This is a genomic window from Staphylococcus kloosii (genome assembly GCF_032139365.1).
GTDB classification, from domain to species: Bacteria; Bacillota; Bacilli; order Staphylococcales; family Staphylococcaceae; genus Staphylococcus; species Staphylococcus kloosii_A.
Window position 1 is genome coordinate 1 of the sequence record NZ_JAVTDB010000041.1, and the last position, 57,671, is coordinate 57,671.

The 57,671-nt window shown below is 32.7% G+C and carries 60 protein-coding genes and 1 pseudogene (1 of these 61 running past the window's edge); 15 read left to right on the forward strand and 46 right to left on the reverse strand.

What is annotated here, in order from left to right:
* Positions 1-72: 72 nt before the first annotated feature.
* Both RPL90_RS04295 and RPL90_RS04300 read right to left on the reverse strand, forming a co-directional pair.
* Positions 73-1,302 (reverse strand): NupC/NupG family nucleoside CNT transporter, encoded by a 1,230-nt coding sequence (locus RPL90_RS04295; RefSeq protein WP_313545877.1) that lies wholly within the window; start codon positions 1,300-1,302, stop codon positions 73-75.
* A 272-nt stretch (positions 1,303-1,574) separates the two neighbouring features.
* The gene (locus RPL90_RS04300) at positions 1,575-3,293 is read right to left on the reverse strand and encodes an ABC transporter ATP-binding protein (RefSeq protein ID WP_313545878.1); all 1,719 of its coding nucleotides are present in this window, start codon (positions 3,291-3,293) and stop codon (positions 1,575-1,577) included.
* 232 nt (positions 3,294-3,525) lie between these two features.
* Here RPL90_RS04300 and pbp4 point away from each other — a divergent pair, with 232 nt between their 5' ends.
* The gene (pbp4, locus tag RPL90_RS04305) at positions 3,526-4,815 is read left to right on the forward strand and encodes a penicillin-binding protein PBP4 (RefSeq protein ID WP_313545880.1); all 1,290 of its coding nucleotides are present in this window, start codon (positions 3,526-3,528) and stop codon (positions 4,813-4,815) included.
* 184 nt (positions 4,816-4,999) lie between these two features.
* On the opposite strand, the gene tagD is transcribed toward pbp4, so the two are convergent.
* From tagD to RPL90_RS04325, 4 genes are all read right to left on the reverse strand, one after another.
* Positions 5,000-5,398, reverse strand: coding sequence for a glycerol-3-phosphate cytidylyltransferase (tagD, locus tag RPL90_RS04310; protein ID WP_313545882.1), 399 nt, complete (start codon positions 5,396-5,398; stop codon positions 5,000-5,002).
* A gap of 98 nt (positions 5,399-5,496) precedes the next feature.
* On the reverse strand, positions 5,497-6,555 hold the full coding sequence (locus RPL90_RS04315; protein ID WP_313545884.1) for a glycosyltransferase family 2 protein: 1,059 nt from the start codon (positions 6,553-6,555) through the stop codon (positions 5,497-5,499).
* Positions 6,552-7,643 (reverse strand): teichoic acid glycerol-phosphate primase TarB, encoded by a 1,092-nt coding sequence (gene tarB / locus RPL90_RS04320; protein ID WP_313545886.1) that lies wholly within the window; start codon positions 7,641-7,643, stop codon positions 6,552-6,554. The genes RPL90_RS04315 and tarB overlap by 4 nt, the downstream gene beginning before the upstream one ends.
* A 130-nt stretch (positions 7,644-7,773) precedes the next feature.
* Positions 7,774-8,574, reverse strand: coding sequence for an ABC transporter permease (locus RPL90_RS04325; RefSeq protein WP_313545888.1), 801 nt, complete (start codon positions 8,572-8,574; stop codon positions 7,774-7,776).
* 391 nt (positions 8,575-8,965) lie between these two features.
* On the opposite strand from RPL90_RS04325, the gene tagH reads away from it, so the two are divergent.
* Positions 8,966-9,760 carry a teichoic acids export ABC transporter ATP-binding subunit TagH gene (gene tagH, locus RPL90_RS04330; protein ID WP_313545890.1) on the forward strand — a complete coding sequence of 265 codons (795 nt, stop codon included), beginning with the start codon at positions 8,966-8,968 and terminating at the stop codon, positions 9,758-9,760.
* Positions 9,761-10,191: 431 nt separating this feature from the next.
* On the opposite strand, the gene RPL90_RS04335 is transcribed toward tagH, so the two are convergent.
* Both RPL90_RS04335 and tarA read right to left on the reverse strand, forming a co-directional pair.
* Positions 10,192-10,992: an ABC transporter permease gene (locus RPL90_RS04335; protein ID WP_313545892.1), complete on the reverse strand. Its 801-nt coding sequence runs from the start codon at positions 10,990-10,992 to the stop codon at positions 10,192-10,194.
* 35 nt (positions 10,993-11,027) lie between these two features.
* Positions 11,028-11,774, reverse strand: coding sequence for an N-acetylglucosaminyldiphosphoundecaprenol N-acetyl-beta-D-mannosaminyltransferase TarA (tarA, locus tag RPL90_RS04340; protein ID WP_313545894.1), 747 nt, complete (start codon positions 11,772-11,774; stop codon positions 11,028-11,030).
* A gap of 188 nt (positions 11,775-11,962) precedes the next feature.
* Here tarA and RPL90_RS04345 point away from each other — a divergent pair, with 188 nt between their 5' ends.
* Positions 11,963-12,706, forward strand: coding sequence for a M50 family metallopeptidase (locus tag RPL90_RS04345; RefSeq protein ID WP_313545896.1), 744 nt, complete (start codon positions 11,963-11,965; stop codon positions 12,704-12,706).
* Between the two features lie 138 nt (positions 12,707-12,844).
* On the opposite strand, the gene RPL90_RS04350 is transcribed toward RPL90_RS04345, so the two are convergent.
* The gene (locus tag RPL90_RS04350; protein ID WP_313545898.1) at positions 12,845-13,489 is read right to left on the reverse strand and encodes a metal-dependent transcriptional regulator; all 645 of its coding nucleotides are present in this window, start codon (positions 13,487-13,489) and stop codon (positions 12,845-12,847) included.
* Between the two features lie 122 nt (positions 13,490-13,611).
* Between RPL90_RS04350 and RPL90_RS04355 the strand changes: the two genes are divergently transcribed.
* Genes RPL90_RS04355 through mntC form a run of 3 tightly spaced genes read left to right on the forward strand, consistent with a single transcriptional unit; the run spans position 13,612 to position 16,111 of the window.
* A complete protein-coding gene (locus tag RPL90_RS04355) occupies positions 13,612-14,358 on the forward strand; it encodes a metal ABC transporter ATP-binding protein (RefSeq protein WP_313545900.1) in 747 nt (248 codons plus the stop codon).
* Positions 14,355-15,185: a metal ABC transporter permease gene (locus tag RPL90_RS04360; protein WP_313545902.1), complete on the forward strand. Its 831-nt coding sequence runs from the start codon at positions 14,355-14,357 to the stop codon at positions 15,183-15,185. Before RPL90_RS04355 ends, RPL90_RS04360 begins: the two co-directional genes overlap by 4 nt.
* On the forward strand, positions 15,182-16,111 hold the full coding sequence (gene mntC, locus RPL90_RS04365; RefSeq protein WP_313545904.1) for a manganese ABC transporter substrate-binding lipoprotein MntC: 930 nt from the start codon (positions 15,182-15,184) through the stop codon (positions 16,109-16,111). The genes RPL90_RS04360 and mntC overlap by 4 nt, the downstream gene beginning before the upstream one ends.
* A gap of 234 nt (positions 16,112-16,345) precedes the next feature.
* Here mntC and RPL90_RS04370 read toward each other — a convergent pair whose 3' ends face one another.
* The 9 genes from RPL90_RS04370 to RPL90_RS04410 form a co-directional block, all read right to left on the reverse strand.
* Positions 16,346-18,394, reverse strand: coding sequence for a cation:proton antiporter (locus tag RPL90_RS04370; RefSeq protein ID WP_313545906.1), 2,049 nt, complete (start codon positions 18,392-18,394; stop codon positions 16,346-16,348).
* Positions 18,395-18,644: 250 nt separating this feature from the next.
* The gene (locus RPL90_RS04375) at positions 18,645-19,091 is read right to left on the reverse strand and encodes a Na+/H+ antiporter subunit G (protein ID WP_313545908.1); all 447 of its coding nucleotides are present in this window, start codon (positions 19,089-19,091) and stop codon (positions 18,645-18,647) included.
* On the reverse strand, positions 19,066-19,368 hold the full coding sequence (mnhF2, locus tag RPL90_RS04380) for a Na+/H+ antiporter Mnh2 subunit F (protein WP_313545910.1): 303 nt from the start codon (positions 19,366-19,368) through the stop codon (positions 19,066-19,068). Before mnhF2 ends, RPL90_RS04375 begins: the two co-directional genes overlap by 26 nt.
* Positions 19,365-19,847 (reverse strand): Na+/H+ antiporter Mnh2 subunit E, encoded by a 483-nt coding sequence (gene mnhE2, locus RPL90_RS04385; RefSeq protein WP_313545912.1) that lies wholly within the window; start codon positions 19,845-19,847, stop codon positions 19,365-19,367. The genes mnhF2 and mnhE2 overlap by 4 nt, the downstream gene beginning before the upstream one ends.
* A complete protein-coding gene (gene mnhD2 / locus RPL90_RS04390) occupies positions 19,847-21,346 on the reverse strand; it encodes a Na+/H+ antiporter Mnh2 subunit D (protein ID WP_313545914.1) in 1,500 nt (499 codons plus the stop codon). The genes mnhE2 and mnhD2 overlap by 1 nt, the downstream gene beginning before the upstream one ends.
* Complete coding sequence (mnhC2, locus tag RPL90_RS04395; protein ID WP_313545916.1) at positions 21,339-21,686, reverse strand: Na+/H+ antiporter Mnh2 subunit C; 348 nt, start codon at positions 21,684-21,686, stop codon at positions 21,339-21,341. Before mnhC2 ends, mnhD2 begins: the two co-directional genes overlap by 8 nt.
* A complete protein-coding gene (gene mnhB2 / locus RPL90_RS04400) occupies positions 21,683-22,108 on the reverse strand; it encodes a Na+/H+ antiporter Mnh2 subunit B (protein WP_061855351.1) in 426 nt (141 codons plus the stop codon). The genes mnhC2 and mnhB2 overlap by 4 nt, the downstream gene beginning before the upstream one ends.
* Positions 22,095-24,491 (reverse strand): DUF4040 family protein, encoded by a 2,397-nt coding sequence (locus RPL90_RS04405; protein WP_313545919.1) that lies wholly within the window; start codon positions 24,489-24,491, stop codon positions 22,095-22,097. The genes mnhB2 and RPL90_RS04405 overlap by 14 nt, the downstream gene beginning before the upstream one ends.
* 18 nt (positions 24,492-24,509) lie before the next feature.
* The gene (locus tag RPL90_RS04410; protein WP_313545921.1) at positions 24,510-25,061 is read right to left on the reverse strand and encodes a tyrosine-type recombinase/integrase; all 552 of its coding nucleotides are present in this window, start codon (positions 25,059-25,061) and stop codon (positions 24,510-24,512) included.
* 146 nt (positions 25,062-25,207) lie between these two features.
* Here RPL90_RS04410 and sroA point away from each other — a divergent pair, with 146 nt between their 5' ends.
* The 5 genes from sroA to sarA all read left to right on the forward strand — a co-directional run bounded on the left by sroA (position 25,208) and on the right by sarA (position 28,595).
* The gene (gene sroA / locus RPL90_RS04415) at positions 25,208-25,414 is read left to right on the forward strand and encodes a sigS mRNA-stabilizing protein SroA (RefSeq protein WP_313545923.1); all 207 of its coding nucleotides are present in this window, start codon (positions 25,208-25,210) and stop codon (positions 25,412-25,414) included.
* A gap of 12 nt (positions 25,415-25,426) precedes the next feature.
* Complete coding sequence (locus tag RPL90_RS04420) at positions 25,427-25,660, forward strand: DUF2922 family protein (protein WP_313545925.1); 234 nt, start codon at positions 25,427-25,429, stop codon at positions 25,658-25,660.
* 243 nt (positions 25,661-25,903) lie between these two features.
* Positions 25,904-26,833, forward strand: a complete 930-nt coding sequence (locus RPL90_RS04425) for a DMT family transporter (protein WP_313545927.1) — start codon at positions 25,904-25,906, stop codon at positions 26,831-26,833.
* A gap of 119 nt (positions 26,834-26,952) precedes the next feature.
* Positions 26,953-27,888, forward strand: coding sequence for an efflux RND transporter periplasmic adaptor subunit (locus tag RPL90_RS04430; protein WP_313545929.1), 936 nt, complete (start codon positions 26,953-26,955; stop codon positions 27,886-27,888).
* A 332-nt stretch (positions 27,889-28,220) separates the two neighbouring features.
* Positions 28,221-28,595 carry a global transcriptional regulator SarA gene (gene sarA / locus RPL90_RS04435; RefSeq protein WP_313545931.1) on the forward strand — a complete coding sequence of 125 codons (375 nt, stop codon included), beginning with the start codon at positions 28,221-28,223 and terminating at the stop codon, positions 28,593-28,595.
* A 95-nt stretch (positions 28,596-28,690) separates the two neighbouring features.
* On the opposite strand, the gene RPL90_RS04440 is transcribed toward sarA, so the two are convergent.
* The 22 genes and pseudogenes from RPL90_RS04440 to RPL90_RS04545 all read right to left on the reverse strand — a co-directional run bounded on the left by RPL90_RS04440 (position 28,691) and on the right by RPL90_RS04545 (position 47,439).
* Positions 28,691-28,936, reverse strand: a complete 246-nt coding sequence (locus RPL90_RS04440) for an alpha/beta fold hydrolase (protein ID WP_313545933.1) — start codon at positions 28,934-28,936, stop codon at positions 28,691-28,693.
* A 28-nt stretch (positions 28,937-28,964) separates the two neighbouring features.
* Entirely contained in the window at positions 28,965-29,504 is a 540-nt protein-coding gene (locus tag RPL90_RS04445; protein ID WP_313545935.1) for an alpha/beta fold hydrolase, read from the reverse strand.
* Positions 29,505-29,677: 173 nt separating this feature from the next.
* Positions 29,678-30,388 carry a hypothetical protein gene (locus RPL90_RS04450; RefSeq protein WP_313545937.1) on the reverse strand — a complete coding sequence of 237 codons (711 nt, stop codon included), beginning with the start codon at positions 30,386-30,388 and terminating at the stop codon, positions 29,678-29,680.
* 161 nt (positions 30,389-30,549) lie between these two features.
* On the reverse strand, positions 30,550-31,053 hold the full coding sequence (locus RPL90_RS04455) for an SA0570 family protein (RefSeq protein WP_313545939.1): 504 nt from the start codon (positions 31,051-31,053) through the stop codon (positions 30,550-30,552).
* 142 nt (positions 31,054-31,195) lie between these two features.
* Positions 31,196-31,981 carry an alpha/beta fold hydrolase gene (locus tag RPL90_RS04460; RefSeq protein ID WP_313545941.1) on the reverse strand — a complete coding sequence of 262 codons (786 nt, stop codon included), beginning with the start codon at positions 31,979-31,981 and terminating at the stop codon, positions 31,196-31,198.
* A pseudogene (locus RPL90_RS04465) lies at positions 31,959-32,680 on the reverse strand (HAD family hydrolase). Before RPL90_RS04465 ends, RPL90_RS04460 begins: the two are co-directional and overlap by 23 nt.
* A gap of 37 nt (positions 32,681-32,717) precedes the next feature.
* Positions 32,718-33,668, reverse strand: a complete 951-nt coding sequence (locus tag RPL90_RS04470) for a FecCD family ABC transporter permease (protein ID WP_313546058.1) — start codon at positions 33,666-33,668, stop codon at positions 32,718-32,720.
* Between the two features lie 184 nt (positions 33,669-33,852).
* Positions 33,853-34,728 (reverse strand): ABC transporter substrate-binding protein, encoded by an 876-nt coding sequence (locus tag RPL90_RS04475; RefSeq protein ID WP_313545945.1) that lies wholly within the window; start codon positions 34,726-34,728, stop codon positions 33,853-33,855.
* A gap of 102 nt (positions 34,729-34,830) precedes the next feature.
* Entirely contained in the window at positions 34,831-35,592 is a 762-nt protein-coding gene (locus RPL90_RS04480; RefSeq protein ID WP_313545947.1) for a MerR family transcriptional regulator, read from the reverse strand.
* 59 nt (positions 35,593-35,651) lie between these two features.
* Positions 35,652-36,287 carry an endonuclease III domain-containing protein gene (locus RPL90_RS04485; protein WP_313545949.1) on the reverse strand — a complete coding sequence of 212 codons (636 nt, stop codon included), beginning with the start codon at positions 36,285-36,287 and terminating at the stop codon, positions 35,652-35,654.
* Between the two features lie 86 nt (positions 36,288-36,373).
* Positions 36,374-38,041: an arginine--tRNA ligase gene (argS, locus tag RPL90_RS04490; RefSeq protein WP_313545951.1), complete on the reverse strand. Its 1,668-nt coding sequence runs from the start codon at positions 38,039-38,041 to the stop codon at positions 36,374-36,376.
* Complete coding sequence (locus RPL90_RS04495; protein ID WP_313545953.1) at positions 38,028-38,456, reverse strand: YwiB family protein; 429 nt, start codon at positions 38,454-38,456, stop codon at positions 38,028-38,030. Before RPL90_RS04495 ends, argS begins: the two co-directional genes overlap by 14 nt.
* A gap of 230 nt (positions 38,457-38,686) precedes the next feature.
* A complete protein-coding gene (locus RPL90_RS04500; RefSeq protein WP_313545955.1) occupies positions 38,687-39,199 on the reverse strand; it encodes a YwhD family protein in 513 nt (170 codons plus the stop codon).
* A 74-nt stretch (positions 39,200-39,273) separates the two neighbouring features.
* Positions 39,274-40,572, reverse strand: coding sequence for an HD domain-containing protein (locus RPL90_RS04505; RefSeq protein ID WP_313545957.1), 1,299 nt, complete (start codon positions 40,570-40,572; stop codon positions 39,274-39,276).
* Positions 40,573-40,598: 26 nt separating this feature from the next.
* Entirely contained in the window at positions 40,599-41,078 is a 480-nt protein-coding gene (locus RPL90_RS04510) for a GNAT family N-acetyltransferase (protein ID WP_313545959.1), read from the reverse strand.
* A 295-nt stretch (positions 41,079-41,373) separates the two neighbouring features.
* On the reverse strand, positions 41,374-41,910 hold the full coding sequence (locus RPL90_RS04515) for a flavodoxin family protein (RefSeq protein ID WP_313545961.1): 537 nt from the start codon (positions 41,908-41,910) through the stop codon (positions 41,374-41,376).
* 21 nt (positions 41,911-41,931) lie between these two features.
* The gene (locus RPL90_RS04520) at positions 41,932-42,867 is read right to left on the reverse strand and encodes an aldo/keto reductase (protein WP_313545962.1); all 936 of its coding nucleotides are present in this window, start codon (positions 42,865-42,867) and stop codon (positions 41,932-41,934) included.
* 193 nt (positions 42,868-43,060) lie between these two features.
* Positions 43,061-43,405 carry a DUF1450 domain-containing protein gene (locus RPL90_RS04525; RefSeq protein ID WP_313545963.1) on the reverse strand — a complete coding sequence of 115 codons (345 nt, stop codon included), beginning with the start codon at positions 43,403-43,405 and terminating at the stop codon, positions 43,061-43,063.
* Between the two features lie 172 nt (positions 43,406-43,577).
* Complete coding sequence (locus tag RPL90_RS04530; protein ID WP_313545965.1) at positions 43,578-44,546, reverse strand: sugar phosphate isomerase/epimerase family protein; 969 nt, start codon at positions 44,544-44,546, stop codon at positions 43,578-43,580.
* A 20-nt stretch (positions 44,547-44,566) separates the two neighbouring features.
* A complete protein-coding gene (locus RPL90_RS04535; protein ID WP_313545966.1) occupies positions 44,567-45,610 on the reverse strand; it encodes a Gfo/Idh/MocA family protein in 1,044 nt (347 codons plus the stop codon).
* Entirely contained in the window at positions 45,610-46,341 is a 732-nt protein-coding gene (locus RPL90_RS04540; RefSeq protein WP_313545967.1) for a ThuA domain-containing protein, read from the reverse strand. The genes RPL90_RS04535 and RPL90_RS04540 overlap by 1 nt, the downstream gene beginning before the upstream one ends.
* A gap of 21 nt (positions 46,342-46,362) precedes the next feature.
* Entirely contained in the window at positions 46,363-47,439 is a 1,077-nt protein-coding gene (locus tag RPL90_RS04545; RefSeq protein ID WP_313545968.1) for a Gfo/Idh/MocA family protein, read from the reverse strand.
* Positions 47,440-47,660: 221 nt separating this feature from the next.
* On the opposite strand from RPL90_RS04545, the gene RPL90_RS04550 reads away from it, so the two are divergent.
* Positions 47,661-48,422, forward strand: coding sequence for a MurR/RpiR family transcriptional regulator (locus RPL90_RS04550; RefSeq protein ID WP_313545970.1), 762 nt, complete (start codon positions 47,661-47,663; stop codon positions 48,420-48,422).
* A gap of 74 nt (positions 48,423-48,496) precedes the next feature.
* On the opposite strand, the gene RPL90_RS04555 is transcribed toward RPL90_RS04550, so the two are convergent.
* From RPL90_RS04555 to pta, 5 genes are all read right to left on the reverse strand, one after another.
* Positions 48,497-49,573 carry a phosphomevalonate kinase gene (locus tag RPL90_RS04555; protein ID WP_313545971.1) on the reverse strand — a complete coding sequence of 359 codons (1,077 nt, stop codon included), beginning with the start codon at positions 49,571-49,573 and terminating at the stop codon, positions 48,497-48,499.
* A gap of 12 nt (positions 49,574-49,585) precedes the next feature.
* Positions 49,586-50,569 (reverse strand): diphosphomevalonate decarboxylase, encoded by a 984-nt coding sequence (gene mvaD, locus RPL90_RS04560; RefSeq protein WP_313545972.1) that lies wholly within the window; start codon positions 50,567-50,569, stop codon positions 49,586-49,588.
* A 5-nt stretch (positions 50,570-50,574) separates the two neighbouring features.
* Positions 50,575-51,498: a mevalonate kinase gene (gene mvk / locus RPL90_RS04565; RefSeq protein ID WP_313545973.1), complete on the reverse strand. Its 924-nt coding sequence runs from the start codon at positions 51,496-51,498 to the stop codon at positions 50,575-50,577.
* Positions 51,499-51,938: 440 nt separating this feature from the next.
* Positions 51,939-52,778, reverse strand: a complete 840-nt coding sequence (locus RPL90_RS04570) for a lipoate--protein ligase family protein (protein WP_313545974.1) — start codon at positions 52,776-52,778, stop codon at positions 51,939-51,941.
* On the reverse strand, positions 52,778-53,767 hold the full coding sequence (pta, locus tag RPL90_RS04575; RefSeq protein WP_313546061.1) for a phosphate acetyltransferase: 990 nt from the start codon (positions 53,765-53,767) through the stop codon (positions 52,778-52,780). The genes RPL90_RS04570 and pta overlap by 1 nt, the downstream gene beginning before the upstream one ends.
* Before the next feature lie 167 nt (positions 53,768-53,934).
* Here pta and hemQ point away from each other — a divergent pair, with 167 nt between their 5' ends.
* From hemQ to RPL90_RS04590, 3 genes are all read left to right on the forward strand, one after another.
* Positions 53,935-54,684 (forward strand): hydrogen peroxide-dependent heme synthase, encoded by a 750-nt coding sequence (hemQ, locus tag RPL90_RS04580; protein ID WP_103295064.1) that lies wholly within the window; start codon positions 53,935-53,937, stop codon positions 54,682-54,684.
* Between the two features lie 317 nt (positions 54,685-55,001).
* The gene (locus RPL90_RS04585) at positions 55,002-55,775 is read left to right on the forward strand and encodes a threonine/serine exporter family protein (RefSeq protein WP_313545975.1); all 774 of its coding nucleotides are present in this window, start codon (positions 55,002-55,004) and stop codon (positions 55,773-55,775) included.
* A gap of 11 nt (positions 55,776-55,786) precedes the next feature.
* Positions 55,787-56,239: a threonine/serine exporter family protein gene (locus tag RPL90_RS04590; RefSeq protein WP_313545976.1), complete on the forward strand. Its 453-nt coding sequence runs from the start codon at positions 55,787-55,789 to the stop codon at positions 56,237-56,239.
* 62 nt (positions 56,240-56,301) lie between these two features.
* Here RPL90_RS04590 and RPL90_RS04595 read toward each other — a convergent pair whose 3' ends face one another.
* Positions 56,302-57,671 carry the 3' portion of an MDR family MFS transporter gene (locus RPL90_RS04595; RefSeq protein WP_313545977.1) on the reverse strand. It continues 34 nt past the right edge of the window, so 1,370 of the gene's 1,404 nt are visible here — the last part of the coding sequence; its start codon lies off the right edge, out of view — the gene reads right to left on this strand; it ends in the stop codon at positions 56,302-56,304.

Here is a 57,671-nt window from a genome sequence, read left to right on the forward strand (position 1 = left end):
CATCATTAAAAAGCCTGCTTTCTTAATATGATTAAGAAAGCAGGCTTTTTAATGATGAATTTATCTTTTAGCTTACCAAGCGAATAAGCCTACAAATCCGGCAGTCATTAGTGATACTAAAATACCAGCTAGTAATAACATTGGTACATATTCAGAAACGAAATCTGATGTCTTTTTATCAACAATGCCTTTTAACGTACCTACAATCATACCGATTGTAGAGAAGTTAGCAAATGAAATTAAGAAAGTCGTAAGTACTGCACGTCTATGAGGTGAATATGTACTTATAACATCTTTAATTTGGCCCATAACGACGAATTCATTGGTTACAATTTTTTTAGCCATCTGTTGTGCCACGATCCAAGCTTCATCCCAAGGTAATCCTAATAATAGCGCAAATGGATACATGAAGACACCTAAGATTTGGTCTAATCCGAAGCTACCTTTTAACCCTATCCAAGTGCCAATCACACCTGTTAACGCATTGATTAAGCGATCAATCAAGTCTGATAATGCTACAAAACTAATTACGAACGCCACAATGATTAAAATTAACTTACCAGCATTTAAAACAGAATCACCTAAGAAAGAGAAGAATGGTTGTTTTTCAATTTCATTATTTTTAATGCTGTAAATGACATCATTTTGTTCTTCAACACGTACTGGATTTAAGATTGCCGATACTATAATCGCATTAATAATATTTAGCGGTATAGCCGTTAATACTAAATCCCCTGGCACCATAGCGACATATGCACCTACAATTGCACCAGATACAGAACTCATCGACATCATTGCTACAGTAAGTACACGCGCTTCATTCATTCTTTTTAATTGTTCACTTGAAACTGCTAAAGCTTCAGTATTACCTAAGAACATCATTTCGATACCGAAGAATGATTCAAATTTAGGTTGTCTCGTGATTTTCGCTAATACCCAACCAATACCACCAATTACGCGTGGCAGTATATTGAGATACATTAAAATATCAAACAATGGCACGATTAATAAAATAGGGAATAACGCACTGACTGCCATATCCATATTTTTTTGACCAACCCAACTTGCAAACGCAAAGCCTGTACCAGCATGTGCCGATTGTATTATCCATGCAATACCGTCAGCGAGTGCATGGACCGCCGCTTTCCCCCATGGGAAATAAATAAAGAACCATGCCAAGATAACATTCACAATCACTAAAATAATAATTGATTTCCATTGAATGTCTTTGCGATTTCTAGAAAAAAGAACTGCAATTGCTAAAAATACGAGCAATCCAATGATATTAATAATTAAAAACATTTAACCCCCACCATTCCATCTATCTTTTAGTTATTAAACTCCTAAAAATTTACTAACTTACTGTTATAATAAAAACATGCAACCATGCGTACAAATCACTTACACTCTGTATTCAGTCGACGCTTTATGTATTCGCTTACAAAGGCTCCATTAAAAGCTTTTCTTTATTAAATAGTTGTCTTTGATAGCAAATTAATTATAGCATGGTAATACTCGTGATAAAATAAATTTTTTATGATTACTAATATCTTTAAAAATAGATTACTTTAATTTTAATTATTATTTAAATTTTGTGTTGTTACAAATTGCTGATATTTTTCATGCGCTTGAATTAATGATTCATGACTTCCTATACCAGTGACACGACCTTGATCTATAAAGACTATTTGGTCTGCTTTTCTAATTGTTGAAAGTCGATGCGCAATAACTACTGTTGTTCTATTGGTCATTAGTACTTCTAATGCTTCTTGAATTTTGCGTTCACTTTCGCTATCCAAGTTTGCAGTTGCTTCGTCTAATAATAAAATATCTGGATTTTTAACAAAGCTACGTGCAATATCTATTCTTTGTCGTTGTCCACCTGATAGTTTTACGCCTCGTTCCCCTACCAATGTGTCATAGCCTTGTTCTAAATTCATAATAAAGTCATCACAATTAGCTAGTTTGGCATATTGTACTAATTCTTCATCAGAAACTTCGCGATTAATGCCATACAGCATATTATCTTTAATCGTACCATTCATCATTGCATTAGATTGCATAACATAGCCAATTTTATTACGCCATTCGGCAAGTGGCATATCATAAATAGAAGCATTTCCATATGTAACGATACCTGCATCTATATCGTACATCCGTTCAATAATATTAAAAATTGTACTCTTGCCTGAACCTGAAGGTCCTACGAAAGCAGTAACCTTTCCGGCAGGAATTTCAAAATTGACATCATTTAAAATCGGTTTAACATCATATTTAAAATCAACATGATTAAAATGTAATGTGCTGCCTTGAATAATAGTTGCATGTGCATTATCCATAACTTCTAACGGCTCATGCATAATTTCATGTATCCTTGCACTTGCACCCACAGCCTTTTTATAATCTGTAACTAACGTAGACAAATTGACTAACGGTGACGATAGTTGCACGACATAAAATATCATTGCAATTAATGTACCAGCAGATATTGCTCCGGAAGCAATGCGTAAAGCACCAAAACCTAAAATAATAGCAATCGTTAATAACATAATTAAGCCTGATAAAGGTTGAATGATGGCAGTGATTTTCGCTTGTTTCAACCCTAAACCATAAATTCGGTTCAAATTACGATGCGCGTTCTCTAGTTCATCATTTTCTGTATTTGAAACTTTCACTAACCTCATTTCTGTTAGGACACGTCCTAATAAGCCACTGAAATTAGCAATTTCTGCCTGTGTTTTTTTCGAGACATTTTGCATTACTTTACCTAACGGAATCATAATAATGACAAATACCGGTATCGTTATAAACGTCAGTAATGTCATCTTCCAATCCATGATGAATAACATAACAAAAGAGCCAATAATAGTAATCGCAGACGGCAATAGATTAGGTAATTTTTGTGAAATGAATTCATTAATAACTTTAGTATCATCTGTTAAACGGCTCATTAACTGACCACTCTCATTTTGGTCAAAAAATGGCATTTTCAGGTGTATAATATGTTGCCATAATAACGAACGTATGGCATAAATAATTTTTTCACCAATTTTACTTAATAAATACAGACCTATCCCACTTAAAATTGCATTAAGTAAGAATACGCCTATAAAAAGTATGATAAAATTCCAATTCATGCTTTCAAAAGAAAAATTATCAACTAATTTCCCAGTAAATGCAGGAACAATCAAACCTGTAATACTTCCTAATGATGAAATAATAACAGCTATGATAATTAATAGGGTCGGCCAATTAATCTTCTTAAATAAATAGAACAATGGATTAGCTTGCATAGCGTGGTATACCTCTTTTTCTATTAGTAATTTTATGCTAAGACTTAAACAATTAAATCCGCTCAATACTATGATAACATTTTTGATTTGGAAAATATTAAATATTGTTATCAATATTTATGTATTAAACTTTGTTGCTTTCTATTACTAATATTCATTTATTAATTTTACCCAGTATGCTAAAATACTTCTATTATCAAAAAAGAGAATATGTTAAGAGGGTTTATAATTTATGAGAAAGTTAATTCTAATAATGGTAATGCTATTTTTTATATCTACAATAACATCACCATTTGCTAACGCTGAAAGTGAAACTCCGTCAAGTATTGCTAATGACTACGGTTACAATGTTTCTGATGCCTATCAACCTAAAGGGGCTGCAAACATTTCGCAAACAGGTCAAATATTATATCAATATAATATTGACCAAAAATGGTACACAGCTTCTATGGCTAAACAAATGACAATGTATTTAACATTGTTAGAAATTAAAAAAGGCAAGTTGTCGTTAAATGATAAAGTTAAGATTACTAAAGATCATTATAGAATGTCGACTTTACCTGAATTGAGTAACACGAAGTTATACCCAGGTGAAACTTATACAATCAAAGAGCTGTTACAAATTACCGTTTCTGCTTCTAGTAATGCAGCCGCATTAATATTAGCCGACAAAGTTTCTGGCAACACTTCAGATTTTACAGATTTAATGAACAAAAAAGCTAAAGAAATCGGTATGACTAACACGCATTTCGTAAATCCAACGGGTGCGGAAAATAAACAGCTTAAAGATTTTGTCCCAAAACGTTACAAAGATGAAGATAGTACAATGTCTACAACAAGAGACTTTGAGATATTATCTCAACGTGTAGTCCAAGACACACCTTCTATACTTGATTTCACTAAAAAAATTGATCCGACACAACATGGTGTTACATATTACACATACAACCATTCATTAGAAGGTGCCGATATGAGCTTAAAAGGTACTGATGGTTTAAAAACAGGTTCAAGTGATTTAGCCAATTACAACCATACAATAACGACAAAAAGGAATGGCTTCAGAATAACGCAAACCATCATGGGTGCTGGTAACTATAATAAATTTGGTGGCGAAAAACAACGTAACATGATGGGTAACGCAATGATAAATAAATCATTCGACCAATATAAATACAAAAAAATCTTAAGCAAAGGCGAACACAAAATCAACGGCAAAAAATACTTTGTAGAAAAAGATTTGTATGATGTATTACCTAAAAATGCAACTTCAAAAGATTATAAATTCGTCATTAAAGATAACAAGGTTCATATAGACTATGACCGTGAATTTATCTCAGATAAGTACGGACCACCATCTGTTAAAGTAAAAAAACCTTTAGTGCACCAAGCTACAACTATCGTTAAAACAACATGGGATGATCATCCTGTATTAACACTTTTAGGTTTAGTGCTAATTATTGTTGCATGTGCAATTTTAATTTATTTATTAATCGACTTTATTAGACGAAGAACAAATAAATAATAAGCTGCAGTATCTTAAAAGCAATTTCTATTGAAATAATATAGAAATTGCTTTTTTATAAAGAATATAATTACACTTTCAAACGCGCCAAAAACTCATTATTTAAACATTTCCATACAAAAAAGGCATTCATTGATTATTCAATAAATGCCTTTTGGTTTATCGTTAACGTTCAAGTCTTGCTTTATTTAGCGTTGTCGCCGTATAATTCTTTTTTAATTTGAGTAGTTGAAATACCTTCTGTTCGTTTAAGATAAACGACTTCGCATTTATCTTTTAGGAAGTCGAATTCGCCTTCCCAATCGTGACCCATTACGAAAGTATCTACTTCAAAACGTTCAACGTCTTTTTCTTTTTGTCCCCAGCCTTCTTCAGCTATTACGAGATCAACATAGCGTATCGCTTCAAGCATTGCTTTTCTTTGTTCAAAATTATAGTATGATTTCTTATTTTTGATACGATTGAATTCATCTGAAGACAATGCAACAATTAGATAATCGCCCATTTCACGAGCTCTTCTTAATAATTCTATATGCCCATAATGTAATAAATCATAAGTACCATAAGTAATTACTCTCTTCATTATAAATTCTCCCTAAAGTTATTATATGTCTATCCATATTAAAATAAATTATAGCATATACTTTTTATTAATACTAATAGATTAAAAGTATATAAATTTTATCTTTTTAATATTTTCTTTAGTTTCAATTTCCCTCTAAACTTAGCTTTATGTGGTAATATTTCGAGTTTAAAGCGATAGTAATTTGGACGACCTATACCTACATAATGTAACGTTCTTCGCCATTCTTCATATAATGCTTTAGTCCAACCACTACACCCTTGTTCGACAACTTTTACAATTCTAAATAAAGATTCACCTTCATAATCAGTACTTTGCATTGCTTTAATATAAGTAGTTACACTATTAATGAAAGCTTCAGTAACTTGATTATTTGCGGTCACGTAAGCTTGTATCAAGTAGCTAACTATAAGTTCATCCATACGATAACTATAATAACGTCTTACGTGCTCTAATAATAATTCATCCATTACACGTTCTCGTATCTTTAAAGCGTCTGCCATATATGCTAAAAAACGTTCTGCACGTTGTTCAGTAACGGATCCTTCTACTTCATTATAGGCATAGACAATATTAGGCAATAATTGAATATCACTCGCTTTTTTATAAGCTTTAGCAATAAAAGTATGTTCCTCACAAAAAACTACATCTTCGTCAAAGCGTAAATCAGCAAATTTGCCGTTGAACATTTTAGCTCCAGGCCCGATAGATTGTAATACTTCTGGACACTGAGCTAAGTTTACTTTTTCAAATTTATTAAGTCCCTTATGTGTTGGAATATGTTGCCATTCTCCATCTTTCCCTCTTCCAATTTGTCCTATCACAATATCGACCGCTTCATCTTTAATATAATAATCAGCCATATAATCGATGCGACTAGGTAAAAATTGATCATCGGCATCTAGGAACATAAATACATCACTCGTCATCTGCGCTAATCCATTGTTACGACTCACAGCTGCACCTTTATTCTCTTGATTTATAATTTTAATATTTTTGTATTCTTTTGCTAATTGTTCTAGCACCTCTTGTGTTTTATCAGTAGAGCCGTCATTAATACAAATAATTTCATAATCGTGTTTTGTATCAATAGATGATACCGCCCTACGTATCGTTTGTTCTGCATTAAAAACTGGAATAATGAAAGCTATTTTCATTTGTTAGTCTCCTCTTCAATAAAATGAATGACCTCTTCCGTACTCTGTTGTGTATTAAATTGATGCCATGCTTTAAATAAGGGGTGCAATTGTGTGTCACCATTTTGGATAAGTTCAATTAATTCGTCCTCGGTATATGCTTTATACGTATTAGGTATCTCTTTATAAAAACGATTTAGCCCTCTATCTATATCATAATCATTTTCATCATAGACATAAAAGATAGCTGGTTTATTTAATAAACTTGCTTCAATTGCTAAAGAACTATAATCAGTAATAATTATATCCGCCATTATCATAAGAGATTGAATATCTAATGTTGTCTGTGAATCACTTGCTACTGCTGGATGTAATTTATTTAAAAGCGTATAGTCATCAAGTTGTCGTTCAAATTTTTGCTTATTGATGTGTCGATTAGCCTTTTGCTGCTCTCTATAAGTTGGTAAATAAACTGCTACTTTACCTTCTATATGATGCTCGCTTTTAAGTTGTTGTTGTTGGCTCTTTATATCCATTTCATTATACGCGCTAAGTCTAGGTAAACCAGTGGGTATAATTTGGTCATCATGTGCCTCAAATGATTCTTTGAAGCATTGTGCCATTGGTTCTCCACCTACTAAATAGTAATCCGTCGCTTGATATACACGACGATATTGCTCAACTTGCGTAGTATTTGATAAATCTACTTGATGATCTGTTAATCCAAAATTTTTCAATGCGCCTGCCGCATGCCACGTTTGGATAATCGTTTGTTGACGTTTCTTTTTATAACCACCTAACATTAAATAATACGTGTCTATGACAATTACTTTAGCACTACTTAACGCACGTATATGTTTAAAAATTTGTTTGTTCCCCGCAGGTATGAATTGTAAATGTTTAAATGCTTTAACTGTTGCGCTGAGCTCTGGTTTAGCAATCACTGTTATATTATAATTTTCGTTCACTAAAGCTTTTATAATCGGTAGCACATCTTCAGAAAACGTCATCATAATTACTATGTTATTTTTTGTGATTTTATTTTTAGCAAAGATAATATTTAATATACCGACGATTAACATATATACCTTTTTTATTACTTGTCTCATTTGCTCCACCACCACTTATATATATATCTTGCTCTTATTATATCTATCTTAGCTATTAATTTATAGAAAAAATCCTTTAGCCCAACATAATTCAGACTAAAGGATTACAATAGTTGTATTTATCTGTGCGTTACATAAAGTCAGCAAAATGATCTCTATATTTCACATGTAAAATTGAACCTACTATAAATAAGACGATGACGATAGCAATATTATACACGGCTAATTCCCAGTGAGTGATAAAATACCAGTCTTTATATAAAATTGCCGCTCTATAACTTTCTGCTAAAAAGTAAACAGGATTAAGTTGCATCACGTCTGTTACGATACCTTTAGGCGGTACGATTAAGATTGATGACACAAAGAACACAATTCTCATAAATGCTTGCATCGCCATTTGAGTATCACGAATGAGTACACCTAAAGTTGATGTTACTAATGATATTGCTGCCGTTAAAATAAATGCGTATGGCACGTATAATAACAACTGCACTGTATAAATTGAAGGATGATAGCCTGCAAAATAACAAATAACCATGACGATTGCTAATAATCCAATATGACCATAAAATCTACTAAATACTATATATGTAGGAATGATCGACAATGGAAAATTCATTTTTGCCACATGATTGTACTTACTGGCAATAGCCTTTGTACCTTCTAGCACACCTTGGTTCACAAAGAACCACATACTAATACCTACGATTAACCAGTAGATAAATGGAACGCCATCATGGGGTGCATTACTTCTCATGCCTAGTCCAAAAACAAACCAATAAACTGCTATTTGCAATCCGGGATTTAAAAGTTCCCATGCCATGCCTAAATAGTTACTATGGTTTGATAATCTTAATTGGAATTCTGCTAATCTTTTTATTAAATAGAAATTTTTAAAATGCTCTTTAAAAACTAACCATACTGCATTCATCTATATAAACCACGCTTTCAAACGATTTACTCTTTTTATCATTAAAATTAGTTAATATTATAAGTTATTAGTTACATTGTTTGCACAATAATCGATTATACATTATTTTAGAAAAGAATGTAAACTTACTATATAATAAAACAAAGTTTAACTTAATTCATAACTTAATGTTATAATGATTTTCGAATATTCAAACCATATATTTAATTGTATTTTACAATATTCATTATCTTTAAAGTTGATTTAACTATACAAATTCAGTAAAATTTAACAATTGAAACTGATATTTGTATTGACCGTTCTAACCTACTTTACAATAGGTTTATAAATTTAACAACTCATTTAATATATAATATAATTCAAGGTAATTGGAAATAAGGAAGGTAAAATTATGACTGTATCGGTAAACATTGAACACGTATCGAAAGAATACCGTATTTATCGCAATAACAAAGAACGTATTAAAGATGTTTTAGTACCATTCCATAAAAATAAAACTTTTTACGCGTTAAACGATTTATCATTAACCGCACATGAAGGTGATGTTATAGGCTTAGTAGGCATCAACGGCTCAGGTAAGTCTACACTTAGTAACATGATTGGCGGTTCACTTGCACCAAGCGCAGGTAATATTTCTCGTAATGGAGAAGTTAGCGTTATTGCAATCAATGCAGGTTTAAATGGTCAACTCACTGGCATGGAGAATATCGAGTTCAAAATGCTCTGCATGGGCTTCAACAAAAAACAAATAAAGGAATTCACACCACAAATTGTAGAATTTAGCGAACTTGGTGAATTTATTTATCAACCGGTTAAAAAATATTCAAGTGGTATGCGCGCTAAGTTAGGATTTTCAATTAACATTACGACAAACCCTGATATTTTAGTTATTGACGAAGCTTTATCCGTCGGCGACCAAACTTTTGCCCAAAAATGTTTAGATAAAATATATGAATATAAAGAGCAGAAAAAAACGATTTTCTTTGTAAGTCATAATATGAAACAGGTTAAAGACTTTTGTACTAAGATAGCATGGATTGAGGGCGGAAAATTAAAAGACTTTGGTGAATTAGAAGATGTCTTACCTCAATATGAAAAGTTTTTAAACGACTTTAAGAAACGTTCTGCTCAAGACCAAAAACAATTTAGAAGCGAGTTAGACAATTCACGCTTTGTAGTTAAATAATTAAAAAAGATTCTGGGACATTAAAGTGCTTGGATAAATGCAAAAAAGCAATTGCTATATTATTTCAATAGCAATTGTTTTTTGCATTATTGTTTTGATTATAGTTAGCAAGGCGTGCCACTACTTTTATTATATTAAGTGCCGTCAATACAAAGCTAAGTACTCTTTTGCCTTTATTTACGCCTTGAACTAAAAAAATCAAAACATTCCTTATTTGTTAAAGTATTTTCGTGAAAAATGATATATACATGCGCAGTATTTTGACGAGACGCTTGTGGGAACAGGATAGACTAAAGCTATCCGTTAAAAAAACGAGCCAACAATAATACGCCATATTGCATAAAATAAGAAGCACTCTAATGATTGAATTCAATCATCAGAGTGCTTTTTTTCTTGGTTTTATGTCCCAAGATCGTTGTTATACATATTACTTACATATAATCGTCGAACGTATCTCTATAACGCATATGTAATATAGCACCCACGATAAATATTATAAACACGAGCGCAATATTATAAACTGTTAAATGCCAATGTGTAATAAAATACCATTCACGATGTAATATAGCTGCCCTATATGACTCTGCTAAAAAGTATATAGGATTCAATTTCATCACGGTTAATACAATGGCTGAGTTAGCCGGATATAAAATTGAAGAAACGAAAAAGATGATTCGCATGAATGCCTGCATGGCCATTTGTAAATCTCTAATTAATAAACTCAATGTTGACGTCAATAACGCAATTGACATCGTCAAAATTAATGCATAAGGAATATATATTAATAACTGTAGCGTATAAATAGTTGGATGATAGCCGCCTGTTAAGCTAATAACCATCACAACAACTAATAATAAAATATGCGCATAAAATTTACTAAAGACAGTATAGCTAGGTAAAATTGACAGCGGAAAATTCATTTTTGAAACTTGTCGATATTTAGTAGTGATAGACTTTGTACCATCTAAGACACCTTGATTCACAAAAAACCACATGCTTATACCAACGAGTAACCAAAATATAAAAGGTACACCTTCCACAGAACTATTTTGTCTAACACCTAATCCAAAAACAAACCAATAAATTAAAATTTGAAATGCTGGGTTAATTAATTCCCATCCTAACCCTAAATAATTGCTATGGTTTGATATTCTTAATTGGAAATCAGCCAATCTTTTTATTAAATATATATTTTTAATATGTTCTTTTAACACGATATATACCGATTTCACGCTAAAATACCTACTTTCTTTATGCTATAGTTGTATTATTTAGTTCTCATTTGTTTCCATACTTTAAATAAAAATATTGGAATACTTTTAGTTCTGCCAAGTCGTTTCCAATCAATGACGACACGATAAACCCATTCTAAATTTAACTTTCGTATGAGTTTAGGCGCTCTTTTTTTGACGCCACCAAACACCTCAAGAGAACCGCCTACCCCCATTAGGACCGTCTGTTTAAATTGCTCTTTATACGTTTTAATCCATTGCTCTTGCTTAGGATATCCCATTGCAACAAAAACATAATCTGGATTGAAATCTTTTATTGTCTCTAAAACATTATCATCATTTAAATCAATGTAACCATGATGGTGCGCGAATGTCACATTAGGATAGTTAGTAGCTAGATTGTTGCGTGCTTGCGATACGACTTCTTCTTTTGAACCTAATAGAAACACTCTTTGTTTATTTGTATGTGCCAGTTTCAAACATTCTTCCATCAATTCTATGCCTGGCACGCGCTCACTTAATGGTGTTTTTAGCAGTCTTGCGGCTTTAACTACGCCTGTACCGTCTGCAATAACATAATCTGCACTATTAATTAGATCACGATACCCTTTATGATTTGATGCATAATCAACAATTTCAGGATTCGCAGTTACGATAAATAAACTTTGATACTGTTGCTGTTCAAAATATTTTTTTACATTTAGTCTCATATCTACTAGCGTGACATTGTCAAAATAAACAGATAAGACATTAACTTTTTGATTATGTTTGTTTTCCACCATTTTAGTTGTCTCCAATCTAATATCTAATTAAATAATTTATAATAATTTTAACACATTATAATTTAACATAATAATACGAGTTATATGTACATTTTTCATAGGTCAAAAGTCTAAATGTAATTGCTCATTATTTACTATATAATTATCATTAACAATCAAATTTCAAACACTTATAATGAGGTTGCACTATGGAGAAAATAAATACAATTTTAAGCTCGACAATACAATTACACATACTATGGGTCATATTTATTGGTTGCCTGTATGTTATTATTCACCAATATAGACATAAGCCGATGAATAGAATACTAGATATATATTTCAATTATATTCCTGTGTTAACTCATGAATTTGGCCATATTATATTCAACAAATTAAGTGGCGGTAAAGCGCGGGACTTTGTCATCGTTGCTTCTCCTAAAGAACGTATGCATACATCACAGCAAGGTTATGCGATAACTCAATCAAAAGGTCGTTTAGGCCAAATTATTACGACTTTCGGTGGCTACGTCATGCCACCTGCTATGTTGTATTTAGGCTTTTTAGCAATTCAATGGCAATACCCTAGCCTATTTATAATGTTGTATCTATTTATATTTTGTTATTTTGTCGTACTCACATCACGTAAACTATTGCCTATTATAATTGTTCTCGTTTTAGGCACAATATTATATTTTTTAATTACTAGCGACAATCAACTTATAATGATGAATCTCATTGCACTCTGCTACCATTTTATCTTAGGTGTTCTACTCGGCGAAGTCTTACAATCTTCTTGGACAATTTTCAAACTAACATTTAGTAAACAAGTAACTGAATGGGATGGCTCGGCATTAAAAGAGCTTACAAATATTCCAACACTATTTTTTAGTCTATTATGGATCATTATAAACTTATTCACTTTATATAACTTAGCAAATATTTTTATTTAATAACGGTAACGAAATTTTCTATTGCAAAAAGCATTCAAACAGTAGTTAATCACTGTTTGAATGCTTTTTTATAAGAAGTTATATTTTTATTTATGTGCTAACAGCTATGTTGTTAAATATTTTCAGTAATGAACAACATTATTTTTCAGCATAAATATGTTCTGCATTATCATAACTTAGAATGGTAATATTGCCATCTTTTTTAACCATAACCACTTTATTGGTTTCATCTTTATTAATAATTTCAACCTCATCACCAATTGAAATTTCTTTGCTTGAAAGATAAATCAGCAATTCTGTTTTATCTCTTACTCTTTTAATATTTGCGACGTCCCCCGCTTCAAAAGATAACAAATTATCAGTATAGATTTCCTTATACTGATTATCTCTCGGTATAACGCCACCATGAGGACAAGTCGTTGGGTAGTTCAACAATTTATCCAATCGTTCAACAAATAAATGTGAGACACGGTGTTCTAACACCTCAGCTTCTTGATGCACTTCTTCCCAATTATATTCTAATATTTGTATTAAAAATAATTCTATTAAACGATGTCGTTTAATAATATCTAACGTATATGACAAACCTTCTTCAGATAACATAACACCTTTATAAGGCTTGGTTTCAACATAGTTTGATTTCTCTAATCTATTTATCATTTCACTAACTGAAGGTGGTTTTATATTAAGATATTGAGATAATTTTTTATTTGAAACGAATGTTACGTCGCCTTCATGTGTCAATATCGCCTTCAAATAGTCCTCTTTTTCTTCTGTCAGCATATTTTCACTCCTCATAACCAGTGTCTATATTGTATCACGAAATTTCTTGACACGCTAAAAGTTCGTAGTATATTATAAATTTAATTAGGTTAACCTAAATTTTTTATTTAAGAAGGTGAAATATGTTAGAAATAAATAACTTAAACCTACATATTGGCAATAAACATGTTCTAGAGGACATCAATTTGTCTATCCCTGTTACCGGAGAAATAATAGGTATTATGGGGCCTAATGGTGCAGGTAAGAGTTCGTTACTAAAATCTCTTATTGGCGAATTTAAAGCTACTGGAGATAAATTATTATTACATAAACCACTTACCTCATCTTTCAAATCTTTAACTTACATCCCACAAAAAACTAATATAGACTTAGATTTTCCTATCAGCGTAGCAGATGTCGTCATATCGGGCGCTTATAAAAATATAGGCTGGTTTAAAACGATAGATAAAAAGAACAAGGATCGATTAAATCAACTATTAGACATGTTAGAGTTGCAAGACTTAAGATTGCGTCAAATTTCGCAGTTAAGTGGTGGTCAATTACAACGTGTTTTGGTCGCTCGTGCTTTAATGAATGATAGCGAACTTTATTTATTAGATGAACCTTTCGTGGGTATAGATTTTCATAGTGAACAACTTATCATAAAACTTATCAACCAATTAAAGGCTAACAATAAGCTTATTTTGATTGTTCATCATGATTTATCAAAAGCCAGTGAATATTTCGATCGCATTATTTTACTTAACCGTAATATTCGCTATTTTGGCCCTAGTCACATTGCAATGCAACCGGATAATTTAAATAATGCATTTTTAAATCATCAACATACAGTTACTTCAAAGCATATGAAGACTGAGGTGGTTACATGACAGAATTTTTCCAACATTTATTTAGTTATCAATTTTTAAATCGTGCATTGATTATTGCAATCGTAGTAGGCATTGTTTGCGGCACTGTAGGTAGTTTAATTGTATTAAGAGGTTTAGCACTAATGAGTGATGCAATGAGTCATGCCGTTTTACCAGGTGTGGCATTGTCTTTTGTTTTTGGCATCCCTTTGTATATTGGCGCTTTGGTCACTGGTATGATCGCAAGTGTCCTTATCGGTTTTATTACTACGGGTAGTAAAACTAAACCAGATGCAGCGATTGGCATAAGTTTCACTGCATTTCTATCAACAGGGATTATCATTATTAGTCTTATACATAGTACTACCGATTTATACCATATTCTATTTGGTAATATTTTAGCTATTACATTATCGTCGTTTTGGACGACCATTGTAGTTAGTGTTGTAGTTGTGACACTCATCATCATTTTCTTTAGACCTCTTATGATCTCAACATTTGATGATACGTTCAGTAAGATGAGTGGTCTTAACACGACTTTAATACATTATTTTGTAATGCTTATGCTATCCATGGTAACTATAGCAAGCATACAAACTGTAGGTATTATTTTAGTTGTAGCGTTATTAATTACACCCGCGAGTGCTGCATATTTAATCGCAAAGAGCTTACCTTCAATGATGGTCATTGCTAGCACTATCGGCGTCGTTAGTTCTATAACAGGCATGTATTTCAGTTATATATATAATATTCCAAGCGGCGCTACAATCGTACTGTGTGCCTTTATTCTCTATATATTTATATTTAGTTTTGTAAAAATACGTAACAAGAAAGGACTTACAACATGAAAAAATTATTTCCTATTTTACTGGTGTGCATCTTATTTTTAGCCGCTTGTGGCAACGACAAAAAATCATCAACAACAAAGAGCGATGACAAATTAAAAGTAGTAGCAACAAACTCTATTATTTATGATATGGCCAAAAATGTAGCGGGAGATAATATCGAATTACATAGTATCGTGCCTATTGGTCAAGACCCGCATGAATATGAAGTTAAACCTAAAGACATCAAGGCACTCACAGATGCTGATGTCGTTTTATATAACGGTTTAAATTTAGAATCCGGTAATGGTTGGTTTGAAAAAGCTTTGAAGCAAGCTAATAAATCTTTAAAAGATGACGATGTAGTGCCTGTATCCAAAAAAGTAGACCCTATTTATCTTGAAGGTGCTAAAGGGGACAAAGATAAATTAGATCCACATGCTTGGTTGAGTTTAGACAATGGCATTAAATACACAGAAACTATAAAAGAAACATTGTTAAACAAATCGAAAAACCACAAAGATGCTATTGAAAAGATGGGTGACGAATACTTAACACAACTTAAAAAATTAAATGATGAAAGTAATAATAAATTTAAAGACATTCCTAAAAAAGAACGTACAATCGTTACGAGTGAAGGTGCATTTAAATACTTTGCTAGACAATATGATATTAAACCTGGCTATATTTGGGAAATCAACACCGAAAAACAAGGTACACCCGAGCAAATGAAAGCAGCAATTAAATTTGTAAAAGATAATAATGTTAAACATTTACTAGTTGAAACTAGTGTTGACCGGAAAATCATGGAAGGATTAAGCGAAGAGACTAAAAAAGATATTTATGGTGAAATATTCACGGATTCAATTGGTAAACCTGGTAGTAAAGGTGATTCTTACTACAAAATGATGAAATATAATATCGAAACAATTCACGGTAGTATGAAATAAATAACAATTTAAGGCTATTCTACCTTACAAGGTGAATAGTCCCATACCGTACTTAACACCTAATACTGCAATCCTTAGTACGGTATGGTGGTATTCAAAGCCTTAAATAAACTCCTTAAGCCATCAACAGGTTGCAATCCTCCCCCTGTTGATGGCTTTTTTATTAAAAAAATTAGCGATTAACCTCAGTTTAAAGCTTTAAATGAGGTTATCGCTAACTTCTAATTATATCTATTAAGTTAAACTATCAACGAGTACCATTTCGTCATAATTAATTGATTCTCTGATTTTTAGTGCCGTAGCTTCACTAATATCTTCGTCATCTACTAATTGATTTAATAATCTTCTTTGTTCTTTAAGTGCTGTTAATTTCACTTTCGTAATAGACGTTTCATTCTTTTGATCAAAGAAGTTTTTTGGTGCTAAGTTCTCAATTCTTAGTAAATAACCATCACAAATCATACCTACTTCCAATTTGTTCTCTTCTGTAGTTTCCTTACTCAACCTACTTACAACACGATAATGCACAGTCCTCATTACATTTGAAATCTCGACAAGGTTATCGACAATAGATAATGAAGAAGCTGCATTCGTTCTCATGCGTGTTTTAATTCGTCGTTTTAAAATAAAAGCACGAAATTCTACTTTTAAACGTTGAATCAGTGAAGCTTGTTTATAAATTTGTGTACGTTCAGCATAACGCATGTAGTTATCTAACACACTCGTTGTTATATCACCATTTTCAACTAAGCTATTAAGCGTATTATTCTCAGCGTCAAAGGCGATTTTTTGTAGTCTTTGCAATTCTTTCGCATCTTCATCTTCATTTTCTACAGATTTTAAAAATGCAAGCTTGTCGTGATAATCTTTTATTACACTGCCGTATCTGAAACTCGATTCAATCGTCGACATTTGATTCAAACTATCTATAACTTTTTCTAAAATATAAATACGCGCTTGCTTATAATTCATGCCTTTTTGTTTTGGTTTAGCAGCTGCTGGTGTAACGAGCGGTACAATGAATTGTGCAACTATTAAACTGATAATAACCATGCCTGAGGCAATAAATAATAAATCATCTCTAAATGAAAATGAATGGTGGTTGGCTAACATGTATGGCAATGTCAATGCGATGGCTAATGAGATGGTTCCATGCACACCACAAATTGACATAATAAATGCATAAGTGCCTCTCTTAGGAGGTACTTCTGAGGTCATCGCATCCTCTTCATTATGTGTAATCATTTTTTGGAAGGGACTGATTGGTAAGTAAAAATAAGGATATAGTACAAGAACCCATAAAAATCTAAAGAAGTAAATTGCTAGCGCAACTAAAAATGTCACTACAATTAAAAAAGCTAGATTATGTGGTTCGTTTTTAATAATACGACCGACAACTTCTGGGATTAAATAACCTAAAATAGAGAAAACAAAACCATTTAACACATAGCCTAATATGTTCCATGTGTGATTATAACTCATTTGCAGTCTTGTACGTGCTTGCGCTATACGATCACGTTCAAATCCATGTACTAATCCTGCTACTACGGCAGCTATAATACCAGAAGCGTGGAACATTTCTGCAACTAAATAAGTTATAAATGGCGTAATCAACTGAATAAAAGTAAACATGTTTACATTTTCTATACCTCTTCGTGTTAACGTAACTCTCATTCTGACGAAAGCTACCCCAATAATCAGTCCAACAATGAATCCGCCGATAGATGAAATTAAAAATTGTTCGACTGCACTCACAACAGAAAATGTACCAGTAATTAAAGCCGCTACAGCTATTTTAAAAGATATGATACCCGCTGCATCATTAAGTAGTGATTCACCTTCTAATATAGTCATAGACCCTTTGGGTAAAATCTTACCTTTTGTTATTGCTTGTACCGCTACGGCATCAGTTGGACATAAAATTGCAGCTAGAGCAAAAGCTGCTGCCATAGGTAATTCAGGCCAAATCCAGTGGACAAACAATCCAACAACGATAACCGTCGTGACAACTAAACCTAGTGCCATCATTAAGACGGGTTTGATATAACGTCTTAGATGCACTCGAGATACTTGTACTCCTTCAACAAATAGCAATGGCGCAATCAATGCTACCATAAATAGTTCACTATCAAATTGAAACTGTACAGGAACAGGCGTTACATAAAGTAGCATACCTAAAATAATTTGAATAAAAGCTAATGGCACTTTAGGCAATAACGTATGTACAAATGAACTTAATATAACTACTGCTATAAAAATTAATAGTGTTTCAAATATCTCCATAGTTTCACCTCTCTTCGATTCAATATGCGCATCATAATTGCTGAGGTTGAAACAAACATTTCGTGAATACAAAACATCAAAACAACTATTTATTCACGTCATGATTTCATATTTCAAAGTTTTCTCCCAAATACTTTAAAGAAAAATTTTCTAATTTCACACAATTACAAATATACACTATTTTACCACTTTTTTTGTCACTTATTAAATTTAAAGCATTACTACACTACTGTTTACAAAACATTTATAGCTAATAATCATTTTCTTCTTTATAACGTTGTTGTCGCAATTGTTCGCGTTTTTGAGCACGTTCCTTTAATTGTTCGAAACTACTTTTTTCATTAGCGCTTAATAAGATATTAGTATTACCGACATTGTCATTTTTGCGATACATGTAAGCACCTGTACGATATGCTGCTCTTGAAATTAAGTGTCCGCCTACTGGTGATGTTAGATTAATAAATACTAGCGCTAGAATTAAACGTACACTTATATAACTTTGAGCAGAAACAAAGTACACGATTACGCCAACTAATGTTAACAACACAGATAAAGTAGAACTTTTTGTTGCAGCATGACTTCGTAAAAAGACATCTTGGAACTTAATTAAACCGATTGCACTGATGAGTGCAATGATACTCCCTAAAAACATCATGATTGCAGCGATGAGGTTAACGATTTCGCTTATTGTTGGCATTGAAAACGTGCCCCCCTTCAATGAAACGTGAAATAGATACCGAACTAACAAAGGAGATGATGGCAATTAATAGAATAGAATCCAAAAATGAAAAAGTGCCATATACAACGCTCATCACGCCAACGATAGACATTAAAATTGCACTCGAGGCATCGAATGCCACTACTCTATCTGCTGTTGTTGGACCTTTGATCAGTCTAAACAAACTAAACAATAAAGCTATACCAAATACTATAATCGAACTCGTAATAAAAAAGTTTGTTAGCCATTCTATCATTCTGCCACCTCCAATATAAGTCCTTCATATTGTCTAATACTCTTTAATAACTTAAGTCGTTCTTTTTCCGAAATATCTATGGCATGGATAAAGAATTTCTTTTTTTCTTTTGAGATACGAATCACGGTTGAACCTGGCGTAATAATGATTAATATCGTCAAGAATGAAACGCTCCAATCACTCGTTAGTTTCGTTTCATAAGTTACCAAACCTGGATTCATATCTTGCGTTTTAAATAAAATATAATTGATTGTAGTCATACTTGAAGTAATTAATTGATATAAATAAACTGCTAAAAACTTTATTGCTACCCAAACTTTTTTTAGATAAAATGCTTGTCCAAAAAAGCGATGTAAGATATATATGACAATCAATCCAATTAAATATCCGGAGAAGAAAGTTGTCACTTTAAACGCTTCTTCGTCTTGAAAAAGCACCCATAAAAAGGCAATGATGACGTTCAAAACTACTTGTCTCATTATTTCTCCTCCTTCATTAAATGTGGATTTATGAGTTGCTCATATTTACCTTCATCCATATTTAGATGCGTGGCATTATTTGTCACTTTCAATATCATTGGTGCAGCTAAGCCGATAATGATAACGATAACAACTAAAACGCCGATTAAAGTAGCACGATAACGTGGTATTTTGTTGTAGTTTAATTGTTTTCCCGTAGTAGCACTACCTAAATACATAGTGAAATAAATTCTAAACAAGCTAAACATCGCTATGACACTAGTGATAACCATTAATGTTAAACCAATGTAATTGCCATTTTCGATAGCGCCTTGGAATATTAATAATTTCCCAGGAAATCCACTAAATGGAGGCACACCTCCGATAGCAAGTGTAGTTACGACTAATGCGATACCTAGTATAGGTTCACGTTTAGCTAAACCTTGTAAATAATTATATTGTCGTCGTCCTGTTATATATACAAGACTACCAATAACAAAGAATAGTAACGTTTTCACCACAATATCGTTAACTAAATAAAATATTGCGCCATTCACGCCAGCAAATGTATGAGAACCTAATCCTAAAATGATAAATCCTATCGATAAAATTACTTGGTATGCCGCTATCTTCTTAATGTCTTTATACGCTATCACACCAAATGCGCCAATAAGCATTGTGATACAAGCTAAAAATACGAGTAGTGAATGTGTAATGTGATCATGGCCATTAAACATTAATGTGAAGAAACGTATTAATGCATAGGCGCCTACTTTAGTCATCAACGCGGCAAATAATGCAGCAAGTTCTGTATTTAATACAGCATAAGCTTTAGGTAGCCACATGAATAATACCAATGCAGCTTTAGAGCCGAATGCGATTAAAAATACCATAGATACAATAACGATAGCATTATGATTGTCTAATTCTTTCAATCTTTGAGCTACGTGTGCAAAATTCAACGTTCCAGTCAACTTATATAAAAGACCTATACCAAGTAATAACAACCACGAACCGATAATGTTCAATACGACAAATATAATTGCGGCACGTAATTGTTCAACCGATTGACCTAAAGTGATTAACACGAATGAGGCAAGTAACATAACTTCAAACATAACGTATAAATTAAATAAATCTGCAGTTAAAAATGAGCCGATCACACCGACTGTTAAGAAAAGTATAAAACTTGGTAGATAGAAACGAATAGCTCTTTTTTCTGCACGTCCAAAACCATATGAAATGATTAAAGTTACAACAAAACTAGATGTTGTCACCATTAATAAACTTAAAGAATCGCCTACAAATTGAATACCATATGGTGCTTGCCAACCACCAAAATCAAGTGTGATTGGCTTATGATTTAATACATAAATTAACAAGATTAACGAGATGATGGTAGAGACTGCTATCGTCCCAATCGCAAATATGCGAGATAATAAACTGCGTTCACGAATAAATACTAAAATAAATGCACATAATGCCGGGAGAATAAAAGGTAATATTAATAAATTACTCATCGTTATCCTCCTCTCCACGTAACACATCAATTTCATCTTCTTTCGTTACGCGGTATGTTCTATAAACCAATACAAGTAAGAAAGCGGTCATTGCAAAACCAATTACAATTGCAGTTAAAACAATAGCTTGTAGCAATGGATCTACAAAATTATTATTCCCTGTACCAATCAATGGTTCTGCCATATGCTTACCGTAATTACCCATACTCATAATAATTAGATTTCCAGCATGTGTATATATAGAAATGCCAATGACAATACGTATTAAATTAATTGAAAGAATCATATAAGTACCAATAAATATTAAGAAACCGATAACTAATAATAATATTAAATTCATGAGCGACCACCACTTATCGATAACATAACCGTTACAATAACACCTACAACAGTTAATACGACACCTAACTCAAATAACGTCACCGTCGTCAAATGCATGTCACCTAACAATGGCAAGTGTACATGCGCATCAGTTTGATAAAGGAACGGTTTACCGAAAAACATTGGTAAAATAGCCGTAGCCATAGACACTAATGAACCTAATACGATTAATATTTTAAAATCTACAGGTACCGATACCAAAACTTGCTTTACATCGAAGGCTAAAAACATCAACAAGAATGCCGAACTAAAAACTAATCCGCCTATAAAACCGCCACCTGGATTATTATGTCCTGCTAAAAACAAATAAAAGCCAAATGTTAATAATATAAACACTACAATTTTTGTTATGGTACGCAGTACAACATCATTCTCTTTCATCTTGTCCCCTCCGATCTTTAAAGTTAAGTAATGTATAAATACCTAAACCTACTATTATAAGTACGACACCTTCAAATAAAGTATCAAAGGCTCTAAAGTCTCCTAATATTGAGTTAACAATGTTTTTACCACCTGTTAACTTATATGCGTTGTGGTAGTAAGTAGATATTGAGCTCATAGACTTACCTTGCTGAACAATAAATACTAATATCACAACCGTTGCAGCCATAATAAATGAAACGATAATTTTAAATAATTCACGCTTTTTATGTACTTTTCCGCGTGGTACGTTAGGTAAGCGTGAGAAACTTACGATAAATAATATTGTCGTAATCGTCTCTACTACGAGTTGTGTTAAAGCTAAATCTGGGGCTTTCATTAAAATAAAGAATATCGTTACACAGTATCCTACGATACCGTTTAAGATAACCATCGTTAAACGTTGACGAATAAAAATCAATGCTACCCCAAGTACAAATACTACAATGACCGTGATTACTTCTAATGGCCCAAATTCACTAACATGTATTTGATGCACCTTAGGAAAACCAATTTGAACAATTGAGTAGATTACAACCAATGTAAAAATTAATAAAGTCATATTAATGTATTGATTCAATCTGTTATTCATTAAATTACGTATGCTATAACCAGAATACGATTCAAATTGTTTATATGAATCATTGTATAAATTAGATAGCGATATTAACTTGTATTTACCTGCTATTTTTGTCCAATCAACTTTCAATGCTGCAGTTAAACCAATGATGATAACTAAAATACTAAAGATTAACGGTAAATTAATACCATGCCATTGAGCAATATGTGGCGCGATTTCGTCGACCTTTTCACCAATTGTAATGCTTCGTAATGCCGGCAGTATTAAATGCTTACCCACAATATTTGGAACAAAGAAAATGATTGGTAATAAAATCATCATTATCATAGAAGGTAATGTAAATAAGACTGGTTCATGTATATTTTTGTTAGGTAAATGCGTTTCTTCATACTTACTCCAAAATACTTTCTTAATCATAAACATGGCATATATCATAGTGAAAATACTCGCAACGACACCAATAGTAACTATTATTATAGTTAATACACTACTAAATCCTTTAAGTTGATGTGCACTTACTAAGCCATCAAAAAACATTTCTTTACTTAAAAAACCATTTAATAAAGGCATACCGGCCATTGATAGCGCAGATAGTAACATCACGACATGTGTTATAGGTAACACCTTACGCATTCCAGATAACATTCTTATATCTCGCGTACCTGTTTCATGGTCTATAATCCCTACACCCATAAACAAGGCACCCTTGAATAGAGCATGGTTTGATAAGTGGAATAGAGCTGCGAATAAAATCATGGCATAAATTTCAGTAAGTTCACCTGTTGTATGGCCAGCTATTCCTCCACCCAGTCCTACCATCGACATAATCATACCTAACTGACTAATTGTCGAATAAGCTAAAATGCCTTTTAAATCATATTGTCTAACAGCATTTAACGCACCAAAAATCATTGTTATTAATCCTACAAAAGTAACGGCATATATATAGAATTGACTCAGACCCAATAGGAGTGTGAATCTAAACAGTAAGAAAATGCCTGCTTTTACCATTGTTGCCGAGTGAAGATAAGCACTAACTGGCGTCGGCGCAGCCATAGCTTTAGGTAACCATATATGAAATGGAAATTGAGCCGACTTCGTAAATGCGCCGATAAGCATAAGTATGACAATCGCAATGAATAATGGACTTTGTGCTATTTTGTCACTATGGTCAATAATTTCTGTAATTGTGTTAGTCCCTGTAATTGTGTAAATCATAATAAATGCAATTAATAATGCCAAACCGCCAAGAACAGTAATAACAAAAGATTGAATTGCGCCGAATTGACTATCTCTATTGTCGTACCAATAAGAAATAAGTAAGAATGAAGATACACTCGTTAATTCCCAAAAAACATATAAAATGATTGTATTATTTGCAGTTACAATACCTAACATACTCAACATAAAAAGTATTAAGTATATATAAAATCGAGGTAAATTATCATGTTGTTTTGAAAGATATTGCGTAGCATAGAAAAATACAGCTAAGCCTATTACTGATATGAGAATTGAAAAGAAAATACTTAACCCGTCTAAGCGAAAAGCTAAATTAATATCAATCGAGCTAAGCCAGGGTATGTTGATATTAAGAAAATGCCCGTGAAGCACTTGAGGTAGTTGCCAAATGAAGTAAATTGTTGAAATGATGGGTGCAATGATAGCTATATGTCCCGCATAACGGCTCATCTTGTCGTTAGCAAAAGTAATAGCTAGTAGCACCATAATAATGATTAGAATACTAAATAGGTATATCAGACTCATCGTTGCCCCCCTTTACTGTTATAAATTTAAAGCTATTGTTGTTTTACTCGCCTTTCTTGAAATGCCTATAAATTTCATGGTCTCATATGTTGTCTGATGCCCTAGATATTTTTGGATTATCGATATTGAAATACCCGATTGATAAGCATGATAAGCGAATGTTTTTCTTAATGTTGTTAAACCAATATGTACCATTCCAAGTTCTTCCGCTGCAGCATGAATAATACGATATGCTTGTTGTCTCGATAAACCTTTATGTGTACGATTTGATTGAAACAACAAATCGCTAGTCACTAATTGTTCTGTCGAAATAAAATTTTGTAAATCCTGTTGCAAATCTTCAGGAATCACAATATTTATATTTGTGGCATGTTCTTCTACCCAAAATGATTTAATCAATTGATCTGATGCAATAACATCTGCAACTGTTAAATTTAATAATTCGTTCAATTTCACACCAGTATGTATAGCAAATTTAAATAATAAATAATCTCTTTGAGACTTTGATTGTAATACTTTGTACATCTCCTTGATTTCTACCAAGTCACGTATTGGATCAACTTGATTCATGACTTCACCTCTCACCTATAAACGTTTCTTATTCAATATTAAATGATATTTAAGTAACATTAAAGCATTTTGCACCCAGTTGTTAAAATTTTCTGTCTCATTTTGCTTTTGCCAACGATATATATAGTGAAAGGAGGTTAATCATTATGGATGAAGTTAGTCAATTAACTGTCGTACTGTCACGAATCGTGCTTAATGAAGCTGGTAAAGCTACTAAAGTTACGCGTCGCTTTCCCAATTTAAATCCCCAAGCCACTAATGACCAATTAAGACAATTCAAATCTATTATCGAACAACTTATCAATGAAACTTTCGATACATTTGAAGTAGTCAAAACTATACATTTACAATAAGGAGGTTAACTTATGTCTCAAACATTAGAACTTACGTTTACGGATGATTTAAAAAAACCGTTAAAATTACAAATATCTAAAATTGAGCATGTTGTTGACGCAACGAACGTCAGAAATAGTATGGCATCTTTAATTGATTTAGATATATTAAGAATTTCTAAAAGCAAACCAACTAAAGTTCAATCTGCTCATCTAATAGATAAAACAATAAGCACATTATTTGATGTGTCTACCACATCAAATTAATTTAATCTCATAAGAATATAGAACAAAGCCGTTCTTTGGCGTATTCGCCATTGAACGGTTTTTTATTAGTTCTTTCGTTTTGCAAATGAATAAACTATTTTTATAAATATTTTACAAATTTATTATTTCTTCAAATTAATACCATGATTTATCAATTAATATCCTTTATAATCATATTATCGTACAAACGCTCAATACATAGATTTTTTATCATTGCGTATTATATTTAGAAAGTGGGATTATATGTTTCTTTTATTTATTATAGGGATTGTTGCTGGTATGGTTGTACCCTTCCAAACATCAATCAACTCTAGGCTTAGTTTATACACCAAATCATCATTTTATGCTTCCACTATTTCCTTTACTACTGGCACTTTATTTTTAATACTTATTAATGCCATCATTAACCCTCAAGCATTTACACCACACTTTTATAGCGGACAGACATTAAGCTATGTATGGTTTGTCGGTGGAGTATTAGGCGTAATCTTTTTAACAGGAAATTTATTATTATTACCCAGACTAGGTGCTTCTCTAACTGTCGTAATGACAATTGCTGGACAAATTATTATGGGCGTAACAATCGATACTTTTGGTTGGTTCGGCGCACCACATGAACCTTTTACAATTTTCAAAGTAATAGGCGTCATTATTTTATTTATCGGCATTTTACTTATGAATTATACACGCAAATCGGCTAATAAAAATAAAACAGCCAACCATATATATATATGGCTTATCATTGGCTTTATTTTTGGATTTGCGCCGCCTATTCAAACGGCAATTAATAGTGCTTTAGGTCAACAAATCCATTCCTCAGTCATGGCTGCACTCGTTTCATTTACAATAGGGACAATCTTGCTATTTATTTTGACGCTTCTTTTCAATAGATCACTCAAAATGACGAGCCACAATGAATTCCAAGGTAACATTAAACCGTGGTATTTTATTGGTGGTATCCTTGGTGTAATATTTGTGACGAGTAATATTATTTTAATGCCTCATTTAGGTGCGGCAGTCACTACTATTGTTGCGATGCTAGGTCAAATGTTGATGGGTGTTATCATCGATCACTTCGGATTATTAGGCACTACCGTTAACAAAATAACACTACGTAAAGTTGTGGGTGTTATCGCTATTATGATTGGAATTATTTTACTACGCTTTTTCTAACAATGTAGCTTTTAGACATTTACTTTTCACTTTTAGTAAATGTCTTTTTTTAATACCTAAATTTAATGTGTTTTCATAGTATAATAACTATAACAATCTACACTATTGAGGTGACTGCTATGAACAAGCAAATTTTAATATCAATATTCACTATAATCAGTACCATTATTTTTGTATCCTGCTACTTTTTTTATAAGCATTATATAGCTAAAACTTCACATCAATCTAATATTAAAACTATGAAGGTTCAATACGAACCGTCTAAAAAAATAAAAGCACGATACGAACCCCAAGCATTATATCATTTTTACCTAGAACCTAAGCAGGGATACATAAACAACTGGTTAGTAAAAAATGATACGCAAGTACATAAAAATCAATCACTTTTTGAATATTATAATCCAACGATCGAAAAAGCGATTGCACTTAAACAACAACTACTAGCAACATTAACCCATGATTTAGAAAACACTCGGGACAACGCGCAGATTATTAATTTACAAAATGACATTGCAACACTCCAGCAAAATTTAAGAACTAAAGTTAACGCCCCTTTCGATGGTATACTAGTCATCAATAACAGCAACCCTTCAAAGCCGCAATCACGTTTTGCCACACTTTATCAACCGAAATATCATATATCTGCTAAAGTACCTGAATCATACATGTCCACTTTAAAATTAGGTACCACGCTTAAAATCCGTTCCCCACTTAATAATCAACTCAACAATGAAAAGATAACTCATATTTCACCTATACCTACCAATTATGATACTGCTGACAAACAAGCACAGTATGAATTAAATTTAACAACTTCTACAAAACCATTACTCGGACAACATTGCGAACTAGAAATCCCCTCTACAACCATTGTTATTCCTCAATCAGCATTATTAAATAATAAATATATTTTTATAAAAAAATCTAATAAATTTGAGAAAAGAGTAATTAAATTTAATAAATCGGGTAATAATAATCGTATCATTGTTAAATCAGGCTTATCTCCAGGAGATATAATTGTGGAAAATGCAAATTCAGTAAATAACTTGAATTAATTTTATTTTTTAGAGCAATATAAGAATCATAACAAACAATAGTGATAAACTTTAATTTAAAAGTAATTATTATTTTTTGAATTTTGCTTATTTTCTTATTGAATTACAATAGAAAAACATCACGCTCATTCTTAAACAGTTTTTAGTTTACTTTTTATTTTAATTTAGATATAATTAACTAAATAATACTGGTTTTAATATATTTTATACAAATATATTCTAGCCTTATATTAAGAATAAGTTTTGTATAAACTTTGAATTTTGACAAATAATTATAAAATTGTTACTACTAATACAACTTGAACGGGCTTATAACACGGGAGGAATAAATAATGGCGATTTCAAAAATAAACGATTGTTTCGAATTATTAGCTATGGTAACTTACGCTGACAAATTAAAAGGCATTATTAAAAAGGAATTTTCTGTAAGTTTCGAGGAGTTTGCAGTGCTCACTTATATAAGTGAACATGAAAGTGAAGAATATTACTTAAAAGATATCATTAATCACTTAAACTACAAACAACCACAAGTAGTGAAAGCGGTGAAAAATCTATCACAAGAAGATTACTTCGATAAAAAACGTAATGAACATGATGAAAGAACCGTGTTGATTTTAGTTAATAAAAAACAACGCAATAAAATCAATGAATTATTAGGACGCGTTAATGATAGAATCAAACAAGCGAATGATAATAAAGAAGTTTAATACTTCATTATCTCGCTTTTCACTAATAAAACTGCGAGTTACCTTTTTAGGTAACTCGCAGTTTTTTTACATTATATCGCTTGGCAAGTTTATCATTAAATATGATTCAATTTTGTCGCGTTTATAAATATATTAAATGCGTTTTTAAAATGCATCGGTTCTTCTATATGAGGCGCATGTCCTGATTCATTAAATATATTTAAATTAATATCTTTATGTGTTGCCAAGATAGATTTTACATTGTCGTGATTAACTAAAGGATCGCACTTCCCGTTAATAATTAATATAGGTACATTTCCTCTTTTAATATTTTCATCATCATGATGCGTTGGAAACGACATTAATGCTCTATTAGCAATAGCGCTACATTCATCTTTTTGTCTGGCGTATATTCTCTGTTCTTGTAACCATTTTCGTGCGCTTTCGTGCGCTTTCGTGCGCTTTATAGATGTATGGAAACAACACAATCAAAGCCTCTGCTTTATCAAAACCAACAATTTCATCTTGGTGTTCAAACATTAATTTATTGAGACCATGCGTACCATTAGTGAAATCAAATGAAATTAATGTTAAAGACAAGACCTTCTCTTCGTAGCATTCTGCAAATGTTTTTGCTATAACACTCCCCATCTCATGACCAATTATATGAACATGTGCAATATCTAACCTTTCGAGAAGTACAGCTAAATCATGAATATGATCCGTTAAATTATAAGCAACAGGTTTTGATGAATAACCATGCCCTCTCACATCATACGTGATAACCTCATAATGTTCTTTTAGTTCTTTTTTTAAATTTATAAAAGCAGCCATATTACCGTCTAAAGCATGAATTAAAACGACAGGAATACCTTGACCCTCTCTTGTATATGCAATCTCGTTGTCATTATCAATCGAAATTTTATTCATTTGGGCCACCTCCCCTTACAAAACAATATACCCGCATTTAAGATACTTTATACTAGTTTGTTGCAATTAATCACTATTCAAAACATAATCAAATTTATTATTTTTAATTAATATTTCCTTTATAAATTACAAACAAAAAGAGAGAACTGAAGTCATATCAGCTCTCTCTTATACTAATTTCTCGACGAAATTTTTATTGTGTAATAAATAATAACAATTAATAATAATACCCAAATCGTAATAGATGCAATTTGTGCAATCCCAGAATTAGTAATCATTGCATCAATTGTTTTTTGACAAAATAATAAGCCAATGCCAGTAAATTCTAAACGTCTAAAATAAATACCAGAAATACTAAAGATAATACCTACGAAAAAGATAAATTGATGTGCATAAATAGTTACTGAAACAATACTAAAATTCACGTTGAATGCGTGAATAACTACAAGTATTAGTGACACTAAGGCAATCGCCAATCCAATATACATCTCAACCTTATTACTGTACAAATAATTTTTTTTCGCTATCCTTAAATAAATAACAATAGAAATCGGTAAAATAATTAGACAATATACGATAGCTAAACCCGAAATAGCTTGAAAAGGTACATACTGTTTATCATATAAATATGAAATTAGTACAAAATTTAAAATAAAAAAGACAATGGGGTTTAACTGTAACGTAAATAAATTACGCTGAATTGTTAATATAATCTCTGCTGGTGACTTTCCTCTATATTCAATATAATCTTGGTCTTGTTCTTCAGATTTTTTAAAATCTTTTTTTAACTTGTTTTTAATATCATCAATTAAATTAGGAGAAAGTCCTTTATGGGTAAAATAGTCATTTATATTTTCCACTAATACTTTATCGTTAACTCGCATTATAATCTCCTTTTCCTTACTTTATTACAAAATATGATTATATTTTTATTACTCAAATTAGTTTTAAGTTTAACTTAATAGTTATTGTAACAGTAAAACAACCGACAAGTATACACAATGCCGGTTGTTTTATTAAAATATTAATATTTAAATCACTATAATTATTGTAAGTCTATACGATATAGTTTTATGTTTTTATCTTTTGGTGATGAAGAAGTAAATTGATAAGATAAATTATTATCTTGTACATAACCTATGTTACCAGTCACATTATTAAAATGTTTACGTATAGTGGCATTTGTACTTACTTCATTTTTTACTGCATTAAATGAAGGTCCAGAAGGTTCATTATATGACATTGACACTCTAGTAATTTTACCTTGGTCTTTTTTACCGTCGGCAGTAACGACTAAAGTTCCTTTTGGTTCTTTAAATTCATAATAATGCTCTTTATGATCGGGTCTATAAGAATATAATGGTTTTTTATTCGTTTTTAAAACCGTTTGAATTGAAGCACCAATTTTCGCACCTTCTAATGACTTATCACCTTGTTGTAACTGCTTCACATTTTGAATTGAGTTACCTGTGGCAGCATCTGCACTGGTTGCACTCACACCTGACAATGTAATACCTGCTACTACTACCGCTGACAATAACTTTTTCATAAGCACTCTCTCCTTTAATTACAAACTAATTGTGCTCATGTATAGTATAATATAATCATTACAAAAATAACAGTAATATTACAGAAATATTTCATATATTACTTACTTTTCCTTTAAAAATTCTTATTAATATATTTAATAATTATTTAAAACGTTTAATGAAGTGATTGACTGAATTTAAAAATTCAGCTTTTTGTTCAACAAATGGATATAGTCCAGACGATTGAAACACTTCAAATTCACTATCTTTAATATAATCAGCGACTTCTTTAGCTTCAACTATCGTCGTTCTTTCTCCATGTTGACCTGTAATAATTTGTGTCGGCGTCGTAACTTTACCAAGGTAAGCTCTAATATTATTACATTTAAATGAATCTTTAATAGAATCCATTTCTTTACTCGTTGCTATTCCATTTGTATTCTCTACATGTTTTAAAAACTTATTAACTTTCTTTTTGTCGTAATACATTTTATCTGCAAGGAATTTATGCCGTTTTTCCTCCTCCCATGTGCGGATCGTTTCAGAATATCTTCTATATATACGTTCTTCTGGTGTAGAATCTTCAATCATCGTAGGGTTAATCATTGTTAACGACGACACATAATGTGGATTTATGGCACTAAATTCTGCAGCAACTGAGGCCCCCATCTCATGCCCAATAACAGCACATTTATCTATGTAAAGATAATCTAACAACTCTTTTACATCATTAGCATAATCTGTAAATTGAATATTATTAGGTTTATCAGAATAGCCATGACCACGTAGATCAATTAATACGACTTGATTATGTGCGGCTAAATCATCCTCGATACTATGAAATACAGTATAATTATCAAAAGCAGTGTGGATTAATACAATCGCATAACCTTCACCCACTGTTTTATAATTTAATATTGTACCGTCATTTGTAGTAAATAAATTCATAATTTAATTTCCCTTCTGTTCTAATGGTAAAATAGTCAATAATTCTTCTAAAGTTGATATCGTATAATCTACTTCTTCTGGTAAAGGTTCTATCTCTGCATCTTCTTCTTTAAACCATACACTAACCATACCCATTGCTCGAGCTGGAGCAACATCATTTAATGGGTCATCACCAACGTACATTGTTTCTTCTGGTTTAGTATCTAATTTTTCTAAGATATTTTCAAAAATTTTAGGATGTGGCTTTCTATAACCTACTGTTTGAGAAGTAGACATATAATTAATAACATGTTCTATGCCTAAAGCATGTAAACGATATTGTTTAATTTTAGATTTACCGTTAGCGATAACGCCAGTAAGATAATCTCTTTTATTTAATTTTTCGAGCGTGTATAACGTGTCATAATATGGAAATACATAACGATAGAAATGCATTTCAAAATCATGAAACAAATCTTTCCAAGTTAATCTATCAATGTGAAAATCTTTAATTATGGCTTTATATAATTCTGGCTTATCATGATCTTCGTCATCATCAAGTTCAATAAATTTATTTTTAAAGTCTGCCAGTTGGATACTAACTAAATAGTCATGGAAACGTTCATATTGTTCTTCAATAAACTTGTCTCTCGATTTTTTTCTATCTAATAAAGTACCTTCTAAATCAAATACGACCGCTTTTATATTTGATAAATCCATAGTCTACCTTCTTTATAATTAATTTATATAGCGCAAGTTAATCTACTGTTTTAGGTTGAGTTACCATCAAGTAAAATAATACCGGAATGCCAATTAATGCTAGAACAATACTTGCTGGTATTTGATACGTTTGTAAAATAATACCACCAAACCAATCAGCAATTACCATTACACTACCGCCTATAATAATGTTCAATGTCATTTGTATACCTAATGAATATCCTACGTAATATCTGCGAATCAATTGAGGTATAACCATACCAATAAATCCGATAACGCCAACAAATGAAACAATTGTTGCTGTAAGTATTGAGGAGATAAATAGTACGGTATAGGTTAAATTTCTAGATTTAATTCCTAGAGATTGCGCATGCATTTCACCTAATTGCAGTAATTTTATACGCGGCATTAAACTATATAATATTATAATGCATAGAATCAACACAAGCCCTATATAATATATTTCATTATATTCTGCTGAAGAAAACCCACCAAACATATAATTTACAATATTATTCATTTTGCGCTCATTAAAAATGATTAACACGTAGAGTAGTGCGTTAAACAATGCACCTATCATAATACCTGCCAAAATAAGCGATCTTGTTGGATACCCTCGTGACATGATTGATGTAATTAAAATAACTAATATTAATGTTATTAAACTAAATATCATTGATAATAATGGAATGAACAAGAAACCCAGTCCTAAAATTACGGCTAAGCCAGAACCAAACGTAGCACCACTAGCTAAACCTAACGTAAAACTATCTGCTAATGGGTTATTTAATAACGTTTGAAACATTTGACCGGCAAGCGTCAATCCAATACCTGCCAATAATGCTTCAACCACTCTAGGTATTCGAACTTCTAGCAATATCGTTTGCGCCATTGCATGATTAAGCCCCCATAAACCCCATACAATACTTAAAATGAAAGTAATTATTAATATGATTAACCACAAATATAACGTCTTATAATGTTGCATCATTGTTCCACACTTTCATTAATATCTCGATTATTTCTTCTTATTACAATATCACGAGCAGTGCATTAACACCATAGCAATAAATTATACTCATATACATTATCAACATATATTATGCACAAAAGCATCCGTAACGCTAGCCTTGGCTAATGAACGTTCGGATGCTTATCTTAATTCAATATTATTATTTATATAGTGCATCACGTAAAGATTTTAAACCATCATCAATACGAGGTCCTGGACGTGATATTTGGTCACCATTCACAGCTTTAATTTCATTATTTTTAACTGCCTTTGTCTTTTCAAAACCACCACGTTGTTTTACCATTTTTTTATAATCAGCTTCACTCATACCCATTGTCGAAATCATCACATCAGGGTTCTTTTTAATAATACTTTCCTTACTCACTTTTTTCCATCCTGCTTCGGATGCAAAGTCATTTTTTGCGTGTAATTTCGTTAACATATCATTGAAGAATGTATTTTTACCTGCAGTATAAATTTCAGGTTCTGAAGAAACTTCCATAAATACTTTTTTCTTAGGTTTATCTTTAGGCACTGATTTTATAACTTTATCAACATTGTGACGTGTTTCTTTAACTAATTTATGTGCTTGTTTTTCTTTATGTACGACTTTACCTACTTGTTCAAATGACGCATAAGTTGCTTTTAAAGACTGTGCATCTTTAATATAAACGACTTTTACGCCACTTTTTTTCAATGACTTAAGCACTTTGCCATCAGTAGATTTTTGACTTTCATGCGCTAATATTAAATCTGGTTTCGCTTTGAGTAAAGCTTCTTTATTTAATTTCATAGCGTTAAATTTCTTTTTATTTTTGACGTCTTTAGGATAATCGTCTACCGTCGACACACCAACAATTTTTTTACCTAACCCGAGTTTGTATAAAATTTCAGTGTTACTTGGCATTAATGAAATAATTCTATCGTATGATTTGTTCGATTTATCACTTTGTTTATCATTACTTCCGCCACTACATGCACTCAGTAACAACACAGCTGCAACTATTAAAAATAATAAACTTCTTGTTTTTTTCACTTTGTATTCTCCTATTTTTTAGATTAATTTAATAATATCAAACAATTTAAACGATTTCATTGCTATTTCTTAATTAACTTAACTATATAAAATATAAAATGATTATCCTTGTTGCTTCACATAATATTTTATCGCTGCTACTAGATATTCATGAAAATTTTCAACTCTATTTTTATTTAAGTTGCGCTGAAAACGTTCATCATTGTTATATGTTTCTGCTACATATATTAAAAATTGTTTATCACAATGAGGTACTTGCTGAGTTAAAATCGTTTCAAGTTTCGGAATAACGCGTGCAATGTCTGCAATACTTTTATTTTCTAATACTAAGTTATTCACTTCATCAAAAAATGCATCAACTTGTGCTTTCGTTTGCTGATTATTTTGTTCACGTTCTTTTTTATTCATGCCTACTCTTTGTTGATCAAAGGATTGATAGTACTCGGTATTGCCATATTTTAATTGTGCTTCTTTCATATATTGTTGGTCCATATTAAACGCTCCTAAATTTTCTTCTTTCAATGCTTGTTGTGGTGTATTTTCAAAGTGTTCATCTAAAAATTGTAAAATATGAGTCAATTTATCTCGTTGTTGTTTCACATTATTGTAGCTTGCTTTCAGCATATTATTTTTGGTCTGTTTGTCCGCTTCGAAATATAACTCGATTTGCGCTAACGACAATCCTAGTTCTTTCAAAAAGATAATCGACTGTAATTTACGAATATTAGCTGAATCATATAAGCGATAGCCATTGCTTTCAATATGGTTAGGTATAACGAGCTCGATATCATGATAATAATGTAATGTTCGTTTGCTTATTTGCACGACATCTGCCACTTCTTTAATCGTAAATAATTTTTTCATGCGATTTCACCTCCCATTTCAAACTATGCACTATTACGTAACGTTACAGTCAATCACTGTTATCTAATAAAATAACTTTCTAAAAATTGCAGTTTTTGTTGTTCTTTTTTATTAAAGTATTGCTTACCAAAATTATCTAATAAAGCATGAAACTCATTAGCATCTTGAGCAGTAAAATGTGCAGGTAATGATACTTGTTTACGCAATTGTTCATAATTATTCATGCTATTATAGCCCAATTTATAAAAAATCCTGCGTGTATAACTGTCTGGAATAAAGACTGGCACTTCAAAAATATATACGAGCAACACATCTGCCGTTTCATGACCAATCCCTTTTATGCTTAACAAATTAGCCCTCAACTCATCTTGATAATATGCTTTAATTTCTTCATATTCAAAGTCAAATCGTGCCATCCATGTCAGCACAGATTTTATAGTTTGTGCTTTAGCTCTATAAAAACCACTTGATTTAATTATCTCTTGTAATGCTTCATCAGATAATTGCAATATGTTATCTGGCGCTAATTGTGTGTGCTGTTCCAAGTTTTCTATGGCAAGCGCCGCGTTTCTCCAATTTGTATTTTGTACTAATATTGCCCCTAAAACGATTTCTATCTTAGTTCTAGCCGGCCACCATTGTTGAGGGCCCATATGTTTATATAATATGTGATATAACTCTGTTACATTTAACATGATTTATCCTCACTTTGTAGAAAAATAAAAAGGCTAAGACATACTTTGATGTCTTAGCCTATATTATCATATCGCTAAAATATGACTTACATTGATTCTGGTGCTTGAACTCCAACCAAATGCAATGCATTGTGTAACGTTATTTTTACAGCTTCTATTAAAGCAACAAGCGCTGTAGTTTTAGCTTCATCATCAGTTAACACTTTTTCATCGTTGTAGAATTTATGGAAGTGTGAAGCTAAATCTTGGATATAATTTGTAATACGATGTGGTGCTCTATGGCTTGCTGCACTCTCTATAGTAGGTTCAAAGTCAGCTACTTTTTTCAACAATTCTATTGCCTTATCATTAGTAATCAATGAATAATCTGCGTCTACAGATGGTTTAATACCTCTATCTGCTGCTTGTTTTAAAATTGAACAAATACGTGCATGTGCGTATTGCGCATAATAAACAGGATTATCTTGTGATTCTTGCTTAGCTAATTCCATATCAAAATCAAAATGCGTATCAGAACTACGCATTGTTAAGAAATAACGTGCTGCATCTACGCCCACTTCGTCCATAATTTCACGTAACGTAATAGCATTACCTGTACGTTTACTCATTTTAACTTCTTGGCCATCTTGCATTAAACGTACAATTTGCATGATTTGAATTTCTAAACGATCACTATCTACGCCAAATGTTTCCATTGAAGCTTTTAAACGATTAATATAGCCGTGATGATCTGCACCAAATAGGTCTATTAAAATATCGTTGCCACGTTGTATTTTATCGAAATGATAAGCAATATCTGGTAAGAAATACGTGTAAGTGCCATCTTGTTTAATTAATACTCTGTCTTTATCATCTTTAAAATCAGTAGTACGTAACCAAGTAGCGCCGTCTTTTTCATATGTGTACCCTAAGTCCGCCATTTTATTTAACACTTCGGTAATTTCATTTTGTTCGTAAAGTGACGTTTCGCTAAACCAACTATCATAATTGATATTGAAATCTGCTAAGTCTTTTCTTAATTTTTCCATTTCATAAGAAACACCTAGTTGTCTAAATGTTTTAACACGTTCATCTTCTGGTAAATCTTTAAGTTCTGGTTGTTTCTCTGCTAAATCTTTACCAATATTAATAATATCTTTGCCATGATAACCATCTGCAGGCATTTCGTGACTCGTATCACCTAATGCTTCAAAATAACGCGCTTCAATTGAACGCGCTAAATTTGTAATTTGATTACCAGCATCATTAATGTAATATTCTCTCGTTACATCATAACCTGCTGCCTCTAATAAATTACATAACGTGTCACCTACTGCAGCGTTACGTGCATGACCGATATGTAAATCTCCAGTTGGATTGGCTGACACATATTCTACTAGTACGCGCTCTTTACTATTAGGAGCTACGCGACCAAAATTATCGCCTTTATTAATAGCTTCTGATATCACTTCAGTCAAATATGAATTATCTAAATAAAAGTTAATAAATCCAGGTCCTGCAATAGCTACTTCTTTGACGTGTGCTTTTGTAGTATCTAAGTTATCAACGATAGCTTGTGCAATTTCGCGAGGATTACGTTTAGCTAATTTAGTTAATACCATTGCAATATTTGAAGCATAATCTCCATTTTTGTTATCTTTTGGTGTTTCAATTTTAACTTCAGGCATCTCACTTGCATCAATAAGTTGAGCTTGTTCGATGCTATTTTTAATTTCATCAATAAGTGTTTGTTTCACTTGATCAATTATGTTCATTTTCACTTTGCTCCTTATAAGTAATTTCAAATTGGTATGTGCCCATTTTTTCTTCTTCTTGCCATAGATCATAATGTACTTTTAATTTTCCACCATGGTCCGTTACAAAATGTAAAATAGAGTGTGTGCGTACTGTCATTGGTATACGTCCGCCACCTACTTCATATAACGTAAAAGTATCTTCACCTTCAACAAAATGAAGATTCATATTAATATCACCTTTACGTATAATTTTGACGCCCGATTGTTCAATTTTAATCGTAACTTTCACTGTGGCGTCATCGATAATTTCTTGATAGCGTATAAATTCAGCGTTACGTTTTGACCAAGTTCCATGCGTTTTAAATGAAAACTTATTCTTTTCATCTAATTGTTTAACCACTTGTTTTGTTTGTATGTCCACATTGTAATCCAATGCTCGTTTCACCCTAATCTCATTAAAATAATACACACAATTATAGCATAATTTATATATATGCAATACAGTTGTGATATTGTTTAGCAATAATAAAGAAGCTAAGTATAAATTAAGTTAGCTACACATAAAGGGTTCAACGAATGTTTATCGTTCGTTGAATTTTAGTTATAGCCAAATTACCTTAGCTTTAAAAGTTAATCTAAGATATTTACTTAGCTTCTTGTACTTTATTCTGTTGCTAATGCTTGATGTAATGCTTCGGTAGAATTGTTCCACATTTCAGCATTATGTTGTGCCAAAAATGCTCTTAAAACCTTTTTATTCTCGTCGCCAATTTGATCAACGACAATTTGTCGTTTCATTGATTTATCCATCATGTTTACGTGTTCAGGCATGCTCTTATACCCACGTCTAATTTTTTTGTTAACCATTAAGTAACAAGCCGTTACTCCAGCATAATAAGGTCCGTGTTCGCCACGTTCAGTCGTAACCCAACATAGCCAATATTCTTTAGCACCTTCTACATCTACTGTCTCTTTTTCTTTAATCCATTTCACGCCTTTTTCGACGCTAGCACGTGCATGCATGCCACCAATATCAATAAATGCCTCTTTGTTTTCTACATCTATAAATACGGGCGCGATATTATCCAAACTAATGGAACCTATATTTGTTCCTTTATGCCCATCAAGTGGGTCATTTTTTATAATATTAAATTTAAAGCCGCTATTTTCAGCCACTAGGTGTGCACCTCCAATATTTATCTTTATCACTTATATCAATCTTAAAATATCTCATTATACATAACAATATTTTAGTTCAATTCATTTAAAATACTTATAATTGCGTTACGAATATTATCGTCTGTAACGTCGCTAATTAATTCTTTTGGATAATACAGTTTATAGTCTTCTCGATGAATCCCAGTAATGCTAGAAATGACCAAGGATTCATTACTTATTTCTCTAATCGTGCCATTCCTTCTAAGTAAATGTATAGGCTGGCGGTTAGAACCGGGACGATCATAATCGTATGGTAAATCAGTAAATGATTCACTAACGAAGTAATAATTAGGATCTATACCTGCTTGAACAAATAAATCAGTCAGTTCCGTTATTGTAATAATTGAACCGTCAAATGGCATATATTTAAATAAATCTCTATTAATAAATCTACGTGCTAAATCACTTAAAATGGCGTCGTCTTCATTCACCCACGCTTTTAAATAATATTGCACTACTATTTCATCCAAATCGACATATTGGGCAATAGTTACCGTTTCCTCAAAGAAAGGAATAAAGTCAGTTGGGTACATTTTAAACTGATACCCTTCGTTATAAAGTTGTTTAGCGCGTTTCAAGCAGTTATTTAATAATACTTCTCCACCTCTACTAACAGGATGGAAATATATTTGCCAATACATTTGGTAACGACTCATAATGAAATTTTCTACAGCGTGCATACCGCTCTCTTTTATCAATACCTCGTCTTGAGATGGACGCATTAATCTCAATATACGTTCCATATCAAATTGACCGTAAGAAACACCTGTAAAATAAGCATCTCTTTGTAAATAGTCCATTCTATCCGCATCAATTTGTGAGGAGATCATTGAAATGACTAACTTATTATCATGGGTTTTATTTATTACATCCGCCACTTCTTGTGGAAATGTTGGTGAAACACGTGATAGCACTTCATTCACTTCAGTTGGACCTGTAATAATAGCTTGAGTGAAAGCTTCATGATCTGTATTAAATATCTTTTCAAAGCTATGAGAAAAAGGACCATGGCCTAAATCATGCAACAATGCTGCACACAAAGCTAGAGGCGCATCTTTATCATCCCACGCCTCTCTACCAGAAAATGACTCATCTATCAGTCGACGTACGATTTCATATACACCTAACGAGTGACCAAAACGGCTATGCTCTGCGGTATGAAACGATAGGTATAAGGTTCCCAATTGTTTAATTCTTCTCAAGCGTTGAAACTCTTTAGTTTTAATCAAATCCCAAATGATTTGATTTTTCACATGAATATATCTATGAATTGGATCTTTAAACACTTTTTCTTCTGGTAATTGTTGTGAAGCATATGTTGAATAAGTCAAATTTGTCCTCCTGTTCACTCACAATGTTAATTTAACGTTTTATTCATTAACGCTAAATTCATCGTTTCACCATACATAACATGATTATAAGAGCGTAAAATTTCAAACCCTTTATTTTTATAGAAATTTACAGCTTCTTCATTTTGATTATCGACTTCAAGATAAACTTCGTTATACTTTCCTTTGAATTGTGCTAACCCTTTGTCTAACAACTCAGAACCATAACCATGTTGTTGTGACACTGGCGTTACGTAATGCGCTGATAAATAAAGTTCTTTTCCATAAATAAAATTAGCAAAGCCAATAATTTCATTGTCTGCTTCGACAACGAGGAAAAGTTGTTCTTGTAATCTTTTAATTAAATGTTGCTCATTATATGAAGCAGCTAACAATTCATTTACTGTTGTAGCTGCGTAAATGTTTAAATATGTGTTATACCAAGCTTTTGTTGCGACATCTCTGATGCCTAAAACATCATTTGGTGTTGCCTTTCTAACTGTATACATGTTGTTGTCCCCCTATGAGATATAGGCTAATAATGTATTTATTATAACATAATTCTAATATGCAAAATATAATATTCAATTAAACTAGTGTTGTAAAAGTCCATTAGTAAAAAATATAACCGTATATGTAATCATGTCATTAAAAACTAGTGTTATTTCATATCGTGACGTTATATGACTTAAATTAGCTATGATAATTGTTTCAAATAAAAAGCTCGGTTCAATTGTGACATACATCATTCATTGAACCGAGCGTGTATAACCTATTTATATGATGATTATTGTTAGCGCTATCTTATTTTAAAGTTTCTTGCCATTCTCTAGCACGATTTAATGCATATGAATCTTTACTAATATCGCCAGGCCTTTCGGCTGTACCTATAATATAACCTTTTAATTGGCCACCTAAAAACTCTAATGCGTATTTCATTTGAGAAATACAAGGTTTTGCTTTTACTTTAGGAAAATCTCCGCCTACTAATATTAATCTAAAATCTTTCGTAGCCATTTGTTCTTTAAAATCTGAATAACGTTTGTCTACCAACGTTTCAGACCAGTGATCAATAAATGCTTTCATCGACGCAGATACACTATACCAATACACTGGTGATGCAAAAATAACTGTGTCACTAGCTAACACTCTATCGATAATTGTTTGATAATCGTCTTCATAACTGTCAATTGAGCCTTCTTCATGTCTCATATCTCTTACTGGATTAAATTGATATTGCGTTAAATCAATCCATTCGTAGTCATGTCCTTCTAATGCAAATCGAGCTAGTTGGGCAGTATTGCCTTCTGGCCTACTACCTCCAAACAAAACTGTAATCATAATATACTCCTTTGTTTTTATTTATTTTACAGGGAATAATTCTTCGATTTGTTCAATTTCGTCTTCTGTTAATTTTACTTCTACGGCTGTTAAATTATCTACAACTTGATTAGGCTTTTTAGCGCCTGGTATAACGACATCAAGAGAAGGCTTAGTTAAGTAATATGCTAAAACAACATGTGCGACATCAACGTTGTGATTATCTGCAATGCCACGTAATTTATCTACTTTAGCTAAATTTTCTTTGAATTTTTCACCTTGGAACTCTGGATTTTCAGCTCTTAAATCATCAAATTGTGAGTTTTCGTTATATTTACCTGCCAGTAATCCAGATACTAGTGGGAAATATGGAATGAAAGTAATATTATTCTCTGCAGTATATTTTAATATATCTTCATTCTCTCTATTTAGTAAATTATATTCAAGTTGCACAACATCTACGTCATTATTTTTATTTGCTTCTTTTAATTGATCTAATGTAAAGTTTGAAACGCCTATAGCTTTAATTTTACCTTCATCTTTTAATTCTTTTAACGCTGCAACAGCTTCATCTTTAGGTGTCTCATCATCTGGAAAATGAATATAATACAAATCAATATAGTCTAATTGTAAGCGTTCAAGACTTTTCAAGACTTGTTCTTTTAAAAATTCAGGTTTATTTGATAAATGTACGTTTTTCTCGGCATCAAAATAGTGCGCACCTTTGGTAGCAATCGCAAAATCTTCTCTCGGAAACTCTTTAACTGCTTCTCCGACAAGTTCCTCTGAACGTTCAGGACCATATATATAAGCAGTGTCTAATAGATTGATGCCGTTTCTAATCGCTGTACGCACAACTTCCTTACCCTGTTCTTCATCTAAATCTTTATATAAATTGTGACCACCTACAGCGTTAGTGCCAAGTGCTATAGGAAATACCTTAACATCTGATTTACCTAATGTAACTTTGTTGACCATGTATAAACATCTCCTTTTAGAAGTATTATTACCTATTTTAACTAAATATAACCATGAACAATAATAAGATGCCCATAAAAAAATAATGCGCGATGGTTAGAGTTGAAAGCAGCTTGATATAAGCGCATTTTCAATTCAGTCATCTACTGTCCATATAAAAGTAGAGTCTGCAGACAATATGATGTCCCAGACTCTAATTATTTTGATTTTTTCGTTGTGCAAGTTTTTCTTTTAACTTGCGGTCTTGTTCCTCTTTTCGTCTTTTACGTTCTTCATTACGTTTTCTAAGCCTTTCCTCTTCTTCAGGATCTCGTGGCTTGTCCAATTGTTTTTGGACTTTTTCTATCAATTCATCTTCTGTTAATGCAGCGATGGGACGGTTATTGACGAAGGCAAACGTTTTGCGACGACCCGGGCCACAATAAGATTGACAGCCTACTTCAATTTCGGCGTGCGCGTCTAATTTTGTTAATTTTTTAGTTAACGTTTTACAATTGACCGCTTGGCAATCATCACAAATTAAAAACTTATTTTGCACCTTCAATGCCTCCTATCAAAAATTTTGTCAGTCGTAATTTATCGATTTTAACTTTATTTATTGTACTCTTTTTGACCATAATTTCAAGTTTTAATTGAGGATCATGCATTTATACAGCATAAATAAATCGACCACCTTTATTTTAAGATAGTCGATTTTATTAACATTATTATTAAGTCCACCATAAATCCGGTGCAGGCTCTTCAATGTTCACACTATTTAGATTTGTCACAGCTTTTTGGAATCCTTCTTCAATAGACATAATAGGGTCTTCGTGTTCGATACTGACAACATAATCATAACCATACATACGTAAAGCACTAATGATATTACCCCATAAACTTGGTGCGTGACCATAACCTACCGTTCTAAAAGTCCAAGCACGCGTTTTTACTTCACTATAAGGTTGCATATCTGTTAAGCCATACATATTCACATTCTCTTGGTCAATATACGTATCCTTCGCATGAAAATGATGGATTGCGTTTTCCTTGCCTAAGATTTTTATTGCTGCAATAGGGTCAATACCTTGCCACCACAAATGGCTAGGATCTAAATTGGCACCTAATGCATCATTCGTAGCTTCTCTAAGCTTTAATAGCGTATAAGGTGTATGAACTAAAAAACCAGCATGTAATTCAATACCAATTTTTACATTGTGGTCTTTTGCATATTGAGCCGCTTCTTTCCAATAAGGAATTAACTTTTCTTCCCATTGCCATTTCAATACTTCAGAATATTCTGTTGGCCATGGCGTAACTGGCCAGTTTGGGTATGATGCATTTTCATCTGAACCAGCAACGCCAGAAAATGTATTCACTACTGGAATATCTAATAAATAGGCTAATTGTACAGTTTTTTTGAATGTTTCTTGTGCTTGTTTTGCCTGTGCCTTATTTGGTGAAATTGGATTATCATGACAACTTAAAGCACTGATTGTCAATCCTCGTTGATGAATTTTGTCGCTAAATTGTTGTCTTAGTTTGTCATCCTCTAATAATGCGTCAACATCACAGAAATCATTACCAGGATTACCGCCTGTTCCAATTTCGACTGCTTTTACACCAGCTTTAGCGACATGATCTAACATTTGTTCAAATTCTTTATCTTGAAACAATACAGTAAAAACGCCAATTTTCATTATGATTCCTCCTTACAAAATTATCTATTTAAATTTATGGCTTCTCCTCGTTCATCACTATGATAAATCGCTTCAATAATAGCGTTCACTTTTAATGCTTCTTCTGGTTGCACAACTAATTGTTCATTGCCTAAACAGCTATTAACAAAGTTTAGCGCTTGTCTATGTGCAGCCATTTGCTCATTATGTTCAGCTTCTGCAGTTTCAGTAACGAAAGTGCCATATTTTGGGGCATACGTTTCGAAAGGATAAACGTTTAATCCACCATCGACACCAGAAATACTAATATGCATTTTGTCTTCTTTAATGTTTGCCGACCATGAACATTCGAATTGCATAGATGAACCATCATCGAACGTTATAAAACTCGTCACATGATCATCGACATCGAATGTTTGATGGTTTATAACGCCCCATTCGTTTAATTGATTGGGTATTTTACTTAGTTTGTTATAGGTTTTACCTAAGACATTGACTGGTTGAACTTCTCCTAATATCCATAATGCTAAATCTAAAAAGTGACAGCCATAATCAATCAAACTACCGCCACCTTGCAATGACTTATTAGTAAAAACACCCCAACCAGGTACTTTTCTACGTCGTAATGCTTGCACTCTAATGACTAACGCCTCACCAACAATATGATCATCTATGGCTAATTTGGATCTGATTGCTGCATCAGTAAATCGATAATGATATCCAATGGCTAATAACTTATTGGCCTGTTTAGCTGCCTGAACCATTTGCTCGCATTCGTCTACTTTCATGGCCATCGGTTTTTCGCAAAACACATGCACACCTGCCGTTAATGCACTGACACTTATGTCACAGTGAAATTTATTGGGTGTACAAATTGTCACTGCATCAACGTCTTTAAACATATCCTCGTACTTTTGATACACGTTAGGAATATCAAATTTATGCGCTACAGTTTGCGCTAATTCATCATTGATATCCTGCACACCAATAATTTCCACTTGTTCTTCTAATTCTTTGAATGTTGGGATATGTCTACCTTGGGCAATGCCACCTACGCCGATAATTCCCATTTTCAATTTTCTCATTAAGCGTTATCTCCATGTTTGGGTTTAATAACTTCTAGTGGTTGTGCATTACCATATTGATGTTTAGGCGTTTGTGTATTTTGTGCCCACTTTACACCATTACGAATGACTTGTTGAATTTGCTCATTATAGTATGTTGGATAAGATTCATGACCAGGTCTGAAATAAAATATTTTCCCATTTCCACGTTTAAATGTAGCACCACTTCTGAACACTTCTCCGCCTTCAAACCAACTCATAAATACCGTTTCGTCCGGAGCCGGAATATCGAAATGTTCACCATACATTTCTTCTTTGTCCAATTCGATATAAGAAGGTATATTTGAAGCTATTGGATGCGTTGGATCTACAACCCATAGTCTTTCTTTTTCATCTGCTTCTCTCCACTTCAAGTCACAAGAAGTCCCCATCAAACTTTTGAATATTTTAGAAAAGTGACCAGAGTGTAAAACAATGAGCCCCATACCGTCTAAGACACGTTGATGTACGCGTGCGACAATGTCATCATTCACTTCGTCATGCGCCTTATGTCCCCACCAAACTAATACATCTGTTTGTGCTAAAATGTCTTCTGTCAAACCATGTTCTGGTTCATCTAGTGTCGCTGTCGTAACATTATGCTCTGTAGATAAAAAACTAGCGATTGTTTCGTGTATGCCTTGAGGATAAACCGCTCTAACTTGTTCATTTTCTTGTTCATGTCTATATTCATTCCATACAGTAATATTCACACTACATATCCCCTTTTCGAATTAATTAAAGTAAACTGCCTTACCTGTACGTGCAGATTCATAAATCGCTTCTAAAATCTGTGTAACGACCATTGCTTCCTGTGGTTTAACGACCGGATCGGTATCGTTTAATATGCTATCAATCCATGCCTGTGCCTCTACTTCAGCTTCATCTTCTTCCTCACCATCATAAAACGCAACGCCTTTGTTATCTAATTCAACCTTTGTTGTATATAATTTACTAAAATCTTCACCGTTCAGACGCAAACCATCTTTCATATCGGCGCCACCTTCAGTACCTGATAATGCACATTTTGCTTCGTCTTCGTCTAACGTATTTAACGCCCAACTTGACTCTAAAATAATCGTTGCACCATTCGTCATTTTAATATATCCAAAGGCGGAATCTTCTACCGTAAAATCTTTAGGATCCCAAGGCCCCCATGCATTCGCTGCATTTTCTTTTTTTCCTAATTTATGGAAGGTTGAACCCATAACAGACTCAGGTTTGTAATTGTTCATCATCCATAACGTTAAATCTAGCGCATGTGTTCCAATATCTATAAGTGGACCTCCCCCTTGTTTTTCTTCATCAAGGAATACACCCCAAGTAGGTACAGCTCTTCTACGAATTGCTTGTGCCTTTCCAAAATAAATATCTCCTAAGTCTCCACGTTGCGTGACATTATGCAGATATTGACTATCTGAACGAAATCTATTTTGATAGCCGATTGTTAATTTTTTATTATTACGCTCAGCTGCGGCAATCATTTCTTGTGCTTCTGTAGTAGATTTAGCCATCGGTTTTTCGCACATGACATGTTTACCGGCATCAAGCGCAGCGACGGTAATCTCTTTGTGAGATATATTTGGTGTACATACATGTACCACATCGATTTCATCATTTTCTAATAACTGTGTGTAATCTTTATATACTTGCGCGTTCTCAACGCCATATTCGATAGCCGCTTGTTCGGCTTTGTCTACTTCGACATCACAAAAACCAATTAACTTTACTGCTTCAATCTTCTCTAAACTCGGTAAATGTTTCCCGTTTGCGATACCGCCACAGCCTATAATTCCTACGTTTAATGTCATTGTGTTTCATCCTCTCACAGCATTTTAGAAAGCGTTTACATTTAATGGTAAATAAAAAAGATTTACCTTTATGTATATTTAATTTATAAATTTTTATAATTACATCGTAATATAATTCGTTCTTCTCACCAATAATTTTGACGTAATTAGAATTTATATATTAATATTAGAATATATTTCCAAAGTATGAAAAAATTTCTATTGCTAGGTGTGACAAATAAATGTTATTAGACCATTTGATTAACCAATATTATGATGATTTGAACGACAATGATTTGCATGTTATTAATATTATGCATAACAATATGCCCCAGTTGCCCACTATGAAAATACAAGAGCTGAGTCAACTTACACATACTTCTATTTCAACTATACATAGATTAGTGAAAAAACTAGGCTTCGAGGGCTATAGTGACTTTAAATTTTATACGAAATTAAAATCACAAGAAAATTCAAAGCAAGTCGAAGAAACACATTCAATTATCGAAGATGTACAACGTACTATTGAACATTTAGACATGCTTGATTACGATGCGTTAAATAATCTTATTGATGCAGCTCCTTTAATTTATATTTTCGGTACAGGTATGGCACAACAAAATGTTGCTCGTGACGCACAACGACACCTACTATCAATTTCTAAAAAGGTTATTTTACTTAACGATGAAAATGAATTAGCTATGGCAATCGATCAAATGACCAAAATTGATTTATTGTTTATTATTTCATTATCGGGTGAAACACAAAATATAATGCAACCTATACATATTTTAAAAGCACGTCAACTAAACTATGTTTCTATTACGACGTTACATGATAATTTTATCGCTCAAAATGCTAAATTTAATATTTACGTTAGCAGTACCCCACTACAATTCTTTAATAATATCCAATATCATAGTTTCACTCCTTATTATGTCATTTTTGATTACATCGTTCGTACATTTCACAACTATAAAATTGCACAAAAAAATAAGGATTAAACCTTATGTTATGTCTCAACTCAAAAGATAATTTTATCTGAGTTGGGACATATTTGTTTTGGTTCTATCCTTTATTATTGCCCGTGATGTATATTAAATTCTAATGGTTGTACATCATTGCGTTGCCATTCATCAAATATTGCGTTTTTATTAACATCACTGCGTATGATTGTAATACCACAGTCGCCACCACCTGCACCCGAAGTCTTCGCGGCACCACCATGTGCTTCAGCAATGTCACATAACGTTTTTAAATGCGGTGTTTCGATATCAACAGTAGCCTCACAATCCATCTGTTGAATAATCGAACGATTGTGACGAATCATCTGCTGTACACCTTTAATATGGTTAGTCTTAAATGCGTGAATTAACTTTTCTACACAAGCATGTGACTGTTCTAAAAATTTACCATAAAAAGTTGGATCAGATTTCAGTCTTTTAACTTCACTGACTAAATGATGAGAAGAAGCTGGAGAACCAGTCCATCCTATCAGAACTTCCATATTTTCTGGCGCTTGAAGTGGTTCGATGTGTAAACCTGGCCAGTTTTTTTTCAGTACTTCATTAACGGAAGTATCTTCAATTTGTTGCATCACCCATTCATGATCAAATGTACTATAAGCAAGCCACCCAGTATAAACACTTACTGCAATATCTCCACAAGAGCTTAAGCTTTGTAATTTCATGTTGGCAATAACCGCCAATTTATAAATATACAGGTTTGATAATTGCATATCATAAAATTCATTTAACGCTTTAACTATTGAAACGAGCACAGCCGCACTTGAGCCGAGGCCATATTTGTGACCTGAAGCATCATCCAAATTACTATCAATTGTTAGATGGAAATGTTTTAACTTAATATTGTTACTGCGAACATATTGTTCAAATACTTCTATTGCAGTAATGACGTACTTTAATTGTTTTGCAGCGTTCACATCAGACAGAACGATATTATCTTCACGGCGTTGGAAGGTAATTGGTTCGTGGTGTAATGTTTTTGAATGTATAGAACTTTGTGTTATATCCGCTTCTTCAATCGTTGCTGTTACGAAACGATCTACTGCTATTAATACAGATTTGTAACCTGGTTCGGTCACTGCATATTCTCCAGCGATATATAATTTACCGGGTGCTTTCACTTGAATCATTTTATCTCTTCCTTATTGTATAATTTCTACTCCAGAACGTGTAATGTCACTTGCTATAATCTTGTCATGTCCGAAATAACTTTCTAATTGCTCTACTACATATTGCTTATGTGTTTTTTCGACTAAAATTTTAACATTTGGGCCAGCATCCATAGTGAAATAACAAGGATGGCCTGCCTCTCTACATTGATGAACAATTTCCATTGCTTGATAACTATCTGCAACAAGATATGAAAATGGCGGTTGTGCACCTAAATTTGTCGCATGCATCCGTAAGCCATTGGCCTCAATAATTTCGCCCATACCTACAAAGTCTTTATGTGCGATAGCCGACTTCACATTGGCAATATCTTCATCAACATGATTTAACCAATATTGATAAAAGCGTGACGTATCTCTAGTTAAAGACATACCTGCACGGCTAGATACTTTTTTCGATTTATTATTAATAACTACAAAAATCATAGCTAAATCTTCTTCCCAATTGTTCGCATCAATTGGAAAACTATAAGACGAATCATCATCATGTCCTTTTTCCCATTCCACAAAGCCACCAAAAATGCTACGTGAAGCAGAACCTGAACCTCTCCGTGCAAGTTTAGATAAGTCACGTTTACTGTAATTTAGTTGCAAAGCTTCATTACAAGCTGCTGCTAAAGCGGCATATGCACTGGCAGAAGACGCTAACCCTGCTGCAGTTGGCACATAATTATTACTTTCTATATAAGCAAACATTGAGGTATTACTTTTAGCTCGTACCACATCCATATATTTACGGATTTTGGCACTTTCTTTATCATCTACTTCGACACCGTTTAATACTAACTTATCTTCGGTGTATGTTTCTTCAAAAGTGACTTTTGTTTCTGTATAAAAACGTTCTAATGACACCGATAAACTATTATTCATTGGTAAAATTAATTGTTCATCAGCTTTCCCCCAATATTTAATTAATGCAATATTCGTGTGCGCGCGCGCTTTACCACTTTTAGCCAAGTTGTTTACCCTCCTAAATATTCAATCCATGTATGATGCGCACCAAAATCATGGGCACTTTGTTGTATTTTTTGAGCAGTCTCAAGGTCCTCTGCGAGAAGTATCATACTGCCTCCTCTACCACTACCGGTTAATTTACCAGCTATAGCACCTTGTTTTTTACTTTCAGTTAAAATAAGTTCGATTTTTTCATGACTGACAGTTAAATCCCTTAAACATTCCTGACAAGAATTAAAAATAGTCGCTAACTTATTAAAATTAGAGTCTTTAATCGCGTCACTAGCATCATAAACCATTTTACCAATATGTTCGATATATTGCAGATATTTATCATCGGAATCACATAAATTATGTACATCTTCAACTGATTCTTTCGTCGAACCCTGTATTCCAGTATCTACAATGACCATGTATCCGTTCAACGTTAAAGCTTGTAAATTTTCGACATTACCTTGTTTAAACCATACCGGCTTATTTGAAACAATAGTTTGAGTATCAATGCCACTCGGTTTACCATGTGCAATTCTTTCTGACCAATTTGCTTCAGCAATTAATAATTCATCTGATAATGGTTGGTCTAAATAATCATAACTCGCTCTAATAAATGCTACCGCAAAAGCAGCACTTGAACCTAGACCACGTGAAGGCGGTAAATTTGTTTCAATCGTTACCTTAATAGGTTCTTTGACATTATGTTTTTCTTTAAAGCGTGTAGTTACTGCTTTTAAATGTTCAGGTGCAGTTGCTAAATCACCAGTATAAACATCACTCGAAATATATGATGCTTCGTTAGCGTCTCTTGATGTAATTGTTGCACGAACAATCCCTGAAGTGAATGGAATCGCAATAGCTGGTTGTCCAAACGTGACTGCATGTTCTCCAATTAATATTACTTTTCCATTTGCTTCACCATAACCATATTGTGTCATTTATCAATCACCTTTAGACTTTTTCTATAATTTATATTTTTCATTCATTTAACTTAATAATTATCGACCTTTAAAAACCGACAGATAGGAATTATTAAATTCATCTTAGTTTTTTTGAACTTCCAGGCATAAAAATTTCACACATTAAAGTTTATATTCTCACAATTTTATTGTTCTGTTATCGTACTATAGTCATATCTTTATAGTTATAAAAATTAATACCTGCTACTAATTTAATATCATACCACTTTATTATAGAACTCATTCGCAATATATTCAAAAATCTGAGTACTATTTTTTAATAAAAGGAACAATCTACATACTTTATATATATTACTTGGTCTAAATTTATAATTCAATAATAAATAGGCGGCACGCTAATAAATTAGCACACCCGCCTATTTTACCAATTAATTGCTTTCTTTCTACAGCACGATATATTAGTTTTCCATAGAATTATTAATCTTTTCATTTCGCGCAATCATTTTATCAAAATAGCCTTCATAGCGAGACCATTCAATGTCTGTAATAGGTTCCATATTTAAACGACCACCTAAGTCTTTTAACGCATAAAGCAGTTGGAACATCACATCTTGTACCGTAATTTCTCGGTCTAATAATGTTGCTAAGGACGCCATACAATTAGGTTCAATATGAGGATAAGTGAATTTAGTATCTTGTCCTTGTTTAGCTCTGTCGTAAAATGTTTTCATCATTTGTGCACGTTCAGCACCAGAACCTTCAACACATAAATACACTTGAACGGCTATACCGCCTCTGACACGTCTTTGAGATATACCAGCAAATTTTTTACCGTTGATACTTAAATCAAATTTCCCCGGACAATACGAACGTTCAATTTCGTGTGTTGCTATGTCAACGTCTTCGTCTTCAAACATTTTAGCAACAAGTAAGTACATTACACTAAAAGCTTCATCTATTGTAGTTTCTGTTTTGCCTTTGAAAATTAAAGAAATATTTAAAATACCTTGGTCTAAAACGACACCTAGGCCACCAGAGTTTCTAACTATGGCATTATAACCCTGTTCATCTGTTAAATAACGGATGCCATCGCTTAAAAAAGGTAGACGCGAATCATGGATACCTAAAATAACAACGTGTTGATGAATCCAAGTACGTACGACGTTACTTGATTCTTCTCTTCCTACGCTTTCAGAAAAAGTGTCATCAAATGCAAATGATTGCATCGGTTCTAAACCTGAAGAATGATCAATGTAACGCCAGTCAACGCCATTGAAATATTTACTTGCTATATCCATTATTGTAATGATTGAGCCGCTGTAATAATAGATAGGTTATAAACGTCTTCTGTTGAACAACCACGTGATAAATCATTAACTGGTGAGTTAAGACCTTGTAATACTGGGCCTACTGCATCATAACCACCTAAACGTTGTGCAATTTTATAACCTATATTACCAGCTTCCAAGCTTGGGAATATAAATACATTAGCATCGCCTTGTATTTGCGCATCTGGCGCTTTTTTCTTAGCTACTTCCGGTACAATAGCTGCATCAAATTGGAATTCCCCATCAACTACAACGTCTGTTAAGTTGTCTTCTTTAATTTTTTGTTGCGCTAATTCAACTGCTGTAGAAACTTTTTCAACATCGTCAGATTTAGCTGAACCTTTAGTTGAGAAACTTAGCATTGCTACGCGCGGAGACATACCGAATGATTGTGCCGATTTAGCACTTTCAACTGCAATTTCTGCTAAGTCTTGCGCTTCTAATGTAGGATTGATCGCACAATCTCCGAAGATATATTGTTTATCATCTTTAATCATGAAGAAGATACCTGATGTTTTAGACACACCTGGTTTTGTTTTGATGATTTGTAAAGCTGGACGTACAGTATCCCCTGTAGAGTGAGCAGCGCCACTAACTAATCCTTCAGCTTTACCAGTATAAACAAGCATAGTGCCAAAATAGTTTACATCGTTTAACATTTCTTGTGCTTGTTCTTCTGTAGCTTTACCTTTACGACGTTCTACAAAAGCAGCAACTAATTCACTACGTAATTCACTTGTAGCCGGATCTATAATTTCTAACTTTGAAATATCTAAGTTTTTTTCGCTTGCTAAAGCTTTTACATGAGCTTCGTTTCCTAGTAAAACAGGTGCAACTAAATCACTTTCTTGTAATTGTACAGCCGCTGTTAATACTCTTTCATCTTCACCTTCAGGTAAGACGATTCTTACATTTTTTCCTGAAAGTTTTTGTTGTAATACATCTAATAAAGACATAATAGCCTCCTTGAATATTTATGTTTAGTTATTTTCCAATGCTATTATACGCTATTTTTGTTCATAATTCCATGTCACGAATTTGTAATCATTTACTTATGTTATAACGTTTCCTTTATGATAAAATTTTTATTGAGATAAGATTAATTAATACAAAAGGAGCGATTTTAATGCCACAAGCACCAGAAACTTTAGATGGTTGGTACAGCTTACATTTATTTTACGCTATAGATTGGACAACTTTACGTTTAGTTCCAGAAACAGATCGTCAAACGATGGTTGAGGAATTGCAATCATTTTTAACTAAACATGAATCTGCACGTAATAATAATGCCGGAGATCATGCTTTTTATAATATTACAGGTCAGAAAGCCGACATTTTACTGTGGGTCTTAAGACCTGAATTAAAAGATTTAAATGCTGTAGAAAATGAATTTAACAAACTACAAATTACAGACTATTTAATCCCAACATATTCATACGTTTCAATTATTGAATTAGGTAATTATCTAGCTGGTAAATCAGACGAAGACCCATATGAGAACCCACATATTAAACCTAGATTATTCCCTGAATTACCAACATCAGAATATATTTGTTTCTATCCTATGGATAAACGTCGTAATGAAACTTATAACTGGTATATGTTACCTCTTGAGAAACGCCAAGAGTTAATGTATAACCATGGTAAAATCGGACGTAAATATGCTGGTAAAATCAAACAATTCATTACAGGTTCTGTTGGATTAGACGATTACGAATGGGGCGTTACATTATTTGCTGACGATCCATTACAATTCAAAAAAATAGTTTATGAAATGAGATTCGATGAAACTACAGCTCGTTATGGTGACTTTGGTAGTTTCTATGTAGGACAAATTATTCAAAGTGAACAATTGCCTTCATTCTTCGCACTTTAATTTTTATAAAAAAAAAAGCGTCTGAACTAATTAGTTCAGACGCTTTTGTAGTGTGTTTGGGAGAACTTTTTCACTACAACAAATTCAGTCAATATTGTCGCTACTCAATATCAAATTATTTTGTTAACCAATTCAAACGAACGGTTAACATTATTATACATTTAAATTATAGGTTGTTGCAAACTTTTTTGCATTTCAAATTAAATTTTGCCAATTCAAACGTTTTTACGTATTTATTTTGCTAATGTAAAACAAAAATTGTATTCCATGTTACAATAAAAATTCCTTAGTGAAATTAAATAATATTTGGTGATAACATGACAACTATAAATCAATCAATTGAACATTCCAACGAAAAACTGATTAAAGATGTGGTTGTACTTGCTGGCCGTATTTTACTTGAATCAGGCGCTGAAGGTACAAGAGTAGAAGATACTATGACACGTATCGCAAATGCGCTTGGTTACACAGAAAGTAATAGCTTTGTAACCAACACAGTAATCAATTTTATGTTACATAATGAATCTAATCCAAGGATTTTCAGAATAAAGTCTCGTGATACTAACCTATTTCGTATTTCACGTACAAATGGTGTATCCCGAAAAATTGCTAAAAATGAAATATCCTTAGAAGATGCATATAAAGAATTAGAAAAAATATATAGTGAACAAAGTATACAACATGATTTAATTTATAAATTTATCGCTGCAAGTGTAATATCTGTCAGCTTTTTATATTTACAGGGCGGTCACTTAATAGATGTCTTCACGGCTTTATTTGCAGGTGCATTTGGCTATATCGTTGTAGAAATTTTAGACCGTAAATTGCATGCACATTTTATACCTGAATTTTTTGGCGCATCCGTTATCGGTTTATTTGCGGTTTTAGGAAATGCTTTATTTCCTGGTGGTTCTATAGAAACAATAATTATAGCTGCCGTCATGCCTATCGTACCAGGTGTATTAATAACTAACGCAATACAAGATTTATTTGGTGGACATATGTTAATGTTTACAACCAAATCACTCGAGGCGCTCGTTACCGCCTTTGGTATTGGCGCAGGCGTTGGTACAATTTTAATCATAGTTTAGGAGAGCTGCCTATGTTTTGGATATTAAATTTAATATTTAGTTATGCTGCATCATTGTTCTTCGGCGTTATTTTTGACGTTCCAAAACGCCTCTATAATACTGCTGGTATCGTAGGAGCAAGTGGCTGGATGGTATACGTCTTCTTCTCGGAAGGTTTAGAAACTCATAAAATTTATAGTAGCTTTTTTGGTAGTTTAGCTTTAGGACTACTGAGTCACATTATGGCTCGCTTAAAAAAAGAACCTGCTATTATTTTTATGATTCCTGGTATTATTCCTTTAGTACCAGGGGGATTAGCCTTTGATGCTACAAAAAGTTTAGTCTTAGTGCAATTTAGTAAGGCGATCGATACAATGTTGGAAGTTACTTTAATAGCAGGTGCTATAGCTTTAGGGTTATTATTTGCCGATCAATTTTGGAAATTAATGATCTCCGGCACGAAACATACGCGTCGTAAAATATAACTAAACACTATCGTCTTAGTACAATACTAGGGCGATAGTTTTTGCATTAAACTGAAACTACTTTACTGTTGCGTTGACGTTTTAAGAAAACTACTAGGAATAATGATGCAAAGTAATAAAATCGTGGCAAATAAAAAGCTCCAGTGGTAACCGGCAACCGAATGACTAGCAGTCGTATGAATATGATACGTATAGCTAGCTACAATCGTTGCAATAATAGCAGTACCAAAAGTCGTACCTAATTGTTCAATTATATTCACGCCTACACCCGCTTCAGGCAATTGTTCTTCTTCAAGTCCTATATAAGCATTACTTGTTAAAGGTAACATGATACCCCCTACGCATAACCCACGTACAAATAATGTTATTAATATCCAAATCATGGGTGTATGCTCTGTAATGAATATTAATGGCACCGAACCTATAAGAGATAAAATAATACTAATTAGCAGCACGCGCTTCGCGCCATATTTATCTGTAGCTTTACCAATAAATGGTCTAGTAATTAACATCCCTACACCTTGTGGCATAAGTGCTATCGCTGCTTGTATTTCTGTATAGTGTTTAAACGTTTGGAAAAATAATGGCAAGATGATCATAGGTCCTAAAATTGCCATATTTGCTAATAACAGCCCGACACTTGATACAGCGAAATTTCTCGTTTTAAAAAGTTCTAACGGCAAAACAGTAGGTCTTGTACTTATTCGGTCATAAAAGACATACGCAATAAACATAACTGCACTAATTATTATAAATAGCACCGTATTTGTATGATTAACATGATTATATTGAGAAACAACAGTAACACCATAAATGACTGACACTGTGAACACTCCTAATAAAAGCAGCCCTATAAAATCTAATTTTTGATGTTTCTTAAATGGCTCAAATTGAGGTAAATTTTTCAACATCAACGGTACTGCAATGATTGTGACTATAACGTTAATGAAAAATAACCATTGCCATGAAGCCAATTGTAATAACACACCACCTAAAACTGGACCTAATATCGGACCTAATATCATAGGTGTCGTTACAATAGCAATCACACGTCCTAAATAGGCTTCACCGGCAACTTTTACTAACAACGTTGACATTAGCGTAGTAATAATACCGGCACTAAAGCCTTGAATCACTCTCAATATTATAAATAATATGACAGAATTACTTAATCCAACACACAATGAAATAAAACCAAAAGTAATCACGGCATTGATAAATACACGCTTGCCATTAAATTTGTTCATCAACCAGCCTGAAATTGGTACAGCTAATGCTAAGGCTAATATATATCCTGTAATCGCCCATTGTAATACGCTTAAAGTTGTATGAAATGTAGCTGATAATTGTTTTATCGCAATGTTTACCATCGTGGAATCTAACATTGGCGCAATTGCACCTAAAGCGATAGACCATGCAACTACTAAAATGT

Bases quoted from the DNA above. Each gene is read 5' to 3' on its own strand.
- RPL90_RS04550 (WP_313545970.1), top strand. From the start codon at position 47,661: ATGTTATTAGACCATTTGATTAACCAATATTATGATGATTTGAACGAC.
- RPL90_RS04350 (WP_313545898.1), bottom strand. From the start codon at position 13,489: ATGCTGACAGAAGAAAAAGAGGACTATTTGAAGGCGATATTGACACAT.
- RPL90_RS04405 (WP_313545919.1), bottom strand. From the start codon at position 24,491: ATGAGTCTGATATACCTATTTAGTATTCTAATCATTATTATGGTGCTA.
- RPL90_RS04450 (WP_313545937.1), bottom strand. From the start codon at position 30,388: ATGCGAGTTAACGATAAAGTATTAGTGGAAAATATAAATGACTATTTT.
- RPL90_RS04425 (WP_313545927.1), top strand. From the start codon at position 25,904: ATGTTTCTTTTATTTATTATAGGGATTGTTGCTGGTATGGTTGTACCC.
- RPL90_RS04420 (WP_313545925.1), top strand. From the start codon at position 25,427: ATGTCTCAAACATTAGAACTTACGTTTACGGATGATTTAAAAAAACCG.
- RPL90_RS04345 (WP_313545896.1), top strand. From the start codon at position 11,963: ATGGAGAAAATAAATACAATTTTAAGCTCGACAATACAATTACACATA.
- mnhB2 (WP_061855351.1), bottom strand. From the start codon at position 22,108: ATGAAAGAGAATGATGTTGTACTGCGTACCATAACAAAAATTGTAGTG.
- tagH (WP_313545890.1), top strand. From the start codon at position 8,966: ATGACTGTATCGGTAAACATTGAACACGTATCGAAAGAATACCGTATT.
- RPL90_RS04535 (WP_313545966.1), bottom strand. From the start codon at position 45,610: ATGAGAAAATTGAAAATGGGAATTATCGGCGTAGGTGGCATTGCCCAA.
- mnhF2 (WP_313545910.1), bottom strand. From the start codon at position 19,368: ATGATAGAATGGCTAACAAACTTTTTTATTACGAGTTCGATTATAGTA.
- RPL90_RS04510 (WP_313545959.1), bottom strand. From the start codon at position 41,078: ATGTATACAGTTAGAAAGGCAACACCAAATGATGTTTTAGGCATCAGA.
- RPL90_RS04485 (WP_313545949.1), bottom strand. From the start codon at position 36,287: ATGTTAAATGTAACAGAGTTATATCACATATTATATAAACATATGGGC.
- RPL90_RS04440 (WP_313545933.1), bottom strand. From the start codon at position 28,936: ATGTCGTTTCCAACGCATCATGATGATGAAAATATTAAAAGAGGAAAT.
- RPL90_RS04585 (WP_313545975.1), top strand. From the start codon at position 55,002: ATGACAACTATAAATCAATCAATTGAACATTCCAACGAAAAACTGATT.
- RPL90_RS04455 (WP_313545939.1), bottom strand. From the start codon at position 31,053: ATGAAAAAGTTATTGTCAGCGGTAGTAGTAGCAGGTATTACATTGTCA.
- RPL90_RS04555 (WP_313545971.1), bottom strand. From the start codon at position 49,573: ATGATTCAAGTGAAAGCACCCGGTAAATTATATATCGCTGGAGAATAT.
- mnhE2 (WP_313545912.1), bottom strand. From the start codon at position 19,847: ATGAGACAAGTAGTTTTGAACGTCATCATTGCCTTTTTATGGGTGCTT.
- mnhD2 (WP_313545914.1), bottom strand. From the start codon at position 21,346: ATGAGTAATTTATTAATATTACCTTTTATTCTCCCGGCATTATGTGCA.
- RPL90_RS04445 (WP_313545935.1), bottom strand. From the start codon at position 29,504: ATGAATAAAATTTCGATTGATAATGACAACGAGATTGCATATACAAGA.
- RPL90_RS04410 (WP_313545921.1), bottom strand. From the start codon at position 25,061: ATGAATCAAGTTGATCCAATACGTGACTTGGTAGAAATCAAGGAGATG.
- RPL90_RS04355 (WP_313545900.1), top strand. From the start codon at position 13,612: ATGTTAGAAATAAATAACTTAAACCTACATATTGGCAATAAACATGTT.
- RPL90_RS04590 (WP_313545976.1), top strand. From the start codon at position 55,787: ATGTTTTGGATATTAAATTTAATATTTAGTTATGCTGCATCATTGTTC.
- RPL90_RS04375 (WP_313545908.1), bottom strand. From the start codon at position 19,091: ATGCCAACAATAAGCGAAATCGTTAACCTCATCGCTGCAATCATGATG.
- tarA (WP_313545894.1), bottom strand. From the start codon at position 11,774: ATGGTGGAAAACAAACATAATCAAAAAGTTAATGTCTTATCTGTTTAT.
- RPL90_RS04470 (WP_313546058.1), bottom strand. From the start codon at position 33,668: ATGCAACATTATAAGACGTTATATTTGTGGTTAATCATATTAATAATT.
- RPL90_RS04515 (WP_313545961.1), bottom strand. From the start codon at position 41,910: ATGATTACAGTTTTGTTTGGAGGTAGTAGGCCAGAAGGCAATACTGCC.
- mntC (WP_313545904.1), top strand. From the start codon at position 15,182: ATGAAAAAATTATTTCCTATTTTACTGGTGTGCATCTTATTTTTAGCC.
- mnhC2 (WP_313545916.1), bottom strand. From the start codon at position 21,686: ATGAATTTAATATTATTATTAGTTATCGGTTTCTTAATATTTATTGGT.
- RPL90_RS04325 (WP_313545888.1), bottom strand. From the start codon at position 8,574: ATGAATGCAGTATGGTTAGTTTTTAAAGAGCATTTTAAAAATTTCTAT.
- tarB (WP_313545886.1), bottom strand. From the start codon at position 7,643: ATGAGACAAGTAATAAAAAAGGTATATATGTTAATCGTCGGTATATTA.
- sroA (WP_313545923.1), top strand. From the start codon at position 25,208: ATGGATGAAGTTAGTCAATTAACTGTCGTACTGTCACGAATCGTGCTT.
- RPL90_RS04295 (WP_313545877.1), bottom strand. From the start codon at position 1,302: ATGTTTTTAATTATTAATATCATTGGATTGCTCGTATTTTTAGCAATT.
- RPL90_RS04530 (WP_313545965.1), bottom strand. From the start codon at position 44,546: ATGAAAATTGGCGTTTTTACTGTATTGTTTCAAGATAAAGAATTTGAA.
- hemQ (WP_103295064.1), top strand. From the start codon at position 53,935: ATGCCACAAGCACCAGAAACTTTAGATGGTTGGTACAGCTTACATTTA.
- mvk (WP_313545973.1), bottom strand. From the start codon at position 51,498: ATGACACAATATGGTTATGGTGAAGCAAATGGAAAAGTAATATTAATT.
- RPL90_RS04570 (WP_313545974.1), bottom strand. From the start codon at position 52,778: ATGGATATAGCAAGTAAATATTTCAATGGCGTTGACTGGCGTTACATT.
- RPL90_RS04430 (WP_313545929.1), top strand. From the start codon at position 26,953: ATGAACAAGCAAATTTTAATATCAATATTCACTATAATCAGTACCATT.
- RPL90_RS04460 (WP_313545941.1), bottom strand. From the start codon at position 31,981: ATGAATTTATTTACTACAAATGACGGTACAATATTAAATTATAAAACA.
- RPL90_RS04480 (WP_313545947.1), bottom strand. From the start codon at position 35,592: ATGAAAAAATTATTTACGATTAAAGAAGTGGCAGATGTCGTGCAAATA.
- RPL90_RS04360 (WP_313545902.1), top strand. From the start codon at position 14,355: ATGACAGAATTTTTCCAACATTTATTTAGTTATCAATTTTTAAATCGT.
- RPL90_RS04300 (WP_313545878.1), bottom strand. From the start codon at position 3,293: ATGCAAGCTAATCCATTGTTCTATTTATTTAAGAAGATTAATTGGCCG.
- sarA (WP_313545931.1), top strand. From the start codon at position 28,221: ATGGCGATTTCAAAAATAAACGATTGTTTCGAATTATTAGCTATGGTA.
- RPL90_RS04520 (WP_313545962.1), bottom strand. From the start codon at position 42,867: ATGGTCAACAAAGTTACATTAGGTAAATCAGATGTTAAGGTATTTCCT.
- RPL90_RS04315 (WP_313545884.1), bottom strand. From the start codon at position 6,555: ATGAAAATAGCTTTCATTATTCCAGTTTTTAATGCAGAACAAACGATA.
- tagD (WP_313545882.1), bottom strand. From the start codon at position 5,398: ATGAAGAGAGTAATTACTTATGGTACTTATGATTTATTACATTATGGG.
- RPL90_RS04370 (WP_313545906.1), bottom strand. From the start codon at position 18,394: ATGGAGATATTTGAAACACTATTAATTTTTATAGCAGTAGTTATATTA.
- RPL90_RS04545 (WP_313545968.1), bottom strand. From the start codon at position 47,439: ATGACATTAAACGTAGGAATTATAGGCTGTGGCGGTATCGCAAACGGG.
- pbp4 (WP_313545880.1), top strand. From the start codon at position 3,526: ATGAGAAAGTTAATTCTAATAATGGTAATGCTATTTTTTATATCTACA.
- argS (WP_313545951.1), bottom strand. From the start codon at position 38,041: ATGAACATAATTGATCAAGTGAAACAAACACTTATTGATGAAATTAAA.